Here is a 53,718-nt window from a genome sequence, read left to right as displayed (position 1 = left end):
CTCCTCATGCCCATAAGACGGGCGCCGGATAACCCCGGTTTGAGGAAGGGGAATCACGTTAAGGTCACTGTGCGACGGCGCTCCCTCGCCTCGCGGCCCCGAGGGGGTGGGCAGGGCGTCGAGGCGGTAGCGTCAGGAGGCGTGGAAGGGAATCGGGCCCACGTGGTCGTCATCGGCGGGGGGATCTCCGGTCTCGCCGCCGCGTGGTATCTCCGCCAGAGCGGGGGCAAGCGGGTCAAGGTGACCGTGCTGGACGGCGCCTCGCGCATCGGCGGCAAGCTGTACGCCTCGGAGGTCGCCGGGGTGAGCGTGGACGCGGGCGCGGAGGCCATGCTGGCCAGACGGCCCGAGGGCAAGGAGCTGGCCAGGGCCGTGGGGCTCGGCGACGACCTGGTCTTCCCCGGCGGCGCCGGCTCGGCCGTCTACAGCCGGGGCGTGCTGCGGCCGATGCCGAAGGGCCAGGTCATGGGCGTGCCCGCCGACCTGACCGAGCTGGCCAAGTCCGGCATCGTCTCGCCCGGCGGCCTGCTGCGCGTGCCGCTCGACCAGATCCTGCCGGCGACGCTCGTGCGCACCGACGTGTCCGTGGCCGCGTACATCCGGGCCAGGATGGGCGCCGAGGTCGTGGAACGGCTGGTCGAGCCGCTGCTCGGCGGCGTCTACGCGGGCCGTTCCGACATGTTGTCGCTGGAGGCCACGATGCCGCGGGTGGCGGCGGTGGCGCGTTCCGAGCGTTCGCTGCTGACCGGCGCCAGGCAGCTCGTCGAGGAGGCGCCGAAGGACGCGGGCCCGGTGTTCACGACGCTCAGGAACGGCGTCGGCAGCCTGCCGGAGGCGATCGCCAAGGCGTCGGGCGCGGACATCAGGACCGGCGTCACCGTACGCGAGCTGCGCAGGACCGGCGACGGCTGGCAGCTCGTCACCGGCCCGGTGCCGAGGCCCGAGGTCATCGAGGCGGACGCGGTGATCGTGGCCACGCCGGGGCCCGCGGCCGCCAGGCTGCTCAAGGCCGAGGTGCCCAAGGCGGCGAGCGAGCTGTCCAGGATCGAGTACGCCAGCATGGCCATCGTCACGCTCGCGTACCCGATCGACGCCTTCCCCGAGCCGCCCGCCTCCAGTGGCTACCTGGTGCCGCCCGTGGAGGGGCGGCCGGTCAAGGCGGTGACGTTCAGCTCGGTCAAGTGGCCGCACCTGACGAAGGACATGGTGATCCTGCGCTGCTCGATCGGCAGGATCGGCGAGGAGCACCTGCTCCAGCGGGACGACCGCGAGCTGGTCTCGCTGGCCGGCGCCGAGATGGCCGACGTGATGGGCACGAGCGGGCTGCCGCTCGACACCAGGGTCACGCGCTGGGGCGGCGCGCTGCCGCAGTACAACGTGGGTCACCTCGACCGGGTGGCCAGGGTGCGCGCGGCGGTGGCCGTGCAGCCCGGGCTGGCCGTCTGCGGCGCCGCCTACGACGGCATCGGCATCCCGGCCTGCGTCGGCACGGCGCGTACGGCCGCCGCCCGGATTCTGGACCACCTGTCCCGGAGAGGACAATAGACCCCATGACAGAGGCAGCCCCGCGGCCCAAGGCCCGCGATCTCAACCAGGTGATCCGTTACACGATGTGGTCGGTCTTCCAGGTGACCGAGCCGTGTCCCGTCGACCGCGACGGCCTGGCGAGCGAGGTCGAGGAGCTGCTGGACCAGGCCGCCGGCAAGGGCGTCGTGACCAGGGGGGTCTACGACGTGGCCGGGCTGCGGGCCGACGCCGACTTCATGTTCTGGTGGCACGCGCCCACCCCCGAGGACCTGCAGGACGTCTACGCCAGGTTCCGGCGCACCGAGCTGGGCCGCCACAGCAGGCCCGTCTGGTCGGCCATGGCGCTGCACCGGCCGGCCGAGTTCAACAAGTCGCACATCCCGGCCTTCCTCGCGGAGGAGGAGCCGCGGGCCTACGTGAGCGTCTACCCGTTCGTGCGGTCGTACGAGTGGTATCTGCTCGACGACTCCGAGCGCCGGGCCATGCTGGCCGAGCACGGCAGGATGGCGCGCGACTATCCCGACGTGCGGGCCAACACGGTGGCGTGCTTCTCGCTCAACGACTACGAGTGGATGCTGGCGTTCGAGGCCGACGAGCTGCACCGGATCGTCGACCTGATGCGTACGCTGCGGGGCGCCCAGGCCCGCCGCCACACCCGGGTGGAGATCCCGTTCTACACGGGCGCCCGCAAGCCGGTGCGGGACCTGGTGGCGTCCCTGCCCTAGCCGCCCACGACGGCCAGGAGAACGTGAGCGCAGGCGGCTCGCCCTCGGGCGGGTCGCCTGCGCTCGCATGCCGAAGTTGGCGATCTGGGCGCATTGATCTATCCGGTTTGTCACAATCAGGGAAATCCTCTGTTCGTACGGGCGGCTTGCGGTGGCACGTTCCAAGACGGCAGGAGGGCGGGGTGATGGGCGGATCGGGAAGACGGGGGAGCCGGCGGCGCGGGGCGGGCCGGCATGCGGCGACACGCTCGCGGCACGGGCGGCGGCGTGGCCTGGGCCGGCGGTGGACGGCCGGGGCGGTCGGGGCCGTGGCGCTGGCCGGCGGCGTGGTCGCGGTGCTCGGCGCGAACGGGACCTTCGGCGGGGCGCTGACCGCCGTCTCGTCCCAGCAGGCGCGCGTGGCGTCCGGGCCGCAGGCGCGGGCCGAGCCGGAGAACGGCCCGGAGAACGGCTCCGTGGCACTGCCCGGCAAGGCCGGCGGCGCCACTGGCGCGAAGGCGAGCGCTGAGGCCGGCGCGGAGGTCAGGGTGCGGGAACGGCCGAAGTCCGAGCCGCCGCCTCAGGTCGCTCCGAGCCCGGCCACGGCGGGCGCGGCCTCTCCCGGCTCGGTCTCTCCTGGCGCGGTCGAGCAGGGGCTGGTGGCGGGCACCACCGACGCGGAGGACCTGCCGGCGGGCGGTCCCGACCCCGGCGAGGCGGAGGGGTACAAGGCGAACGGCCCGTCCCGGCACACCGATCAGCAGGCGGCCGAGTTTTTCCGTGTGCGCTGGGGCCCGGACGACAAGGCGCTGAAGCGCCTCAAGGACATCCGCACGGTCGGCGGATATCTGCGTATCTATACGGATTTACCGGAATCTGCGGGGAACTCGTCCCAAGCGATCACGTTGTGCGAGCGCGGCCTCGCTTATCTGCGCGCTCGGGGGGTGGTCAATCCGGTCGTGTTCGTACAGGCCGAGTTCGGCGAGAACGGGAATCCCGTCCTCGCCAACATCCTCGGCCCTTCAGACACCAGCTGCCGCGTCACCCACCCTGAACCCGGCTAACGCACCCGAACCCGCGTCTTGGCGCACACTTGACACTGTTGCGTCACGACCCGCCCGATGGTCTCAATCGTCACCCAGCGATGGCGAAGATGGACAAAGCGCACACAAAACTCCTACCCGAGGCAGGCGATCGGTACGCGCTGTCGCTATACGATCACCCCTTGGGTTCAAGCCTAAGGGAGACGGAGTTGATGCAGTAACGATCGTCGGTCGGAGTCGGATATCCCTCGCCGTGGAACACGTGCCCCAGATGCGAGTCGCACCGCGCGCACCGCACCTCCGTACGTACCATGCCGAGGCTGCGGTCCTCGATCAGCCGGACCGCGTCGGAGTCGCTCGGCGCGAAGAAGCTCGGCCACCCGCAGTGCGACTCGAACTTCGTGTCCGACCGGAACAGCTCCGCCCCGCAGGCGCGGCACGAGTAGACGCCCTCGGCCTTGGTGTCGACGTACTCGCCCGTGAACGGGCGCTCGGTCCCGGCCTCCCTGAGGACGTGGAACTCCTCAGGCGAGAGCTGGACCCGCCACTCGGCCTCGCTTTTGACCACCTTCTCCATGCGTCCAGCGTACGAGATCGGAAGGGATGAGAGATCAGGCAAAAAGAGATCTTCGCAGGCTGAAGCATCCGTTCTGGGGTGAATTCGCGTCTTTGTAGGCAAGGGGGTGTCATCGCCTCCTGCCAGGGGTGAGATCATCCGCAGATCCCGCCAAGCGGCACAGCCCACGCCCGTGCTGGAGCCGTTCGGGATCGTCACGGCCGGCCGGGTGGCGCGCCAGCGCCCGGAACGGCGGCGGGTGATCTAGTGGCCCGTCCCGTCGAGCCCTCGGTCCCGCCACCGAGGAGGCTCCGGGACGGGCCCACCTCGCGACCGGCTCCAGGCCGACCGGGCCGACTTCAGCAAGGACGGAGTAGGTTCGGTGCATGGCATCGCCGTACATCGAGCTGCAGGTGGGGGAGCGGACCGTCAAGGTCACCAACCCCGACAAGATCTACTTCCCTGAGATCGGCGCCACCAAGCGGGAGCTGGTCGAGTACTACGTGAGCGTCGGCGAGGGCGCGCTGCGCGCGCTCAAGGACCGGCCCACCAACCTCAAGCGCCACCCCGACGGCGTGCAGACCGAGGCGATCTACCAGAAGCGGATGCCGCCCAAGCACCCCGACTGGCTCCAGCCGGTGACGGTGCGGTTCCCGAGCGGCCGCACGGCGCAGTCGCTGCGGGTGACCGAGGTGGCGGCCATCGCCTACGGTGCGAACCTCGGCACCATCGACTTCCACCCCTGGCAGGTGCGGGCCACCGACGTCGAGCACCCCGACGAGCTGCGCGTCGACCTGGACCCGCAGCCGGGCCTGGAGTTCGACGCGGCCCGCAGAGCCGCCCTGCTCACCAGGGAGGTGCTGGAGGAGCTGGGGATGGCCGGGTTCGTGAAGACGTCGGGCAACCGTGGCGTGCACATCGCCGTGCGCATCGAGCCGCGCTGGGACTTCATCCAGGTACGCTACGCCGGCATCGCCCTGGCCAGGGCCGTCGAGGCGCGGGACCCGGCGCTGGTGACCACGGCGTGGTGGAAGGAGGAGCGCGGGGAGCGGGTGTTCATCGACTTCAACCAGAACGCCCGGGACCGTACGGTCGCCAGCGCCTACTCCGTCAGGGCCCAGCCGCACGCCCCCGTCTCGACCCCGCTGACCTGGGACGAACTGGTGGACGCCGACCCGCGCGACTTCGACATCCGTACGGTGCCGGCCCGGTTCGCGGAGGTGGGCGACGTGCACGCGGCGATCGACGACGTGGCGTACTCGATCGAGCCGCTGCTGGAGCTCTACGCCAAGGACGACCGGGGCGACATGCCGTACCCGCCCAACTACCCGAAGATGCCGGGCGAGCCCATGCGCGTCCAGCCCAGCCGGGCGCGCAACACCGACTGACGGACGCCGACTGACGGACGCCAATGAGCGGACGCTGGCTGGCGGATGCTGACCGGCGGGCGGCGGGTCAGCGGACGAGGTGGTGCGGGGCGAGCTCGCGGGTCTCGCCCCGCCGCAGATAGACCACCCGGTCGGCCAGGCCGTTCTGCTCGATGTGGTGGCGGAAGTCCTCCAGCGGTGAGCTGAAGGCGGCGTAGTCGTCGTAATGCACCGGTATGACTGCGTGCGGGTTGATCAGGTCGCACCACGACGCACCCTGCTCGCCGTCCATGGTGACGTGCATGAGGCCGAGCAGCCGGGCGCCGCCCAGGTGCACGATGGCCAGGTCGATGTCGGGGAAGCGGCGCGGGATCGCGTCCAGGCGGCGGTCGAGCAGCGTGTCACCGCTGATGTGCACGGTCAGCTCCACCCGTTCGGCCTGGTTGCAGAACTCCAGCATCGTCCCGATCACGGGCGGCAGCAGCGCCTCGGCGGGGCCGGGCGCGTGTTTGGCGGGCAGCGCGGTGATCCTGACCGTTCCGCGCGGGCCGCGTAGCTCGTGAGTGTGCCATTCCTCCAGCCCCACGCTGCGGCGGAAGCCCTGAAGGCGCAGTCTGCGGGCCGCCGTGGTCGTCGTGACGACCACCGTGTCCTTGTCCAGGTGCCTGCGGGCGACCCGGTCCCAGTGGTCGCCGTACAGGTGCGACAGCACCACCCCGTCGAGTGGCGGCAGGTCCTCGATCTCCATGGCCGGGTCGGTGAGGCGCCGCGTGGACAGGCCGTAACCCAGGTACGCCCGCTGGCCCCGGTGCAGGAAGTTGGGATCGGTCAGCAGCGTGAGGCCGTTGTAGCGGATCAGCGTGGTCGCGTTGCCGATGAACTGCAGGCTGCCCTTCACCTCGGCTCACCTCGGGTACGGTGAGCGCTGGTCGGGAGGCACGCCGCCGCCCTTGCCGCCCCCTTTGTTGCCCTTGTCCGTCGCGTGCGGGTGGTCGGCGCGCCTGGCGCCGCGCTGCTTCTCGGGAACGAGGTGGGCGGACTTGAACTCGGTGGGCGATTTACCTGATCTGCGAATCTCGGGCTGCTGTGGATTGCTCATGGCATTTGTCCCCCTTTATGGGGATATTTCCTGCCACATTGGGATGCGCTTAAACCCTCCGTGTCTGGCTGATTTCACTTCGGTCACATTACTTGACTCGCTATCTAATAGTTCGCAAGGCTTTCTTGTGTATCGGGGGGCGACAACCGATTCTGGAGCCTTCTCTCATGGCAAAAGCGCGACATCTCGCGGCGCTGGTGGCTGCCTTCGTGGTCGGAGGAGTGACCCTGGCGGCGGGCCCGTCCTACGCCTCCGCCCGGACCGGCCCCGATCTACCGGTCGACCTGCCGGTCGATCTGCCCACCTGCCTCCTCCCGCTGCCGTTGCTCTGCGACGAGCAGCCCGAACCCGAGCCCGAGGAGTCCTGGTCGAGCCCGCCGCCCTCCGCTGAGCCCGGACCCGGCGACTCCTGGCCGGGGCCGGAGGAGTCCGCGCGGCCTTGGCGGCCCGCGGGCGAGGAGGAACACCGGGTGCCGAGGGGGCACCCTGAGACCGGCGGCGGCGGGCTCGCCCCGGACAACCCGACGTGGCCGTTCGCCGTGGGCGGGGTGGCGCTCCTGACGGGCGCGGGACTGGCCGGGGCCGCAGTACGGCGCCGCAGGGGTGTCGCCTAGCTTGGCCGGCCCGACAACCCCGGCTACGGACTCGGCCGTGGGCCGGGTCTCGGTCTCGGTCTCGGTCGCGGGCGGGGTGCCGGTTGCAAGCCGGGTGACGCTTCGGGGCTGGGCACCGGTCGTGGACCGGGTGACGCTCGTGGACGAGGCGGCGGGCGTGGGTCGAGGGGCGGGAGTCACTTGGGGGTCGGGTGTCTGCTGAGGGTCGGGAGCCGGGCGGTGGCCGGAGGCCCGGGCAGCGGGTGATGCTGCTCGTGGCGGGCACCGTGTCGTTGGGCGGGGCGCTGCTGATCGGGCTCGGGTTGAGCGGCATCGTCGGTGGCGAGCCCGCGCCGGCACCCGTCGCCGCCACCAGGAGCGGCCCCGTCGACGGCGCGGCCCCGGTCACCGGACTCGCGCTCGGCAAGGTGGCCGCGCCCATGAAGGCCGCCAAGCCGACCGCCGTCTACATCCCGTCCATCGGCGTGGCCGCCCCGCTCATGGAACTGGGCCTCGACGCGGAGGGCGCCATCGAGAACCCGCCGTTCGACCCCCCGGACCTGGCCGGCTGGTACCGCTACGGCCCCGTGCCCGGCCAGCGCGGCGCCGCCGTGATCACCGGCCACCTGGACACGAGATCCGGCCCCGCCGTCTTCGCCAACCTCAAGAACGTCAAGCGCGGCGACCAGGTGCAGGTGCTGCGTGCCGACCGTTCGGTGGCCGTGTTCGTCGTGGACAAGGTCGAGCACACGCCGAAGCGCAGCTTCCCGGTCAAGAAGGTCTACGCCAAGCTCACCTATCCGGGGCTGCGGCTGGTGACCTGCGGCGGGACGTTCGACCGGCAGGCGCACAGCTACCGGGACAACACGATCGTGTACGCGCACCTGGCGGCGCCGTACTATCCGAAGAGCTGATCACGGGTCGCGCGGCAGGCCGAGGGCGCGCTCGGCGATGATGTTGAGCTGCACCTCCGTGGTGCCGCCGCCGATCGTGAACGCCCGCGTCGCGAGGATCATCCGGTTCCAGCGCCGACTCGTGGGAGCCAGCGACCAGCAGAACTCCGCGACCGCCTGGGCGTGCCGCATGCCGAGCAGCTTGCGGACGCTGGAGGCGGTCGCGGAGTCGGCGCCGGGCCTTCGCAGGGTGCCAGGGCCGGACGGCTGGGAGCCGGACAGCTGGGAGCCGGGCGGCTGGGAGCCGGACAGCTGGGAGAGTGTCGCGCGGAGGCCGAGCGCCGAGATGGCCTGGCCCTCGGCCCACAGACGACCGGCCTGCTCGCGTTGCGACTGCCGGAGCGGGGGCAGCGTCGCGATCAGCTCGGCCATGTCGGTGTGCTGCGAGCCCGGACCCCAGGAGTCGCCGAGCGCGACGCGTTCGTGGGAGAGCGTGTCGCGGGCCACCCGCCAGCCCTCGTCCACCGCGCCGACGACCAGGTCGTCCGGTACGAAGACGTCGTCGAGGAAGACCTCGTTGAACACCTCGTCCCCGTTGATCTCCTTGAGCGGCCTGACGGTGACTCCGGTGGAGGACATGTCCACCAGGAAGTACGTGATCCCGTTGTGTTTCGCCTTTTCGGGAGAAGTGCGGGCGAGACAGATGCCCCAGTGGGCGTACTGCGCGAGAGACGTCCAGATCTTCTGACCCGTCAGCGACCAGCCGCCCTCCACCCTCGTGGCCTTCGTCGCCAGCCCGGCCAGGTCGGACCCGGCGCCGGGCTCGCTGAACAGCTGGCACCACACGATCTCCCCGGCGAACGTCTTCGGCAGGAAACGCTCCTGCTGCTCCCGCGTGCCGTACCGGACGATGGAGGGGACCGCCCAGGCCGCGATGCCCAGGTTCGGCCGTTTGAGGCCGCGGAACTCCTGATGGATGATCACCTGCTCCAGCGGCGAGGCGTCCCTGCCCCAGGGCCTGGGCAGGTGGGGCATGATCCACCCTTCTCGCGCGAACCTGCCCAGCCTGGCCAGCGGCTCCTCGGCCCGCAGCGACTCGGCCTCCACCCTGATGGCGTCCCGGACGGCGGTCGCCTCCTCAGGCAGGTCCGGCTCCATCGCCCGCCGTACCCCCGCCACCGCCAGCCCGGACACCTCCTCGGCCCACGGTCCCGGATCTCCGGCCAGCAGGCGGTCGGACAATGCCCTGCGGTAGTAGCGGTGCGCGTCGTGCTCGAAGGTGTAGCCGATGCCGCCGAGCACCTGGATCGCATCGGCCGCGCACCGCACGGCCGCCTCGGTCCCCAGCACCCCGGCCACCGCCACCGCCAGCCTGACCTCGTCCCCGAGTCCGCCTCCGACGATGCCGCCCACCGTCGCGGCCCTCCCAGCGGCCCTGCCCGCGACCTCGCCGTGGCCGGCGCTGCCGGCCCGGTGCGCGCCGGGTGCGGTGTCGAGGGCTCTGGCGGCGTCCCATACGGCGGCGCGTGCCTGTTCGAGCGTCACCAGCGCGGCGGCCACCCGGTGCTTGACCCCTTGGAACTGCCCGATCGGCCGCCCGAACTGCTCGCGTACCTTGGCGTACTCGGCCGCCGTCGTCACGGCCCACGCCGCCACGCCGCACGCGTCCGCCCCGAGCAGCACGGCGGCGATCTCCCGTACCGGCACCTCGCCGAGCACTCGGTCGGCGGGCACGGTACGGGCGGTGACGGAGCAGAGCACCCGGTCGAGATCGACGCTGTCGGCGGGTTCGGCGGTGACGTCCGCACGGTCGAGCACCGCCCACCCGTGGCCGTCCACGGGCAGGAGAAAGAGATCGGCCTCCGGCGAGCCCAGCGCGAGCAGCGGCGCCGCATCGCCAGTCGCACCGTCACCCGGGCTGCCACCCGCGCCGCCACCCGGGTCGGTGGGCAGTGCGACGGCGGCGGTCATGGAGCCGTCGGCGAGCCCGGCGATCAGCGGCGCGACGGCCGGGGACGGACGGCGGCCCGGCCCCGTCCGGGAGACCGCGTCCGGGTGGTCCGTCACGGGCCGGGTGTGCGTGGCCGGGCCGCTCGTTCCCGGCCAGGTGAGCGCGGCTGAGGTCAGGACGGCCGGGAGGTACGGTCCCGAGACCCGCCGCTCGCCCAGCGCCTCCAGCGCGACGCACAGCTCCAGCAGCCCGTACCCCTGCCCACCGCGCTCCTCGGGCAGATGCAGCCCCAGAATCCCCTGCCCCGCCAGCGCCGCGTGGTCGGTCGTGCGCGTGGCGAGCCCTCGCACGGAGGCGGCCAGCTCCTGGTGTTCCTCGGTGGTCCCAATGCCCATACGTCCGAACCTAGAAGGTCATTCGGTCGATGGCCAGGAAAACCATTGGCGGCCTCCGGACCCGCCCGGCTACCCTCCCTGATGTCCTGACGATGGAGCCGATGTTCTGGGAAGGGGTGGATTCATGCCTGGCACCGCGCCTTGCGCGCCTCGCCGTGCCGTGGGCGGATCCTGCCTCTGAAACCTCACGTCTGACAGGCCGGACCGCCTGCCGTGCCAGCATGCCCGCATACGTCGCGAGGCTCGCTCGGCGCTCCCTTGCTGCCCTTCATCGAAGTCATTCCGGCAAGGAGTACCCAGGTTGTCCACCAATGGCAAGCCACGTTCCATCGTGAACACCGAAACCTTCCAGTGCGTACGCTGCGGCCTGACCGTGACCGTGACCGCACCGGACGGCACCCGCCGCAACCACTGCCCGAGCTGTCTGCACTCGCAGCACGTGCTCGATCGCGGGGAGGGCGGCCCTTCGGACTGCGGATCGCGGATGATCCCGATCTCGATCGCGGTCCTGCGTACCGGCGACTGGATGATCATCCATCGCTGCACCCGGTGCGGTGAGCTGACGTCCAACCCCATCTGCGGGGACGACAACCAGCTCATCCTCATGCGCATGGCCGTACGGCCGCTGGCGCAGCCGCCGTTCCCGCTTGAGGCGTTCGGCGGTCTGTGACATGCCGAGGAGGAACCCGGCCCGGGAGCGGCCGCAACAACGCAAGAAGGCGCCGCACCGGGAGCACGGGGAGGCGTTCCGCTGCGTCTCCTGCAGGCTGGACGTCCCGATGATCGCGCCGGGCACCGCCCACCGCAACCACTGCCCGCACTGCCTGACGAGCCTCCACGTCGACCGCCGCGTCCCGGGAGACCGCCGCGCGGCCTGCCGGGGCCGGATGGCGGCGCTGAGCATCACCGTCCGGCCGGACGGCGAGTGGCTGATCATCCATCTCTGCCGGTCCTGCGGCGAGCTCAGCGCCAACCGCATCGCGGGCGACGACAACGCGCTGGCCCTGCTCCGCATCGCCATGCGCCCCCTGTCCGCGCCCCGCCTGCCCCTGCCCGCCTGGGCGGGGTAGGCGACCCCGATGCCCGTCCGGGTGACCCTCGGACGGGCATCGGAGGTCAGTGGAGCCGGCCGTCCCGGTGGAGGTCGTCGAAGATGATCTGATCCACCGGCGCCACGCGGTCGCGGTCGGCGTAGGTCAGCCAGACGACCTCCTCGATCTCGCTGCTGGGCGTCGGGGTCCCCCGGTGGTCGGCGGTGTAGCAGGTCATCCGCACGATGACGCCGTCGGGGTGGCTGTCGGCCTGCGCCTGGTACGTGCCGAGGTGGGCGGCGGTGGCGGGGACGATGGCGACGGACAGCTCCTCGTCGATCTCGCGGACGAGGGTGTCGACGTCGCTCTCGCCGGGTTCGCGCTTGCCGCCGGGGAGGTAGTAGACGCTCTTGCCCTGCGATCGGGTGCTGAGGATCTTGCCGTCCGCCAGGTGGATCCATGCGATCTTGTCAATCATGTCGCCCATCATGCACGCATCCATCCGCATTTCCTCCCCTTGGAGAGAGATCGGATGGTTGGTCATTTCCTGCGACCGCGCGGCTGACAGACGTCATCCCCGCAGAGATCTCTGGCCCACCCGAGACAGAGAAAACCATACCCAGAGCGTTCTCGCCGATCTTCGCGTTCTTGCGCTACCTGCGACGATGTCCTGGAGGAAGTGGAGATCCGCGTCATCGGGGCACGGAATCCCTTCCGAGTACACGCAAAGGCAGGAGTACGTGGACATAGAGGCGGAGATCCGCGCATTGAAGCTCCGCATCGACGCGTTCGAAGCGATCATGCGTACTGGTGACGCAGATTCCGACGACTACAGACACGCCCGCGTCCGAACGGGGAGACGCGTCCGCGTGAAGGTCTCGAAGATCACCTCGGCGGAGATCGCCGTCGCCGAGATGCGGGCCGAGATCGCGGATGCTCAGCTGGAGATCTCCCAGGACTTCGCGGCCCTGGGCGACGAACTGACGGGCCTTCGACGGCAGACCAACGATCAATTCATCTCCGCCCGCGCGGAGATCCTCGGAGTATTCGACTCCCTGCGGAGCGACATGGTCGACCTCGGCCGCAGGCTCGATCAGTTGCTGGAGACACGCAACGCATAGGGGGCACCATCCCACGGGGGCGCGGCCAGGTCCGGCACCTGGCCGCCACTCCCGCCTGCGGGGTCAGTCCCCGAACTCCAGGTGGAGGGCCCGGGTGAAGTCGGAGACCGCCTCCTCGTGGCGGTCCATCTCCTGCAGGATCTCCCCGCGTACCCGGAACGCCCAGATGTACTCGGGGTCCAGTTCGATCGCCTTGTTCAGATCGCTCAGGGCGGCCTCGTTGTCGCCCAGCTCGCTCAGCACCGCGCCCCGGCTGCCGTAGGCCCGGTCGTTCTCCGGGTCCAGCTCCAGCGCGCGGGTCAGGTCCGCCAGCGCCTCCTCGTACCGGTCGATCATGCGGTACGCCTCGCCCCGCCGGCTCAGCGCGCGCACGTACTCCGGGTTCGCCGCCAGCGCCTTCGTGTAGTCCTCGATGGCCTCGGCGTAGAGGTGCATGCGCTGGTACAGGTCTCCGCGGGCCGCCCAGGAGTAGGGGAGTTCCTCGTTCAGGGCGATGATCTTGGCGTGCTCCTCCAGGGCCTCGTCCAGGCGGTCCAGGTCCACCAGTACGTCGGCCTTCGCCTCCAGGATCCACAGGGAGTCGGGGGAGAGGGTGAGGGCGTGGTCGAAGTCGGTCATGGCGTCTTCCAGCCGGCCCATCGCGGCGTATGTCTGGCCCCGGGAGCCCAGCGCGTACGCGCTGTCCGGCTCCAGCTTGAGCGCCTCGTCGAAGTCCTCCAGCGCGGCCCCGTAGCGTTCGATGACGCGGTGGCTCTCGCCGCGCAGCCGCCAGGCGCGGGCGTTGTCCGGAACTAACGCGATCGACTCCGTCAGATCCGCGATCGCCGCGTCATACCTCGACAGGGCGATGTACGATTCGGCGCGGCTACGCAACACGGACGCACGTGACTGCGCGGCAGCGTCCGGCAGCCCGGATTCGTCCTTGATCCCCTCGCTCATGAGGCGTAAATCTATCCGACTAAATCTGGATTATGGCCGCCTTTTCGCGGGTGTACTCGAGGACCGAATCGTGCCCGTACCCGCTGTCCTTGACGCCCCCGAACGGCAGTCCGGGCGGCATCTGCCGGAACGTGTTCACCCACACCGTCCCGCTCTGCAGATCGCGCACGAAACGGTGGGCCCGCCCCAGGTCACGCGTCCAGACGCCGGCCGCCAGGCCGTAGCGGGAGTCGTTCGCGATCGTCAGGGCCTCCTCGTCAGAGGAGAACGGCATGGCCACCGCCACCGGGCCGAAGATCTCCTCCTGGCAGAGCCGGAGCGAGTTGTCCGCGGTCGTGTAGAGGGTGGGGGAGACCCAGTAGCCGCCAGGGAGGCCGGGGACCACCTCCGCCCCCGTCCGCCCGCCGAAGACCAGGCTCGCGCCCTCCTTCTCGGCCAGCTCCAGGTACGACCGCACGTGCTCGTACTGGGCCGAGGAGACGATCGGGCCCATGGTGGTCCGCAGGTCGAGCGGGTCGTCCAGGACCAGGCCGGCGCAGACGCGCTCGATGCGGCCCAGCATCTCCTCCCAGATCGAGCGGTGGATGAGGATGCGGGAGCCGGCCACGCAGACCTGCCCGGCGTTGCCGGTGTAGACGGAGTTCACGGTGACGCCCTGGGCGGCCGCGTCCAGGTCGGCGTCGGGGAAGACGATGTTCGGGGACTTGCCCCCGAGCTCGAACGTCAGCGGCTTCAACGCGTCCGCCGACGCCCGGGTGATGGCCTGCCCGGTGGCCGTCGAGCCGGTGAGGCTGATCTTGGCGACGTCGCGGTGCCGCACCAGCGCGTCCCCCACCTCCTCGCCCAGGCCGCTGACGATGTTCAGCACCCCGGGCGGGAACACCTCGGCCAGCAGTTCGCCCAGCCGCAGCACCGACGCGCTCGCCTGCTCGGCCGGTTTGACGATCACCGTGTTGCCGGCCGCCAGCGCGTACGCCGCCTTGGCCGAGAACGTGGAGATGGGCGAGTTCCACGGGATGATGCAGACCGCCACCCCGTACGGCTCGCGCCGGGTCAGCCCGAGCGTGTCCGGGCCGAGGATGACGGTGTCGCCCTTGGCCGCGTCGAGGCACTGCCCGGCGGCCAGCTGCCACAGGTACGCCATCCCGGGCAGGTCCTTCTTCAGCGTGTCGCGCAGGATCCTGCCGTTGTCGCGCGTCTCCAGCCTGGCCAGCTCCTCGGCGTTGCGGGCGAACACCTCCGACACCTTGCGCAGACAGCCCGCCCGGGCCAGGGCGGGCAGCGCCGACCAGGCGGGGAAGGCGCGGCGGGCCGCCGCGACGGCCGCCTCGGCGTCGGGCGCCCCGCCGGCCGGGATCCGCGCCCACACCTCCCCGGTGGCCGGGTTGACCGAGTCGAGGGTTCTGCCGTCGCTTGCGGGGACCAGCTCGCCGCCGATGAGATTGCGATAGTCAGGCACTGACCAAGCATATGCTTGCTTGACTCCCTGCACCAAGCCGCTGGACCTCCGGGCCGTCCCCGCCTTCCTCGCCAAGGAGAAGGTCGCCTGGAAGGGCCGTTGGCTCGCCGACCGCGTCGCGTCCTAAGATCGAGCCATGGAGCTGGCCCCTGGAGTGCGTGTCGCCGTCACCGATCGCCACGGAGGGATCAGCGCCCCGCCGTACGGGTCGCGCAACCTCGGCGGGCTGGTCGGCGACGACCCGGAGGCCGTGCGGGCCAACCGGGCGGGCGTCGCGGCCGAGCTGGGCGTGCGGGGCATCGTGTTCATGCGCCAGGTCCACAGCGCCGACGTCGCCTATGTGAGCGAGCCCTTCGGGGACGATCCGCCGGCGCTCGACGGGGTGTTCACCACCGAGCCGGGGCTGGCGCTGGCCTCGCTCGGGGCCGACTGCCCGGCGGTGCTGGTGGCCGACCCGGTGGCGCGCATGGTGGGCGCCGCCCACTCCGGCCGCCCCGGCACCGAGGCGGGCATCGCGAGCGCCCTGGTCGCGGCCATGGTGGCCAAGGGCGCGGCGCCGGGCCGGATGGCCGCGCTGGTCGGGCCCGGCGCGTGCGGCCGCTGCTACGAGGTGCCCGCCGAGCTGCGCGAGCGGGTGGCCGCCCGCGTCCCCGAGACGTGGTCCACGACGTCGTGGCAGACGCCCGCGCTCGACCTGCGGGCCGGGATCGAGGCCCAGCTCCGCGCGGCCGGGGTCCAGGACGTACGCCATGACGCGCGCTGCACGATCGAGTCGGAAGAGCTGTACTCGCACCGCAGGGAGCAGCCGGGCGGTCGCTTCGCCGGGCTCATCTGGCTCGCATAGGACCTGTTCCGATCGCCCTCCCACCGTGACCGGCGAGCCCGACCCGGGGGCTAGCTCTCCTTGCCGCCCTGCCGTCCCGCGTTGAAGATCACGTTGATGATGACGATCCCGAGCCAGATCGGCACCAGGTAGCCCCCCTTGCCGTCCCCGAACAGGACCAGCGCGAGGGTGGAGAGGGTGCCGAGGCAGAGCGAGACGATCGCCAGCGCGAGCCGCTGCCCGTCGGGCGCCTGGTCGCGAGCGGGCGCCTTGGACGCCCGCTGGGCGATGCGCTCGTCCACCCGCCGGTCGACCTCCTGCCCCATCTTGTCGAGGAAGGACTCGACCACGGCGTCCTCGAACTCCGGCCCGAGGTCGCGACGGGCGGACACCGCCGCCTTCAACTCATCCCCTGTACTCATATGTCGAGATATAACGGGGCACTCGGCTACCGGGCAAGGATGTCGTCCAGGTTGTAACTCACCGGACGTTCGAGTTGCTCGTACGTGCACGACTCCGGCGTGCGGTCGGGCCGCCACCGCCGCCACTGCGCCGTGTGCCGGAACCTGTCGCCCTCCATCTGGTCGTAGGCCACCTCGATCACCAGCTCCGGCCTGAGCGGGATGAACGACAGGTCCTTCTTGGCGTTCCACCGCGACACCGCGCCGGGCACCCGCTGCCCGCCGGTCGCGGGCCCGGCGGCGGGCTGGCCGATGTTGGCCGTCGCCTGCTCGGCCCAGTGGCCCCAGGGGTGCTCGCTCAGCTCCGCGATGTACGGCTTGATCTCCTCGACCAGCTCGGCCCGGCGGGCCATCGGGAACGAGGCCGCCACGCCCACGTGGTGCAGCCGGCCGTCGTCGCCGTAGAGGCCGAGCAGCAGCGACCCGACGATCGGGCCCGACTTGTGCTCGCGGTAGCCGCAGATCACCACGTCGGCGGTGCGCTCGTGCTTGACCTTGAACATCGTGCGCTTGTCGGGCACGTACGGCTGGTCGCCCGGCTTGACGATGATGCCGTCGAGCCCCGCGCCCTCGAACGTCTCGAACCACTCGGCCGCCCGCTCGTCGCTGGTCGTGACGGGGGTCAGCCGAATGGACCCGCCTTTTTCCGGAAATATCCCCTCAAGCCGCGCGCGGCGCTCCGAGAACGGCGCCTCCATCAGCGACTCGTCGCCCAGCGCCAGCAGGTCGAACGCGACGAACTGGGCCGGCGTCCGCTCCGACAGCAGCTTCACCCGCGAGGCGGCCGGATGGATGCGCTGCTGCAGCGCGTCGAAGTCGAGCTGCGACCCCATCGGCAGCACGATCTCGCCGTCCACCACGCACCTGTCCGGCAGCTCGGCCCGGACCGCCTCGACCAGCTCAGGGAAGTAGCGCGTGAACGGCCGCTCGTTGCGGCTGCCCAGATAGACCTCGTCGCCGTCGCGGAACACGATGCACCGGAAACCGTCCCACTTCGGCTCGTAGAACAGCGAGCCGTTCTGCTTGGGCATGGCCTTGACCGGCTTGGCCAGCATCGGCGGCACCGGCGGGCGCACCGGCAGATCGGGCACCGGCTGCTCTTCGGCGGGCTCGGCGGGCTCAGCGGGCTGAGACGGCTCGGTCATGGCTCTGCTCCCTCGTGTATTTGCAGAAGAGGACCCCCTCCTCCTCCAGCACCTGGCTGAGGCCCAGTGTCACCTGCGCGGGCTCGCCGTTGAGCACGCGGGCCGCGCCGCCGCCGACCAGCAGCGGGCTGATCGACAGGCACATCTCGTCGACCAGGTCGTGCGCCGCGAGCTGGGCGTTGACCCTGGGGCCGCCCTCGCACAGGATCCTGGTCAACCCGCGCCCGTGCAGCTCCGTGACGGCCAGTGGCAGGTCGACGCTCTCGCCCCCGGCCACGATGACGTCGCAGTGCCTGGCCGCCGCCTTGCGCCGCTCGTGCGGGGCGGCCTCGCAGGTGATCACGATCGTCCGGCTGGGGGCCTCGGTGAACAGCTCGTCGTCGAGGTCGAAGTCCATGCCGCGGGTGATGACCGCGATGGGCGGCACCTCCGGCCTGCCCACCCGGATCTCGGCCCACGAGTCACGCGGAGGGACGGGGCCGTACCCCTCCTTGCGCACGGTCGCGGCGCCCGCGAGGACGACGTCGGCCAGGCCGCGCAGGACCTGGAAGATCCGCCTGTCACCGGCGCTCGACAGCCCGCCCGAACGGCCCTTCAGCCACGCCGCCCCGTCGGCGCTGGCCACCATGTTGAGCCGCAGCCACGGCCGGCCCTCGGGGTAGGCGTATGCCTGCACGATATCCGGGTTGTCCTGTATGTCGGGATGGATGCGCCGCACCCCTCTACCTTGGCACACCCCACCGACAACCCACCGAACGGGAGAGCCCGCAGCGCCGTCCGGCGGTCCGCCTGACGCCTGTCCTGCGGCCCGGGTGGCCGTCCGGGTGGGTATTTCGGGAAATGGGGCGTATAGCGCTTTTGTGTATCCAAGGACGCGCAGGCGTTCGCGTGCTTACCGTGACGGCAGGGGATCGGGGAGGGGAGGCCCTGTGGGTCTGGTCACCGCTGTCGCGTGGACGATCGCCGCGCTCGCCGGGGTGTACCTGCTCTGCCACTGGCTCTCCGGAGACGGGCTGCGCCGGGCCAAGGTCACCCGTTTCCCCGTCGCGCTGGTGTGCGCCCACCCCGCGGTGGCCGTGTCGGCGCTGGTGTGCTGGGTGGGCGGGCTGGTCACCGGGAGCAGGACGCTGGCGTGGGCCGCGTTCGGGGGGCTGGCGGTGGCGGCGCTGCTGGGGTTCGTGATGTTCACGCGCTGGCTCGGGGCCGGGCGGCACAAGATGGGCGGGCGCCGCTTCCCGGTGCTGGCGGTGACGCTGCACGGCCTGGCGGGGGTGGCGACGTTCGCGCTGGTGCTGCTCACCGCGAGCGCGGCTGCCGGAGGACCTGGAGGGAGCGGGCCGTGACGGCGACGAGGTCGCCGGCCTGCCAGCCCTCGTCGATGAACGGCTCCTCCATCGTGTCGTGGCTGGTGTCGAGCACGGGCACCCACCCGGTGCCGCACTCCTCGCCCGGCAGGGTGAACGGCATGTTCTCGTGGTGGGCGTTGATGAGCAGCAGGAACGAGTCGTCCACGATCCGCTCGCCCCGCGGCCCCGGCTCGGTGATGGCCTCGCCGTTGAGGTAGACCATGAGCGACTTGGCGTAGCCGATGTGCCAGTCGCCCGACGTCATCTCCGTGCCGCCCGGGGTGAGCCAGACCAGGTCGCGCTTGCCGTCGTCGGGGTGGCGGCCGTGGAAGAAGCGGCGGCGCTGGAAGACCGGGTGCTCGCGGCGCAGCTTCGACAGCGCCCTGACGAACTGCAGCAGCTCCGGCTCCGTGTGGACCATCGACCAGTCGACCCAGGCCAGCTCGTTGTCCTGGCAGTAGGCGTTGTTGTTGCCGCGCTGGGTGCGGCCGAGCTCGTCGCCGTGGGAGAGCATGGGCACGCCCTGCGACAGGAACAGGGTGGCCAGGAAGTTGCGGCGCTGGCGGCGGCGGAGCTGGACGACGGCGGGGTCCTCGACGGGGCCCTCGGCGCCGCAGTTCCAGGAGCGGTTGTCATTGGTGCCGTCGCGGTTGTCCTCGCCGTTGGCCTCGTTGTGCTTGTGGTCGTACGAGACCAGGTCGGCGAGGGTGAAACCGTCGTGGCAGGTCACGAAGTTGATCGAGGCGACGGGGCGGCGGCCGGAGGACTCGTAGAGGTCGGCGGAGCCGGTCAGGCGGGAGGCGAACTCGGGGAGCGCGGAATGCGTGCCCCTCCAGAAATCTCGCACGATATCCCGGTATTTGCCGTTCCACTCCGTCCACAAAGGCGGGAAATTCCCGACCTGGTAGCCGCCGGGCCCCACGTCCCACGGCTCGGCGATCAGCTTGACCTGCGAGATCACCGGGTCCTGCTGGATCAGGTCGAAGAACGCGCTCAGCCGGTCGACGTCGTGCAGCTCCCTGGCCAGCGCCGACGCCAGATCGAAGCGGAACCCGTCGACGTGCATGTCGAGCACCCAGTAACGCAGCGAGTCCATGATCAGCTGCAGGGCGTGCGGCGAGCGTACGTTGAGGGAGTTTCCGCACCCCGTGTAGTCGAGGTAGTAGCGCCGGTCGCCGTCGTGCAGCCGGTAGTAGGCGGCGTTGTCGATCCCCCGGAACCCCAGCGTGGGCCCCATGTGGTCGCCCTCGGCCGTGTGGTTGTAGACGACGTCGAGGATGACCTCGATGCCGGCCTCGTGCAGCGCCCGCACCATCGCCTTGAACTCCAGCACCTGCTGCCCCCGCGTCCCCGCGCTGGAGTAGCCGCCGTGGGGCGCCAGGTAGGCCATGGTGTTGTAGCCCCAGTAGTTGGTCAGCCCGCGGGCGACCAGGAAGTGCTCGGGGATGTAGTGGTGGACCGGCATCAGCTCGACCGCCGTCACCCCGAGCGACAGCAGGTGGTCGATGATCGCCGGATGCCCCACGCCCGCGTACGTGCCGCGCAGGTCGGGCGGCACGTCGGGGTGGCGCATGGTGAGCCCGCGCACGTGGGCCTCGTAGATCACGGTCTGGTGGTACGGGATGCGCGGCGGCCGGTCGTTGCCCCACTCGAAGAACGGGTTGATGACCACGTTCTTCGGCATGTAGGGGGCGCTGTCCTCGGTGTTGCGCCGGGAGGGATCGGTGAAGTAGTAGGGGAACAGCGCCTGGTTCCAGGTCAGCTCGCCGTCGATGGCCTTGGCATAGGGGTCGAGCAGCAGCTTGGCGGGGTTGCACCGGTGGCCCTGGGCCGGGTCGTGCGGCCCGTGCACGCGGAACCCGTAGCGCTGGCCCGGCTGGATGCCCGGCAGGTAGCCGTGCCAGACGAACCCGTCGACCTCGGGCAGGTCGACGCGCTCCTCGGTGCCGTCGTCATGAAAAAGGCACAGCTCGACTCGCTCGGCGACCTCGGAGAACACCGCAAAGCTGGTGCCAACGCCATCCCAGGTGCCGCCGAGTGGATAGGGCTCGCCCGGCCAGACCTCGCGCATGTGGCCCAATTGTCGCACGCGAACACGCTCTTGGTCTCTCAATGCGCCGATCGCCCTCCGTACCGGGGCCTCCGCCTGCCCGGCCACGTGCCGGGCAGGTCGCGGAGACCGTCAGAGCAGCTCGGCGTGGAGCGTGATCGTGGTGCCCGTCAGGGCCTTGCTGACCGGGCAGTTGGCCTTCGCCGTCTCGGCGGCCTCCTGGAACTGCTCGGCCGAGATGCCGGGAACGTGGCCCTTCACCGTGAGCACGATGCCCGTGATGCCCTCACCCGGCTGGAACGTCACGTCGGCGCTGGTCTGCAGGGACTCCGGCGGCGTGCCGGCGCCGGCCAGCCCGTGCGAGAGCGCCATCGAGAAGCAGGAGGAGTGGGCGGCCGCGATGAGCTCCTCCGGGGACGTCTTGCCGTTGGCCGCCTCGGCCCTGGACGGCCAGGAGACCTCGAACGTGCCGACGCCCGAGGTGTCGAGCGATACGGTGCCCGAACCGTCGAGCAGGGCGCCCTTCCACTGGGTGGTGGCGGTGCGAGTGGTGGCCATTGGCGTGTGCTCCCTCCGTACTGGTCCTCCGACCTTATCGCGAGCCCACAAAGAGCGGCCCGGTCGGTCATCCGGCTCTACTTTTCCGGCGAATAGTGACATGCTCGGGTCGCGGCGCACCCGCCGCCTTGGTCCGGATTACACGGGAGCGTGGTGCCAGTGGAGGCACCGTACGACGACCGCCTGCTGCACCAGCGGGTGGTCGGCGGCGATGAGTCCGCGCTGGGCGAGGTCTATGATCGGCTCTCCCCGCTGATCTTCGGGCTCGCGCTGCGGGTCACCAGGGACCGGGTGATCGCCGAGGACATCACTCAAGAGGTGTTCCTGGTCTTCTGGGAGCGTCCTCTGTCCTACGACCCGGACCGCGGCACCTTACGCGCCTGGCTCGCGACGATCGCGCACCGCCGCGCGGTCGACCACGTGCGCGCCGAGGAGCGGCGCCGGGTGTCGGCGCTCGGGCCCAGACTGTTCGAGCGCGAACCTGACAGACTGGAGGACACGGTCCTGGCCTCGGACGAGGCCAAACGGGTACGGCAGGCGGTGACCGCCCTTCCCGAGGGCCTCCGGGAGGCGGTCGAGCTCGCCTACTTCGGCGGCCGGACCTACCGGCAGGTGAGCGAGGAGCTGGGCGTGCCCGAGGGCACGGCCAAATCGCGCATCCGGCTGGCGCTGAGACGCCTGGCGGACGCGCTTGCGGAGGAAGAGGTGTAATGGACCCCGTCGAGCGCCTCTACCTGGACGCGATGATGGAGGACCCGGAGGTGCCGGCCCGCTCGCTGCGGCCCCAGTTCCTGGCCGGGGCCAGGGCACGGCGCAGGCCCGCGGCCCCCACCGCGGCCTGGGCGGAGCCGTACGCGGGCCGGGTGGCGGCGATGGACGCGCTGCTGGCCTCGGCCGTGGACGACGACTGGTCGCGCGTGATCGTCGAGGGCTGGACCCTCCAGGAACTCGTGGCCCACCTGGCCGCCAAGGACGGCCTCCTGGCCGCCTCCGTCGGCGCCCCCGTGCTGGGGCCGCCCATGGGCGCGACCGACTCGCTGGGACGTACGAACGACGTACAGGCGTACGAGCGCGCCCGCAGCCCCGAGCAGACGAGAAGGGACTGGCGGGCCCAGGCCGACGCCCTCTGCCGCCACCTGGCCGATTTGCCGCCCACGACCCCGGCCACCCTGGACGGCATGGAGGTCCCGGTGCTCGACCACCTCCTGGCGCGGAGCCTGGAGACCTGGATCCACACCGCCGACGCCGCCCAGACGGCCCAGGTGCGCCTGCCCGACCCCGTCGCCGACCACATCCGCCCGACCGCGGACCTGTGCGCCCGCCTGCTGCCCTGGACGATGCTCCTGTCGGGCATGGACGGCTCCGGCCGCACCCTCCACCTCACGCTGACGGGCGCGGGCGGGGGCGAATGGCAGGTGCCGCTGGGCGTGGAGGACGGTCGGCCCGGCGAGCCGGACGCCCACATCACGGCGGACGTGGTCACGTTCTGCTTCCTGCTGGGCGGCAGGGGAGAGCCCGCCGCGTTCCCGGCCGAACTGGCCGGCGACCTGGCGCTGGCCAGGGACGTCCTGGCCGCGGCCCCGGCGCTCTCCGGCCCGTGACCGCCGACCTTGCTGTCCATTGTGGGGGAATTCGGCGGGAAATGCGGTGTAATACGACTTGAGGGCACTATGTGACCGCAAAATCATTGTTTAATTGCCCCTCCTGGCTTTGACAGGTTATTTGGGTTTACGGAGTTAGCCGAGAATCTTCCCATGGGTACGTCTGCCCCTGTCTGAGCGCCTGCGGTTAGACAGTGGGCGTTGGATTTCGGGCCGATCTACCCATGAACGGAAACGAATGCACGTGAACACTGAAAGTCGGCAATCGCGGACGCCACGCCATGGGCGGGCCGCGACACTAACTCTGGCCGGCGCCATCGTCGGCTCCCTGCTCCTTCCCACGGGTCTGGCGGCCGCGGCGAGCGCAGTGCCCAGCAGCGTCGCCGTCCAGACGGGCGTCGAGGTCTTCTCGGGGGAGAAGCCGCCGCTCTGTGGCAAGCACTGCGGCCGCGGCCGTGGATGGGGAGGATGCTGGCGTCCCTGGTGTGGCCCGTGGGGCTGGGGCGGCCGTCACCACCACCGCGACGATGACGACGAGATCATCCGCATCCGTCGTCCGCGTCACCACCACCGTCCGGTGCACCACACGCCACCGCCGACGGTGCAGGCGCCTCCCGTCAAGGAGGAGCCCGTCAAGGAGGATCCGGTCAAGGAGGAGCCGGTCAAGGACGACGACTGGGACTGGGCCGACCAGGACTGGGACCGGGGTGACAAGGACGACAAGGGCGACAAGAGCGACCAGGGCGACCAGGGCCGCGACGACAGCTGGTGGCCCAACGGCAACGACTGGCGGGATTTCTTCCGCGATTAGACGGTGAGCGAAAACAGCTCCCGTTTTCGGAGAAACGGTCGATGACAAATGCCGTGGCCAGGAAACGGCCACGGCATTTGCCGTATGACGAGAGAGGGGTCCTCATGATGGACGACGTGACGGGATTGGCGGGACTTCTGTACGAGTTCGGTCTGCTCAAGCGCTACAAGCGGACCGGGTGGCTGGTGGCGGGCGTACGGGACCCGGAGAGCATCGCCGAGCACTCGTTCCGCGCGGCCGTCATCGCCGGTGTGATCGCGAGGCTCGAAGGCGCGAATCCGGAGCGGGCCGCGTTCATGAGCCTCTTCCACGACACCCAGGAAACCCGCATCACCGACATCCCGTACATCGGCAAGCGCTACCTCAGAGCCGCCTCCAACGAGGAAGTCACCGCCGACCAGATGCGCGGCCTGCCCGCGGAGGTGGCGGACATGGTCGCCGACGCGGTGGGGGAGTACGAGGAGAAGGCCAGCCTCGAAGCGGTCTGCGCCCGGGACGCGGACAAGCTGGAATGCCTCATCCAGGCGATCGAATACCGGGAGCAGGGACACCAGAACGTCCAGGGCTGGATCGACAGCTCCCTGGACGCCCTGACGACCCCGACGGGGAAACGGCTGGCCGAGGAGGCCCTGTGCACCGGCACCCTGGAATGGGTGACGCGCGTGCTCAACGGCGACTGAGGGCTCCCCGGCCCGGCGGACGGGCGCGGGTCAGCCGGTGACGGGCTGGGTGACGAGGTCGCGTTCGTACTCGTCCTCGCTTTCGGCCAGCACCCGCTCAACGCCCTGCGCGGCCCGCTCGTCACCCCGCGTCAGCAGCCCGCGCGTGGCCTCGGCCACCGTGCGGAGGTCGGCGTCGGCGAGGCGGGCGGCCAGGGCCTCACGGATGCGGGGCGTGTCCTCGGACAGCCCGGCGAGCCCGGCGGTGGCCCAGTCGCAGACCTCCGTGTCATCGTCCAGCGTCATCTCGATCAGCAGCGCCAGCCCCTCCTCGTGGTCCGGCGGCAGCACGTCGGCCAGCGCGATGGCGTCCGTCATCGTGCGCTTGTGCCCGGGCCGCCCGATGACGTCCAGCACGTACGGCAGCGCACGGGGATCCCCCTGGTGCCCGAGCGCGGCCAGGACGGAGCGCAGCACCTGCGGGTTGCCCTCCGTGGTGACCATCTTCTGCAGCAGCGGCAGCGTCGTCTCCAGGTACGGCTTCGCCCCCTCCGCGAACCCGAACTGGGCGATCGCGTCGACCCCGAACTCCCGCTCCCTGGAGTCCTCGCTCCCGCACAGCCGGACCAGCGCCTCGTACGTCTCGTCGTCCGCCCGCCTGCCCAGCGAGTCGGCCACGATCCACCAGGTCTCGGCGTCCTCGTCGATGTCGCGGTGCGCGACGGCCCGCGCCACGAGCTGCTCCACCGGCGTGTACGTGCCCGCCGCGTCCTCCAGCAGGGTCGCGACGGCGGCGTGGCCGCGCTGCGCCTGCACCTGCTCGCTCTCCGAGCCGTCGGCCGAGCGCCCGGCCACCGTGACCAGCTCGGTGCCGTCCTTGGCGTACTGGCGGGCCACGACGTACTCCCAGCCCTCCTTCTCGATCTGGTCGAGCAGCGCGCTCTCCAGATGCACGCCCACCCAGGAGGCGGCGATGTCGACCGGCATGTCGCCGTCACCGTCGTACTTCTCGGGATCGGCGCCCGCCTCGAGCAGCACCTGCACCACGCCCAGCGCGCCGCGCCTGGCGGCCAGCGTGAGCGGGGTGTCGCCGGACTCGTTGGCCGCGTCGACCTCCGCGCCCGCCTCGATCAGCGCCCTGGCGGCGGCGGCGTGGCCGTTGGAGGCGGCCCAGAGCAGCGCCGTCCAGCCGCCCTCCTCCCGGCCGTTCACGTCGGCGCCGGCCGTCAGGAGCGCGCCGATCACCTCCACCCGGTCCCAGGAGGCGGCCGCGCACAGCGGCAGCCCCTCCTCACCTGGGCTGTTGGGATCGGCACCGCCGGCGAGCAGCTTGCCCACCGTGTCAGGCTCGCCGTTCAACGCCGCGCGGTAGAGCTGTTCCTCATGCATGACAGGGACCCTAGCCTGGTCCGGCCGCGCCCCGGGCCAAGCCAGAGCCCCGTGTCATCGCTTGGTACGCGCCAAAGCGGCTTCTAGGTTCAAACACCCACAAGGGATGACAAGTTTTCCTTCTGGGGTAGGAGTCGCAATCCCGGCAAGACGCGATATGTTGCGAGTATGACTGATCCCGGTGAGCTCCGCGCGTCGGACGCCGAGCGCGAGGCCGTCGTCGAGCAGCTCCGTGTCGCGTCCGTCGAGGGCAGGCTGACGCTCGCCGAGCTGACCGACCGTACGGAGGCCGCCTACACCGCGACCACGCACGCCGAGCTGGCCCTGCTCACCCAGGACCTGCCGGCGGGAGCCAGGCCCGCACCGGCGCCCGCCCCCGTGCCCGCGGGCCGCAAGCGGCGGTGGTTCGTGGGCGTCATGGGCGACTCCAAACGGCGCGGGACCTGGCAGATCGACCAGGAGCTCGGCGCGGTGGCCGTGATGGGCGACGTGCTGCTCGACCTGCGCGAGGCCGAGGTGCGCACGGACGTGGTGGACATCGTGGCCGTCTCCGTGATGGGCGACGTGAAGATCATCGTGCCCGACGGCGTGAACGTGGACCTCGACGGCATGGCCGTCATGGGCGACAAGAAGGTGAACGTCCTCCAGGCGGCCCCCGGCATGAACGTCCCGGTGGTGCGCGTGCGCGCGTACGCGGTGATGGGCGACGTCAAGGTGATCGGCGACTCGCAGGCGCAGCCGGTGCAGCGCGGGTTCGCGGCCTGGCGGGAGCACTGGCGGCGGCTGCACGGCGAGGACTGGCGGGCGCTGGGCAGGCAGATGCGCCACGAGACCCGCGAGCTGAACCGGCAGGCCCGTGAGCTGGGCAGGCAGGTGCGCGGCGACGGCCGCGGCGACCGGTGGGGCTACTGACCCCGGCTCAGCCGACCAGGGAGGACACCGGCTGCCGCTGGGCCGCCTCGTAACGTTCCAGGAGCACCTCCACCAGCTCCGGCGCCGGGCCGAGCACGTCCGGCACGACCGCGGCCCCGGCATCCAGGCTCGTCAGCCGTACCTTGTCCGCGAAGTGACCGGGCGCCAGCAGGTACGGCGCGACGGCCACCCGCGGCGCGCCCGCGCGCCTGAGCGCGGCCACCGCCTCGGCGGGCGACGGGTCGGCGGCCGAGGCGTACGCGGGGGACACCGTCCACCAGCCGGAACGCCGCCACTCCCGCGCCTGGCTCGCGATCACCGCGTTGGCCCTGGCGTCGCTGGAACCCGCCGACACCAGCACCACCGCGGTCTCCGGGTCGCCGGCGCGCACGCCCGCCTCGGCCAGGCGCCGCTCCAGCGCCGTCAGCAGCAGCGGGTGCGGCCCCAGCGTGGTGCCGTAGTGGACGCGCAGCCGCGGATCGCGCGCCCGGACCTCGTTGAGCGCCGCCGGCAGGTCCACCCGGCTGTGGTAGGCCTCGGTGAGCAGCAGCGGCAGCACAACGGCCTCCTGGAGCCCGCTCAGCGCCTGCCCCAGGCTCGGGGTGCAGTGGTCGAGGTACGCCACCCTTACGGGCACCTCAGGGCGCGCCAGACGCACCTGGTCGAGCAGCGCGGCCACGGTGGCGGCGGCACGCGGATCTCGCGACCCGTGGGCCACCGCCACCAGTGGCACGCGGCCGGGGGCTGTCCCGTCTGCCAACGGGACGGGTCCCCTGCTGGGGATCACAGGTGAATGCCGCATTCGACCTTCCCCAGGCCCGCCCAGCGTCCGCTGCGCGGATCCTCTCCCTCCGCGACCTGCCGCGTGCACGGCGCGCAGCCGATCGAGGGGTAGTTGTCGTAGTGCAACGGGTTGATCAGCACTCCGTTGTCGGCGATGTAGTTGTCGACGTCGTCCTGGGTCCAGGCCGCGATCGGGTTGACCTTGACCATCTGCCGCTTGGCGTCCCACTCGACGACCTTGGTGCCGGTGCGGCTGGGGGACTCGTCGCGGCGGATGCCGGAGACCCACGCGAGGTACGGCTCCAGCGCCCGGTTGAGCGGCTCGACCTTGCGCAGGTAGCAGCACAGGTCGGGGTTGCGGCCGAACAGGCGCGGGCCGAGGTCGCGGTCCTGCTCCTCGACCGTCCGCGACGGCTTCACGTCGATCACGTTGACGTCATAGACCTGCCGCACCGCGTCCCGCGTGCCGATCGTCTCGGCGAAGTGGTAGCCGGTGTCGATGAACAGCACGTCGACGCCGGGCTTGACCCTGCTCACCAGGTCGATCAGGAGGGCGTCGCTCATCGAGGAGGTCAGGCACAGCCGGTCGCCGAACGTCGCCGCCGCCCAGCGGATGATCTCGCGGGCGGGGGCGCCCTCGAGGAACGTCGCGGCGGACTCGACGATGTCCTGCAGGTCAAGGGTCCCGCGCTGCTGTTTCAGGCCGACCTCGATGTCCACCAGCGTCATATCTTCACTCCGATCCCGAGAAACTTCAGCTTGAAGGCGCGAGCGCAGGCGCGGCAGTACCAGCCGCCGTCCCCCTCGTATGGTTCGAGGTCCTCGTCGCCGCAGTAGGGGCAGTGGAACGGGACCGCTCGCTCGCTCATTTGAGATCCGCCTCGTCGGCCCGCTGCACCCAGTCGGCGAACGACTCGCCGTCCTTCTTCTGGGCGTCGTAGTGCTTGACGACGCGCTCCACGTAGTCGGGCAGCGCCTTGGCGGTGGTCTTGAGGCCGCGCACCTTGCGCCCGAAACCGGCGTTGACGCCGAGGGAGCCGCCCAGGTGGATCTGGAAGCCCTCGACCTGGTCGCCGTTCTCGTCCACCACGAGCTGGCCCTTGAGGCCGATGTCGGCGACCTGGATGCGGGCGCAGGAGTTGGGGCAGCCGTTGACGTTGATCGTCAGCGGCTCGTCGAACGTCGGCAGCCGCCGCTCCAGCTCGTCGATCAGGTCGGCGGCCGTGGCCTTGGTCTCGACGATGGCCAGCTTGCAGTACTCGATGCCGGTGCAGGCCATCGTCTGGCGGCGGAAGGTGGACGGCCGGACGCGCAGGTCGTTCGCCTCCAGCTCGGCCACGATCGAGTCGACCTGGTCGGGGGTGACGTCGAGGATGACCATCTTCTGCTCGACGGTGGTGCGGACCCGGCCGGAGCCGTGCCGCTCGGCGATGTCGGCGATCAGGTGCAGCCTGTCGCCGTCGAGCCGGCCCACCTTGGGCGCGAAGCCGACGTAGAAGTTGCCGTCCTTCTGCGGGAAGACGCCAACGTGGTCGCGGCGGCTGCCGCGCGGCTGCCCGGGGGCGGGGCCGTCGGGCAGTGCCTCCTTGAGGTATTCGGTCTCCAGGATCTCCCGGAACTTCTCCGTCCCCCAGTCGTTGACGAGGAACTTGATGCGGGCGCGGTGCCGCAGCCGCCGGTAGCCGTAGTCGCGGAAGATCCCGATCACGCCCTCGTAGACGTCGGCCACCTGGTCCGGCCGGACGAACACGCCGAGCCGCTTGCCCAGCATCGGGTTGGTCGACAGGCCGCCGCCGACCCACAGGTCGTAGCCGGTCTCACCCTGCTCGTCGACCACGCCGACGAACGCCACGTCGTTGATCTCGTGCACCGTGCAGTGCGCCGGGCAGCCGCTCACCGCCGACTTGAACTTGCGGGGCAGGTTGGAGTACGCCGGGTTGCCCACGACCCGCTCCTGCACTTCGCTGATCTGCTCGGTCGCGTCGAGCACCTCGTCGGCGTCGATCCCGGCCAGCGGGCAGCCCAGGATCACGCGCGGGGTGTCGCCGCACGCCTCGGTGGTGGACAGGCCCACGGCCTCCAGGCGCTCCCAGATGTCCGGCACCGACTCGATCTCGATCCAGTGGAGCTGGATGTTCTGGCGGTCGGTCAGGTCGGCGGTGCCGCGGCCGTACTCGTTGGAGATGTCCGCGATCGTGCGCAGCTGGGTCAGGTCGAGCTGGCCGCCGTCGATGCGCACCCGCAGCATGAAGTAGCGGTCGTCGAGCTCCTCCGGCTCCAGGATGGCGGTCTTGCCGCCGTCGATGCCGGGCTTGCGCTGGGTGTAGAGGCCGTACCAGCGCATGCGGCCACGCAGGTCGGCCGGGTCGATCGAGTCGAAGCCCCGCTTGGAGTAGATGTCGATGATGCGCTGGCGGACGTTGAGGCCGTCGTCGTTCTTCTTGTTCTCTTCGTTCTTGTTGAGCGGCTCACGGTAACCGAGAGCCCACTGGCCTTCGCCGCGCGGGCGTTTGTGATGCCGGCTGGCAGGTGTGCGGCTGGCAGGGGTGCTCATTGCGCGTCCTTCGGATCATGGGCGCGCGCAGGGTTCCTCCTGCCTCGTCATCGAGGGCAGGGGTGGAGAGGAGGAGTGCGACGCGCTCAGCGGCAGAAAAGGATGGGGTTACAGGCGGGCGTCGCAACAGATGGCACTGCGGACACGCAGAAGGTCGACGTGGCGTCGACCGACGAGCATGGGGTCCGCTGGCATACCTAGAAGATACTCTGGCCGTCCCGTATGTCCAAGACAGGGTCCAGAGTGTGGGACTGTCCAGCTCGGTCAGCCCTGCCGTTTCCAGCTCAGCTCGGGCTCGTGCGGCTTCTCCTGGACCTGGTGCTGGCAGTCGCACCAGGAGCCGCCGCGGCAGTCCTCGTGGCGTTTGTCCTTGCAGCTGTCGCAGATCACACTGGCGATTATTCTCCTAGAACGTTGTTCGGGTTAGGCTGGCGGGCGTGGATCTCATGGGCGAGTTGCTCGATGACCTGCGTGCCGAGACCGCGTCCCTCGAAGCCCTGCTCCAGCCGCTGAGGGACGACGACTGGGAGCGGCCCACGCCCGCCGAGGGCTGGGCGGTCCGCGACCAGGTGAGCCATCTGGCCTGGTTCGACGACGCCGCCGTGCGGGCCGCCACCGACCCCGAGGGCTATCGGGCCTCGCTGGCGGGCTTCACGTCCGTGGACGACCTCGCCGTGGAGGCGCGCGGGATGCCGCCGGCCGAGCTGCGCGCGTGGTTCCGCGCGGCCCGCGCCCGCAGCCTGGAGGCGTTCGCGACGCTGGACCCGCGCGAGCGGGTGCCGTGGTTCGGCCCCGCCATGTCGGCCGCCTCCTTCGTGACCGCGCGGCTGATGGAGACGTGGGCGCACGGCCAGGACGTGGCCGACGCGCTCGGCGTCGCCAGGGAGCCGACGGCCCGGCTGCGCCACGTGGCCACGATGGGCTTCCGCGCCCGGCCCTACAGCTTCGCCGTACGCGGCCTGCCGGTGCCCGAGGAGAGCGTGCGTGCCGAGCTGGCCATGCCGGACGGGACCACGTGGACGGCGGGGCCCGAGGGCGCGGACGGCCTGGTCCGCGGCACCGTCCTCGACTTCTGCCTGGTCGCCACCCAGCGCGTCCACCTGTCCGACACCGCGCTGGAGCTGACCGGCGAGCCCGCGCGGGCCTGGATGGAGATCGCGCAGGCATTCGCCGGGCCCCCTGGCAAGGGGCGGGCCCCCAGGTCAGGGTGAAGTCAGGGTCTTGCCGGATGACGCGGGCGGCGCGGCCGGTGACATCCTGTGATTATGCGCACGATTCTGAACGTCATCTGGCTGATCTTCGCGGGACTCTGGCTGGCCGCCGGCTACGCGCTGGCCGGGATCATCTGCTGCATCCTGATCATCACGATCCCGTTCGGCATCGCGTCCTTCCGGATCGCGGCGTACGCGCTGTGGCCGTTCGGCAGGACCGTCGTACGCGACCCCGACGCGGGCGCGTTCTCCTTGATCGGCAACGTCATCTGGTGCGTGGTCGCCGGCATCTGGCTCGCCATCGGCCACGTCGTGACCTCGATCCCGCTGTTCCTGTCGATCATCGGCATCCCGATGGGCATCGCGAACCTCAAACTCATCCCCGTTTCTTTGCTTCCTCTGGGCGCGCGCATCGTTGACAACGACTAGGGCAGTGCCTGGGACGTAAGCTGTCCCGAAGAGTCACTGCGAATACCGTTGGGTGCCATGACGTCCACCGATGCTCCTCCCCGGCCGAAGAGAGGGCTCGTCTCCCACGCCAGGGCCAGGCTGAGCTGGGTGCTCGACACGAAGTCGTGGGCGATCGTCCGCGCGGCCACCAACGCCGGCGTCACCTACCGGGTCACCGGCCTGGCGGGCGAGGCGGCGTTCTTCGCGCTGCTGTCGCTGCCGCCTTTCGTGCTGGGCCTGATCGGCGTGCTGGCCAAACTCGGCACGTGGCTGGGCTCCAGCGTGGTCGCCCAGGTCAAGGCGTGGGTGATCGAGCAGGCCGGCGTGCTGTTCACCGAAGAGGCCGTCAACAAGGTGATCAACCCGCTGCTCACCGACGTGCTCAGCGACGACGCGAGCAAGGTGTCGATCATCTCGGTCGGCTTCCTGCTGTCGCTCTGGTCCGGTTCCAGGGCCCTGTACGTGTACGTCGACCTCATCTCCGTCGCCTACGGGCTCGGCGAGGAGCGCGGCATCATCCGCACCAGGCTGATGTCGTTCGGCCTCTATGTCATCGGCCTGATCATCGGCATCATCGTCATGCCGATCCTGGTCATCGGGCCGACCCTGCTCAGGGACGCCCTGCCCGGCCAGTACGCCGTCCTCATCGACATCCTTTACTGGCCGGTCGTGATCATCGGCTCGGTCCTGTTCCTGACCGTGCTCTACCACGTCAGCGTGCCGGTGCGGACCAAGTGGTATCGGGAGCTGCCCGGCGCGATCCTGGCGCTGTTCCTGTGGATCGTGTGCGCGGCGGTGCTGCGGGCCGTGCTGGCCGCCTGGTTCTCGCCCGTGTCCGTCTACGGGTCTCTGGCCGCTCCCATCGCCGTGCTCCTCTGGCTCTACATCACCGCCCTGGCCGTGCTCATCGGGGCCATCCTGAACGCCGAGGTGGACCGGCTCTGGCCGGGCGTCAGCCGGACGAAATAGGTCCTCCCGACACGGAGGCGCATGCCCTGCACCCTCGCGCGCGAGCCGCGCGAGAGCGTGCCGCCGTCCGGGCCGCCCGCCGGTGCTCCGTCACCCCGTCGTGACGCGCGGGATGGGGTTCGGTGACATCCGCTATCGTCTACGAAGAGACGCGACTGGCGCATTTGGTGGGATCGACCACCGGGGAGCGAAAGGAGCGGAGGCCGTGCGCCTGGGTCTTCGCAATTGTCAACGATGACAGGAGAATCATGAGTTCTCTCGCGAGCGTCGACCCGCAGATCGCCGAGCTCATCAAGGCGGAAGAGCGGCGCCAGGCCGACACCGTCAAGCTCATCGCGTCCGAAAACTACGTGTCCAAGGCCGTGCTCGAGGCCACCGGCACCGTCCTCACCAACAAATACTCCGAGGGCTACGCGGGCAAGCGCTACTACGAGGGCCAGCAGGTCATCGACCAGATCGAGACCGTGGCCATCGAGCGGGCCAAGTCGCTGTTCGGCGTCAACCACGCCAACGTCCAGCCCTACTCCGGCTCGCCGGCCAACCTCGCGATCTACATGGCGTTCCTGCAGCCGGGCGACACCGTCATGGGCATGGGCCTGCCGTTCGGCGGCCACCTCACGCACGGCTGGTCCGTCTCCGCCACCGGCAAGTGGTTCAACCCGGTGCGCTACGGCGTACGCAAGGACACCGGCCGCATCGACCTCGACGAGGTGCGTCAGCTCGCCCTGGAGCACCGGCCGAAGCTGATCTTCTGCGGCGGCACCGCGATCCCGCGCACGATCGACTTCGAGGGCTTCGCCTCGATCGCCCGCGAGGTCGGGGCCGTGCTGGCCGCCGACATCGCCCACATCGCCGGCCTGGTGGCGGGCGGCGCGCACCCGTCCCCGGTGGGTCACGCCGACGTGATCTCCACGACCACGCACAAGACGCTGCGCGGCCCGCGCGGCGCCATGCTGATGGCCACGAGCGACGAGCACGCCACGGCGCTCAACAAGGCCGTCTTCCCCGGCCTGCAGGGCGGCCCCCACAACCACACCACCGCCGCCATCGCCGTCGCGCTCCACGAGGCCGCCCAGCCGTCGTTCCGCGACTACGCCCACCAGGTCGTCGCCAACGCCAAGACCCTGGCCGACGAGCTCGCCTCCCGCGGGTTCGACCTGGTCTCCGGCGGCACCGACAACCACCTGATCCTGCTCGACCTCACGCCCAAGGGCATCGGCGGCAAGCCCGCCGCCCAGGCGCTCGACCGGGCAGGGCTGGAGACCAACTACAACACGGTCCCGTTCGACCCCCGCAAGCCGTTCGACCCGTCCGGCATCCGCATCGGCACGCCGTCCGTCACCTCCCGTGGCATGGGCGAGGCCGAGATGCGCCAGATCGGCGCCTGGATGGACGAGGTCGTCACGGCCTTGGCCAAGGGGGACGCCGAGGACGTCATCGCGCGCGTGCACCACGAGGTCAGCGAGCTCACGGCGCAGTTCCCCGCCCCGGGCCTGTAGCCGATTCCCGCCACGGCGGGGCGCACCAAAAGGGACAGCCGGCAGCCGGCTGTCCCTTTTCTCGCTTCCGGCCTGAAGACTCACGGGCCCCTGCCCTGGCCCCTGCCCTGGCCCGCGCCATGTCGCCGACGCCGCAGGGACGGCGAACGCCCCGCCGCACAGGCTCCCGGAGTGCGGCGGGGCGTTCGGTGCGAGCGGGGCGGGCCGGAGTGCCCCGTCGCGGTGGCCGACCGGCGGCCCGGGGGACGTGGGCCGGATCGACCGGGGAAGGCGTTCCGGGGGGACGGGACCGAATCGTCCCCCCGGAAGGCCTCAGCCGAGGAACAGGTAGTCGGCCCCGTACGGGACGCGGGCCTCGGAGCCCGGCGTGCAGGCGCCGGACGGGGCGACGCCGCCCGTGGTGTTCAGGCGCAGGATCTGCGTGGTGTGCGCGAGCAGCCCGCTGTCCTTGCCCGCCTGGGTGGCGTCCAGCACCAGCTCGGGGATGTTGCCGTCGCCGTTGGGCGTCTTGGTGACGACCGAGCCGCGCACCGCGCTGCCGTCTGGAGCGATCCACTGCGGCGGGCCGGCGGCGGGCGTGACGAACGAGTGGTCGATCCCGCGCCGCAGCTTGGCCGAGACGCCGAGCTGGGTGAAGGCGTACCCGCCGGTCGGCTGCGCCGTGCAGGAGTAGATCTGCGCGCCGCGCAGCACCTCGGCGGTGAGGGCGCGCGGGTGGGTGAACGGCCGGTCGGAGAGCTGGCCGCGCACGGCGCCGCCGTCGAAGTCGGACGTGTGCAGGTTCGCGTAGTACCGGCCGGGGTTGGCCGCGACGCGCTTGACGACGCCGGCGGCGACCGGGGCCTCGCCCGCGACGCCGGTCAGGTTCTCCGGCAGGGCGCCCGCGAACAGGTCAGCGATCACTGGACCGTTCCCACCTGCGGAACCCTTGTGCAGGTGGCCGTTGGTGACCGCGCCGAGCCCCGACCAGAAGGCCGTGTACGCGATGGACGAGCCGCCGGGACGCAGCCACCACACGGCCTGGCCGTCCTGGTCGCCGCGCTTCTTGCCGTCGTTCTCCCGCACCTCCTGCGCCCCGTCGGCGCGCGCGGAGAGCGTGGCCCGGCTGCTGCCCTGCAGCACGCCGTTGAGGTCGATCGGCTTGTTCAGCCGGTGGAACTGGCCGCGGACCGCGCCCTTGGGGTGCTTGGCGTCGTGCAGGTTGGCGTAGAAGCCGCCGGGGTTGTCGACGAGCGCCTTGACCAGCTCGTTGTCGGCCTTGATGGTGCCGGTGACGCCGAGCACGCCGCCGGGGAGCGGCTTGGTGAAGAACTCAAGCTTGACGTCCCCGTTGGCGCCCTTCGCGCCCAGGTGGACATGGCCGGCGGTGGGCGTGTCGATCTTGTTCCAGCGGGCCGCGAACGTGACCTCGTTCCCACTGATCCTGATCACGACCGTCGAACGGCCGTCGGCGTCACCCTTGACGCCCACCTCGTTGGCGCCCCGCAGGCCGGCGGCGAGATAGACGTCGTCACCGGAGGCGTTCGCCGGCGCGGCGGGGGAGGCGAGCAGGGCCGCGGCGAGCAGTGTGCCAGGAATCGTGATCTTTCGGATGAACATCGCTAAACCTCTTAAACGGTTTGATATTCCGGTTGGTACGGCAGGCAGTACGCGCCCGGCGCCGGGGGAGGTTCAACCCGTGAATCCGTAATTTTGCACATTGGCCCGGAGGCATGAAAAAGCCCTCCCACCAGCGGTGGGAGGGCTTTGAGGTCCTGATGGGTCAGGCGTTGATGGTGAGCAGCTTCTTGCCTGCCGAGGTCACCACCTCGAAATGGTCGATGTCCTTCAGCGGGGTCGCGCTGCCGCCGTGCATGTAGAGCGGGTCGGGCGAACCCGGCACTCCGTACCCGGCTGGAGGTACGGACCACCCGGTCATCACCCGGCGCTCGCCCGACTTGCCGACCGAGACCAGCTCGCATTCGAGCGGCCCCTTCACCCCGGCCAGCTTGAGCGCGGCGTGCGTGCCCCAGGCCTTCGACTCGATCACCAGCCCGCCGGTGACCCCGTCGACGCCCGTCCCCTCGACGGGCTTTCCGTCGGCGTAGAACTGCTCGGCCGGGCCCAGGTGGGAGTGCTCCTGGGCGATCGGGGGGACGTCGCCGACGGAGAGCTGCGTGCCCACCGTCAGCCCGCCGGCCACGAGCGTGACCGCCGCGGCGATCCCGATCACGAACGTCCCCCTGCGGGTCTTCCTGTCGGCAGACCTCTTGCGCTGGAGCATGTCGATCACCGGCTCGGGAGAGGGCTCCCCGTAGTCCTCCATCGGGCCGATCTCGCTCAGCACGCTGGCCATGCCGGAAAGATCTGACAGTTCGGAGCGGCAGGGGGCGCAGCCCAGGAGATGCGCCTCGAAGGCCATCCTGTCGTCCTCCTCCAGCAGACCGAGCGCGTACGCGCCCACGTCTGTGTGCTCGACTCTCGAAGTCACGCCGTCACCCCCCTCTCCTCAAGTGCGATCCGCAGCGCGCGGACGGCGTAGTAGACCCGGGACTTCACGGTTCCGACCGGGATGCCGAGCGCCTCGGCGGCGTCGTTGACCGACCGGTCTCGCAAGATCGTCTCGTTGAGGATCTCGCGATGTGCCGGCGACAACGCCTTCAGCGCCTCTGACACGACCACCTGGCGCAGCAGGCCCTCCATCTCGTCGGGTACGGGCATCGTCTCCAGCGGCCCGTCACCCGACTCCCGAGGGCGGGCGTCCCGGCGCCGCCGGTCATCGATCACGATACGTCTGGCGACCGTCGCGAGCCAGGGCATCAGTGAGGCCGACTCGGGATCGAGTTGCTCCGCACTGCGCCAGGCTCGGATCATGGTCTCCTGCACCACGTCTTCCGCCCACTGCCGATCGCCCGCCGTCAACCTGATCACAAAAGCCAGCAACGGCCTGTGATATTCCCGGTAGAGCGCGGACACTGCCGCCTCGTCATTTGGCACCCCGTCATCCGGCCGCACGCGGCGGATCCAGTGTCGAAAACGCGGCTTCCCCATGGGGGCGGCTCCGTCGGCCGAGGGCGGGGGATAAGTGCTGGTGTGCATCATTCCCCTTTCTCGGGTCCGTCGGCAGGTGGTACGGCCAGCCGCCCTGACAGGGTTCAACAGATCGCGATACTTAATCCGATTGCGTCCCTGCGGGAGGGGTGCGTAGAGTCGGCGGCAGCTGATCGAGGAGGTGAGGACTATGCGGGTCGTCCTGTTCCGTATGCCCTTCGTCCACCTCTCCGGGCTCCGCTGAGCTGCCCGGTTCCTTCTCGATCAAAGGTTCACTGCGTTGTCTCACGATCTTTCCCTGCTCGGCTGGACCGACTTCCGCGCCGCCGAGCTGCCCGCTGACACCGTCCCCGCCCGCGTGGCCCGCGTCGACCGCGGCGCCGCCGAGGTGATCACGGCGGAGGGCCATCTTCACGTCAAGTACGGCGCCCGCGTCCGCAGGGCGTCGGCGGCCGACCCGGTCGCGCTGCCGTGCGTGGGCGACTGGGTCGCGCTCAGGCTGCTCCCGGAGGGCCGCCACGAGCTCGACGAGGTCCTGCCGCGGACGACCGCGTTCATCAGGGGCGGCGTGAGCCGCGACTCGATCGGCGGCCTGTCCGGCGACGGCCAGGGCCAGGTGCTCGCCGCGAACGTCGACGTCGTCTTCGTGGCCGAGCCGTCCATGCACTCCACGGACTTCGCCGACCTCGGCCGCATCGAGCGCCTCGTCGCGCTGGCCTGGGAGTCCGGCGGCACGCCCGTGGTGCTCATCACCAAGTCCGACCTGTTCGAGGACGGCCTCGACCAGCTGCTCGCCGACGTCCGGGTGGCCGCGCCCGGCGTGGACGTGCACGCGGTCTCGTCCCTGCTCGGGGACGGGGTCTCGCTGGTCGCGAGCTACCTGGAGGGGTCCCGTACGGCCGTGATCCTCGGCCCGTCGGGAGCCGGCAAGTCCACCCTGGTCAACGCGCTGGCCGGGGAGAGCGTCATGGAGACCCAGCAGGTGCGCGCCGCCGACGGGCGGGGCCGGCACACCACCGTGCACCGGGAGCTCATCCCGCTGTCCGGGGGCGGGCTGGTCATCGACACGCCCGGGATTCGGCGGATCGGCCTCTACGACATCGCCGACGGCGTCGACCTGGTCTTCTCCGACATCGAGGCGCTGGCCGAGCGGTGCAGGTTCGGCGACTGCGGGCACTCCGGCGAGCCGGGCTGCGCGGTGCTGGTCGCGCTGGAGAGCGGCGAGCTGCCGGAGCGGCGGCTGGAGAGCTGGCGCAAGCTGCAGCGGGAGGCGGCCTGGATGGCCACCAGGACCGACGCCCGCCTGCGCAAGGAGCAGCAGAACAAGTGGAAGCTCATCACCAAGGAGATGCGCCGCTCGGGCCTGAACCGGCCCTGAAGGCCCCGCCGCCGGAGGGGAGGCGAGGAGCGCGTTCGAACGGGTAGGGCACTGGTCATGGAGCTCTTCGCAGACCGGGCCCAGGCCGGAGAGCTGCTCGCGGAGCGGTTGGAGGACGTGCGCGACCCCGTCGTGCTCGCCCTGCCCCGCGGCGGCGTGGCGGTGGCCCTGCCGATCGCACGCCGGCTCGGCGCCCCCCTCGACGTCCTCGTGACGCGGAAGATCGGCTATCCGCCCGCCCCCGAGCTGGGGGTGGGCGCGATAGCCGAGGGCGGCGAGCCCGTGTTCGACCACACGCTGCTGCGCCGCCTGGGCATGACGCCCGAGTCGGTGGCGGACGTGGTCGAGAGGGAGCGGCGCGAGCTGGCCCGCAGGGTGCACGCCTACCGGGGCGACCGCCCGCTGCCCGCGCTGGAGGGGCGCGAGGTGATCGTGGTGGACGACGGCCTGGCCACCGGCGGCACCGCGCGTGCCGCGCTCAGGGCCGTCCGCACGGCCAAGCCCGCCGAGGTGACCCTGGCCGTGCCGGTCGGGGCCCGCGAGACCGTCGCCTCGCTGCGCCAGGAGGCCGACGAGGTGATCGTCCTGCGCACGCCGATCGACTTCAGGGCGGTCGGCCAGTGGTACGAGCACTTCGACCAGCTCACCGACGCCGACGTGCTCGAACTGCTCGACCGGGCGCGGCGATGAGGACACCGCCGCACTGCGGCCGGAGGGATGTTGTCAGGCGGCGAGTACGGCCCAGACGAGCTTGCGGGCGTCGCCGGGAGACAGCCAGCCCCAGGCGGTGCAGAGGGCGTCGATCAGCCGCAGCCCCCGCCCGAACTCGGAGAACACGTCGGGCGCCGTCGCCACGGGAACGGTCCGGCTGTGGTCGGTCACCACGCACGCCAGCTCCGCCCCGTGCGACAGCAGCCGCAGCTGCGCCGCTCCGCCGCCGTGCCGCATCGCGTTGGTCACCAGCTCCGACACCACCAGCTGGGCGTCGAAGGCCAGCCCCAAGGTCCCCCACGTGGTGAGCGTCTGATCGACGAACCGCCGGGCCGTCGCCACGCAGGCGGGCTCCAGGGCGACCCGTTGATGAAAGGGGAACACCGCGTCGCACTCCCAGGTTTGCCCCTCCACGAGAATGGAAGAAAGCCATCCTGGTGGCCGGGAACCGATGGCGGCTTGCGGCCGAGCGTCGAAAGTCGTCATTCTGGCCCCCGAAGCGCGGTCTGGTGATCCAATGCCCATCTTTACGGGGAGTGCTTACCGATGCAAGACTTTTCGTCGTTTACGGATGCGAATCGCATCTGCACGTGCAGATGATCTAGGAGTGGCAGGGTGAGCGCAGAGGGCGCGGAAGGGAAGCTTCTCAACCATTCGCCGGGGAGCCCGACGGTGCTGCGGATCCTGCTCGGCACTCAACTGCGCAGGCTCCGCACGGAGAAGGGTATCTCGCGCGAGGACGCCGGGTACTCGATTCGCGCATCTCACGCCAAGATCAGTCGGCTGGAGCTCGGCCAGGTCAGCTTCAAGCAGCGGGACGTGGCCGATCTGCTCACCCTCTACGGCGTCACCGACCCCGCCGAACGTGAACCGCTCCTCGTCCTGGCCAAGCAGGCCAACGCCCCTGGTTGGTGGCATAAATACGGCGATGTGCTCCCGAACTGGTTCGAGGTCTACATCGGGCTCGAAGGCGCGGCCTCCAGCATCCGTACGTACGAGAACCAGTTCATGCCCGGCCTCCTCCAGACCCCCGACTACGCCAGGGCCGTGATCGAGCTGGCCCACGAGACCGCCCCGAGGGCGGAGCTCGACCGGCGCGTGGCGGTGCGCACCACGCGGCAGAACCGGCTGGGCAGCGGGCTGACGGTCTGGGCGGTGATCGACGAGGCCGTGGTGCGCCGCACGCTCGGCAGCCCCGAGATCATGCGCGCCCAGCTCGCCCACCTGCTCGACCTCACGGCCGAACGCAACGTCACCGTGCAGCTCATGCCGTTCGACCGCGGCGGCCACGCGGCGGCCGGGGGCCCGTTCAGCATCCTGCGCTTCCCCGAGCCCGAGCTGCCCGACGTCGTCTACATGGAGCAGCTCACCAGCGCCCTCTATCTGGACAAATCGGCCGACTCCGATAACTACATGGAGGTCATGGACCGGCTCAGCATCCAGGCCGAGGAGCCCAAGGAGACCAGGCGCTTCCTGGAACGCCTGCTTTCCCGATGAGCTGCTGATATTCCTGTGACTCACCCCATATTGGGTTTTTTGGTCGTCCGCTATATGGAGACCGACGCGTTACCGTATTGTCTCCTCGCAAACGCGGATGCACGTGCATCCGTAAGATCGCGAGGAGCTGCCCCCATGCATGAGTTCCGGAACGGAACGCCCGCCGGCCGCCTTCCCGTCGTCTGGCGCAAGAGCAAGCGGAGCAACCCCAACGGCAACTGCGTCGAAGTCGCGAACCTGCCCACGGGGGAGATAGCCATGCGTAACTCTCGTTTTCCCGAAGGCCCCGCGCTGGTCTACACCCAGGCGGAGATCACGGCGTTCGTCCTCGGGGCCAAGGACGGCGAGTTCGACGATCTGATCGTCTGAGGTCTGACGTTTAGCGGAGCGCGCCGGTCAGGGCCGCGGCGCGCTGTACCAGCGCCACTTCACCGGGCGCTCGTGGCCGGGGAGGTCGGCGCGCCCGGTGGACCACAGCAGGGTGGCCCACGGATCCGTGTCGCGCGGGGCGTCGGGGAACAGCCGCGCCAGCACCCGGGCGCACATCCCGGACGGCGGCGCCCACGCCAGCCCGAGCCCTTCGGCCAGGTCATGGGTGTGGACGAGGGTCTCCACGATGCCCATCGCGGCGGAGCCCTCCGGGTCGGCCGCGCCGAAGCCGTGGTGGGCGTGCACCTCCGGCGGCGTGGTCCGCACCATGGAGGACAGCAGCGCGCCGCACGACTCCAGCACCTGCAGCAGCCCGGCGGGGCCCGCCTCGCGGTCGGCGCGGATGGTGTTGGCAGGGCCTTCCGGCCTGCGGCGCTCCAGGACGAACGGGACGTAGGTGTCCAGCGGCGGCATCCTGAGCCCGAGCTGTGCGGCATAGGCGAACAGGTCGTCGGCCAGGTGCTCGACCGTCTCCCAGCACGACCACTCCAGCGAGCCGGCCCTGCCGTCCCACACGCCGTCGGGCGCCTGGCGGAGGGTGGCGACGGCCAGCCGGACGGCCTCGTCGAGGTCGTCGGCGGTCACGGGGGACTCGGGTTCTGCCATGCCGGGCACCTTATCGCCCGGGAGTGACAGTTTTCGGAGGGCCGGATCGCCCGCTCCGGGGTGACAGTTTCCGGCGGTCCGGATTGTCGGTGCCGGGTGGCATGCTGTCGGCCATGGATGTGTTGCGCGTGGTCGCCGCGGCGGTCGTGGACCGGGGGCGGCTGCTCGTCGTGAGCAAGAACGCCGCTCCCGACGTCTTCTACCTGCCGGGAGGCAAGCCCGAGCCGGGCGAGGAGCCGGAGGAGACGCTCGCGCGCGAGCTGGCCGAGGAGCTCGGGGTGACCCCGCTCGACCTGGCCCTGCTCGACCACGTGGAGGACGTGGCGGCGCTGGAGGGCGTGCCCATGCGCATGACGGTTTTCACCGCCAGGGTTTCGGGGGATCCGAGGCCGGCCGCGGAGCTGGCCGCGCTGGGCTGGACGGACGGGCGGGACGCGTACGTGCCGCGTCTGGCGCCTGCCGTGCGCAACCACGTGCTGCCGCTGCTCGTGCGGGCCGGTTCCCTCGGAGGTTCTGCCTGATCAGGCAGTTGTCCCGACCGGGTTCGCCGGAGCCTGTGCGTGGAGGGCCAGGCTCCGGTTCATCGGGACAACTGCTTGATCACGCGGTGCTGGTGACGCTGCCGGGTGTGTCAGGCGGCGGAGATGCCGGCGCTGGCCGCGCGGCGCATGCGACGACGACGCTCGGAGGCGCGCTCGTCTTCGTTGAGACCGCCCCACGTGCCGTACTTCTCCGGACGGGACAGCGCGTAGTCAAGGCACTCGGTGCGGACGGGGCACTGGGCGCAGATCGCCTTGGCCTTCCGCTCACGTACGTCACGCTCGGGCTGCCGCTCCCCGTCGGGGCCGAAGAAGAGCACGAGGTCCTCACCCCGGCACGCGGCATCATCCTGCCAACCCCAGCTGGGGCGCGGGCGGGCGAGCTGCCGACGTACCTGAGACATGAGAAAACCACCTTCGTGAGAGGTATTTCGGTAATTGAGCCGCATTGGACGCTTATGGCGTCACTGTTCCAACGCAACGTTGGGCCGCGATGTTCCCTGTTCAGGCGAGAGCGGGCGTGGCGTACCGCACAGGCGTGAGCCTGTCCAGCGAAACCAGCCGGTAGGTGGTGATCGTCTCGGCGCAAGCCGTACCACACGGCGCTGTGAACGCCGATGGCTCAACCACAACCTGGAGCCGGACGTCACCGCAGCGCACGATGGCTTCGGTGACGTCGCCGTCCGACCTGGAGGATTCCACGGCCACCGCGCCGACGGAGCACTCTCCCGTATGGGCTCGGGCGAAGTGCTCCACGGCTTGCAATGGCTCAGGGATGCCTGCGCGTCCCCGGTAGCGGTCGAGAATGATCTCGCCCGACCGGTACGCGTTAGCCGCTGCCAGTGCAGCAGCCTGAGACATGCTGCCGTAGAAAATTCCGTGTGGCAAGCACACCAGGTTGGCGGCGTAGCGATCGCCGCCAACGTGTGACGTTTCCCATACTCTGTCCGGCAAAGAATCCGCCAGCGTACGAGCGAGGGGTAGTCCAATGCGGGCGCAGCACGCATTGCGCTTGGCGTGCGTGCAGACCAGAAATACCGGCTCGACTTCAAGTATGCAGGACTCCGGGACCACTCCCGCCACGAGCGCGTCGAGGTCAAGATCGTCGGGACCTGCGACGACACCGCTCGCGAGCCAGGGCCGGTCTCCTACCGCGTGCGCGAGTAGCACACGGATCCCCTGCTCCTGTGGGCGGGTCCGCTTCCCCGGGCGGCGGATCAGCTGGGGCCTGATACCGCGATCGAGCGCCCGGCGGACGAGTTCGGAGATTTTTTCAGGAAGTTCGAAGTTTTCCAGGCGCGAGGGCCAGGCTCCGGTGTATTCGATGAGCAGCCACAGCCTGGCTCCCACAGTGGCGCTGGCCAACGTCGGAACCTCTCCGGTGTGGCACCCGATCGGATGCTCGCAGCCCCTCGCCAACGCCCGTTCTCCCTCCCCGATCCGAATTAGGTAAGACTAACCTAACGGATCGGTTCGGCTAATCGCGGGTCGTTCTGCCCAATGCGTCCCGTGTCGCGGGCAGCGCGCGGTCCCTGTCCTGCTTGACCAGGCCGATCCTGGTCCTCCTGTCCAGCAGGTCGGCCTCGTCGAGCGCGCCCTCGTGCCTGACCGACCAGACCAGCTCGCCCTCGGTGATGCCGAGCCCGACCTCCTCCGGGTACGCCTTGACGAGCTCGTGCACGGCCCCGGCCTCGCTGCCGTACCGCTCGGCCAGCCTGGACGGCACCCCGGACGGCCGCGGGCCCGCCCCGACCAGCGGGATCTTCCGGGTACGACTCCGGCGCGCCCGGAGTTTCGCGGACGAGACCGCCTCATCCACCGCGTCCTCGGCCATCCGCCGATATGTCGTGAGCTTTCCACCGACGACCGTGACGATCCCGTCATGCGAGAGGACGGCGTGCTTGCGTGAGATGTCCGCCGTATGGCCGTCGGCCGCCAGAAGGGGCCTGAGGCCCGCGTAGGCGCCCGCGACCGCCTCCCGGGTCACCTGAGTCTCAAGAACCCCGTTCAGCACCTCCAGGAGCGTTCTGACGTCTTCCTCGGGCACTTCCGGAACGTCGGGGACCGGACCGTCCACCGGTTCGTCGGTGAGGCCGACGTGGACGCGGCCGTCGCGCTGCGGCAGAACGAGCGCGAATCGGTTGGTCTCTCCGGGAATGGGCACGTGCATGCCGGCGATCAGCCCGGGGAGCGTGCCCCGGGCCAGCACGAGGTGGGTGCCGCGCGAGGGGCGCAGCTTCACCTCGGGATCCAGCCCGCCCGCCCACACCCCGGCCGCGTTGATCACCACTCTGGCGCGGACGTCGAACTCCTCGCCCGTCAGCTCGTCGCGTACCAGCGCGCCCCGGTCCGTGAGCCGCAGCGCGCGGCAGCGGGTCAGCACGCGGGCGCCGTGCGCGGCGGCGGTCCTGGCGATGGCCACGACCAGGCGGGCGTCGTCCAGCAGCCGGCCGTCCCACGACAGGAGCGCGCCGCGCAGGCCGTCGCCGTCGAGGACGGGCGCCAGCGTGCGCGTGCGGGCCGCGCTCAGCCGCGTCGGGCCGGGCAGCAGCCGGCGCGGCGTGCGCGCGGCGGCCCGCAGGCCGTCGCCGAGCCGGTAGCCGCTCATCACGAGCGCGGCCTGCCGCCGCGAGACCGCCTTCGTCAGCGGCAGCAGGTACGGGTGGGCCGAGACCAGATGCGGGGCCGTCGTGCGGAGCAGGACGCCGCGCTCGACCGCGCTCTCGTAGGCGACGTCCACCTGCCCCTTCGCCAGATAGCGCAGGCCGCCGTGGATCATCTTGGAGCTCCACCTGGACGTCCCGAAAGCCAGGTCGTGCGCGTCGATCGCCGCTACGCTGAGCCCACGGGACGCGGCGTCCAGCGCGGCGCCGGCGCCGGTCGCGCCGAGCCCGACCACCAGCACGTCGAGCCGTTCCTCCGCGACCCGGCGCAGCTCACGGGATCTTCTGCGGGCGTTCAGCGAGCTGTCGTCCAAGGTGCCTCCATGCGAGCTATCCAAGATAGGCCTCCAGCAGGGCGGTGAGCTCGGCGTCGAGCTCGTCCATGGTCACGGGGTCGAGCATCGTGGGCGCCGACAGCAGGAACGACTGCGCCACCAGCAGCACCGCCCGCGCCTTGCCCGGGTTTCCGACGGCGCGCTCCAGGACCTCGAGGACGGCCTCGTGGCTGGCGCCGCGCCGGTCGAGCAGGTACGGCAGCAGCAGCTCCGGATCCGCCTCCACGATCTTCCGCCACAGCGGGTGGGCGCGCAGCCCCCTGACCCCCTCGACCACCGCGCGCACGGGGTCCGACAGGTCGAGCGCCTGGACCACCCGCACCCATTCCCTGGTCATCAGGTCGGCGACCAGCGTGCGCACGTCGGGCCAGCGGCGGTAGATCGTCATCCGCGACACCCCCGCCCTGCGTGCCACGTCCGTGAGCGTCGTCCTGCGCACCCCGTACGCCAGCACGCAGTCGTGGGCCGCGTCCAGCACTCCATCGTTGTGACGAATCGACGTCATGTGTCACAGTGTAAGCATGCCTGGAGAACCGATGCTGTGGTCCGGCTGGGGCGACCCGGCTCTCGCCCGCGAGCTGCCCGAGCAGGTCCGCGCGCTCCTGCGCGACTTCCTCGGCGTGCGCGCCCCGGACGTCCCCGCCGTCGGCCTCGAATCGGTGCGGCTGCCGCCGGTCGCCCTGCCCGGGCCGCTGCTCGGCGCGCTGGCCGAGGTGGTCGGCCCCGCGTACGTGCTGACCTCGCACGAGGCCCGCGTCCGCCACACGCGCGGCAAGTCCACGCCTGACCTGCTGCGGATGCGCGCCGGGGACGGCTCCGCCGCGCCCGACGCCGTGGTGCTGCCCGGCTCGCACGAGGAGGTCGCCGAGCTGCTGCGACTGTGCTCCGCCGAACGCGTCGCCGTGGTGCCCTTCGGCGGCGGCACCTCGGTGGTGGGCGGTCTCACCGCCTCCGGCTCCGGCTTCGCCGGTGTGATCGCGCTCGACCTGGGACGGCTCGACCGGCTGCGCTCCGTGGACCTGGAGTCCCTCGTGGCCGCCTTCGAGCCCGGGGTGCGCGCGCCCGAGGCCGAGCGCCTGCTCGCCCCGTACGGCCTGACGCTGGGGCACTTCCCCCAGTCCTTCGAGTACGCCACGCTCGGCGGCTTCGCGGCGGCCCGTTCCAGCGGCCAGGCCTCCGCCGGGTACGGGCGCTTCGACGACATGGTCGTGGGCCTCACCGTGGCCACGCCCACCGGCACCCTGGACCTCGGCCGCGCTCCCAAGTCGGCGGCCGGGCCCGATCTGCGGCAGCTCATGCTGGGCTCCGAGGGCGCCTTCGGGGTCATCACGTCGCTGCGGCTGAGGGTGCGGCGGGCGCCTGGGGAGCGGCGGTACGAGGGGTGGCGGTTCGGGACGTTCGCGGAGGGGACGGCGGCGGTGCGCGCCCTCGCCCAGGAGGGGCCGCTCCCGGCGGTGCTCCGGCTCTCGGACGAGACCGAGACCATGATCGGCCTGGCCAAGCCGGACACCATCGGATCGGGCGGCGCCGGCTGCCTCCTGATCGCCGGCTACGAGAGCCCTCCGGCCTCGACGGCGAAGTCCCCGTCGCCGGGGCTCCCGGCCTCCGCCTCGGGCGGGGTGCCGCCGGTGGACGGGCAGGCCGCTCCCGGATGGGGGTCGGTGACGGCCCGGCGGTCCGGCGCCGCGGCCGTCCTGGCCCGGATGGGGGGCGAGCCGCTGGGGACGGAGCCGGGGGAGGCGTGGGAGCGCGGCCGCTACTCCGCCCCCTACCTCCGCGACTCGCTGCTCGCGGCCGGGGCCACCGTCGAGACCCTGGAGACGGCCGGGTTCTGGGCGAACCTGCCGCGGCTCTACGACGCGGTCCGGCTTGCCCTCGCCGGCGCGCTCGGCTCGCCGCTCGTCATGTGCCACATCTCCCACGTGTACGAGAGCGGCGCCTCGCTGTACTTCACGGTCGTCACCGCGCAGGAGGGCGACCCGGTGGGGCAGTGGGAGCGCGCCAAGGAGGCGGTGAACGCGGCCATCGTCGAGGCCGGCGGCACGATCACCCACCACCACGGGGTCGGCCGCGACCACCGGGACGCCTACGCGGCCGAGCTGGGACCGGTGGGCGTGAGCATCCTGCAGGCGATCAAGGCCCGGCTCGACCCGGCCGGAATCCTCAACCCCGGCGCCCTGATCCCACCCCCGACCACCTAGCCCGTCTCGTGGGGCGCCGGGTGGGTCAGGGTTCGTCCGGAGGGAGGATCCGGTCGGCCTCGGCGAGTGCGGCGGCGGCTTCGCTGTAGCGGTGGAGGGACTCGAACGCGGTGGCCAGGCAGCTCAGCGCCACCACCAGCGGGGCGCCACCCGCCGGGCGGGTGAGGGCCACCGCCTCCTGCGCCAGAGGTAACGCCTCCGCCGCCCGGTCCCGCCTGAGCAGGAGTTTCGCCTTGGCGAGCAGGCTGCGGGCCAGCAGGGTCGTGTGCGTGCCGGGAGCGCGTGCGTCGAGGGCGCGGCTGCGCGCGACCGCCTCGCTGACTCTTTTGAGCGCCGCCCCGCTCCAGCGGGACGAGCGGGTCTGCGCATATGCCAGCAGACCTTCGATGACCTCCGCGTCGGAAGTGCCGCTGCGGGTCGCGTCGTCCGGGCCGTTACGGGTCATTGAGCACTCCCCTCGACGGTCCCTACCGCTTGCTCGGGGGGTTGAGGGTACACCATTGCGAACCTTCTGTGTTCTTCGCGGTACGGAGCGTTCCGGGTGCGCGAATGGGAGATCGCGGTAAGTATGTGGTCATGGTGGAAGTCGCGGCCGAGCGGGGAAAGCAGCTTTCTTCGAGGGTGTCAGAGGAGGGGGCAGGATGGGCCTGCACGCACACAGGGACGTTCGCGCAGCTCAGACCCAACAATCACGGGTTTACGTGGCTGAATCTGGTGACGTTGTGGCGATCGCGTAACGACATCCTCGCGGGGTTGTTGGGGGACCCGTCAGGGGAGGTTCGGGCGCGATGGGTGGCGGCCCAGGAAGCGCGCGGGATTGATCCGGAATTTCGCATCAAACCCCCTGTCGGGGGGAATTTCAGTTTCCTGTTGCTCGGTGATACGGGAGAGGGAGACGCGTCCCAGTACGCCGTTGTTCCAGGGATGTTGAAAGTGGGGGAAGAGACGTCGTTCGCCGTCATAGCGAGTGATGTGATCTATCCGACGGGATCGGGCAACGAGTACGGGGACAAGTTCTTCCGTCCGTACAAGGACTACGACGCCCCGATCTACGCCATCCCCGGCAACCACGACTGGTACGACGGGCTCGGCGGGTTCATGCGGGTCTTCTGCGACGCGCTCCCGCTCAAGCCGCGGCCGGACCGCTGGTTGCGCGGGCTCCTGTGGCGCAAGCCGGAGCCCATCGACGAGGCGCGGCTGGCCGAGGCGCGCGAGCTGAGGGGCAAGCCGTCCCAGCAGGCGACCCAGCAGGCGGCGCAGCCGGGGCCGTACTGGGTGATCGAGAGCGACAGCCTGCTGATCGTCGGCGTCGACACCGGCATCAGGAACGTCATCGACAAGGACCAGACCGCGTGGCTGCGGCGCGTCTCGCGGGATCCGCGGCCGAAGATCCTCGTGACGGGCAAGCCCATCTACACCGGGAACGTCTACAAGCCCTCACCGCTGGAGGAGGGCGGCACGATTGACGACATCGTGCGCGACCCGGCGCACCGGTACGTCGCGGCCATCGGCGGAGACGTGCACAACTACCAGCGCTATCCGGTCAAAGTGGGCGACCGGGTGATCCAGTACATCGTGTCCGGCGGCGGCGGCGCGTTCATGCACGCCACGCACACCATCCAGCGGGTCGACGTCAAGGGCGTGCACGAGGACGACTTCAGGTGCTACCCGCTGCGCGGCGACTCCCTGTCCTTCTACAGCCAGTTGTACGCGCGCCGCCTGCGGATGAACTGGATCTACCTGACGCCCTCCGAGGCCCTGTGCGTCATGTCGGACCTGATCAAGAACGAGCCGGTCAGGACCCCGGAAGGCCCGGTCACGATCACCCGTAGGATGCGGTGGGCGGCGCGGCTGCTCGGGGCGTGGCCGTGGCCGCTCAGGCTGCCGGTCGACAAGGTGTTCCACCGCTACCTGTCGGAGCTGTCCGACTGGGACACGCCGCCGTTCTTCAAGCAGTTCCTGCACCTGTCGGTGACGCCCGAGGAGCTGACCGTACGGTGCTTCGCCGCCACCGGGTGCCGGGCCCAGGAGGCCGATCCGCCGCTGGAGGACGAGGTGCGCATCGCTCTGTCGTAGCTTTTTTGTCTGGGCCGTTTGGCACCCTTGACCACGTGCATGTCGTGGTCGCCGGAGAGACGCTGCTGCCCGTGGGCGGCTCGGCGCGGCGTCCCGCCGATCTGGCGGGCGCCGTGCGCGAGCTGGAGGAGGCCGAGCACCCGCGCTGGGTGTGGGCCGACACTCGGGAGGTCTATCCCGACCTGCTGAGCGCGGGCGTGCGGGTCTCGCGCTGCCACGACATCGCGCTCACCGAGGGGCTGCTGCTGGCGTACGAGGGCCGCTACGGCGAGAGCCGCTCGGCCAGGGCGGCGCACGCCCGGCTGCACGGGCTGTCGGTGCCGGAGGAGCAGCCGAGCGCGCCCGGCACGCTGTTCGCGCCCGAGCCGCTCGCGGCCGAGGCCGTGGCGGAGGTGCTGGCCGACCAGCTGCGCCGGATCGAGGCGCTGCCCGAGCCGGGGCGGTTCCGGCTGCTGGTGGCGGCAGAGTCGGCGGGGGCGCTCATCGCGGCCGAGATGTCCCACGACGGCATGCCGTGGCGGCGCGACGTGCACGACGCGCTGCTGACGGAGACGCTGGGGCCGCGGCCCGTCCACGGCATGCGTCCGGCCAAGCTGCAGGCGCTGGCCGACGAGGTGGCCGCGGCCCTCGGCCGGCCGGTCAACCCCGACTCGGTGCAGCAGCTCGTCAAGGCGTTCAAGGCGGCCGGGGTGACGTTGAAGACCACCCGGTCGGAGGAGCTCAAGAAGATCGACCATCCCGCCGTGGCGCCGCTGCTGGCCTACAAGGAGCTCGTCCGGCTGTACAGCTTCCACGGGTGGGTGTGGGCCGACCAGTGGGTGCGGGGCGGGCGCTTCCGGCCCGAGTACGTGGTGGGCGGCGTGGTCTCCGGACGCTGGGCCACCAGCGGCGGCGGGGCGCTGCAGATCCCCAAGGTGATGCGGCGGGTGGTGGTGGCCGACGAGGGGTGGGTGCTGGTCGTCGCCGACGCCGCGCAGCTGGAGCCGCGGGTGCTGGCCGCGATGGCCGGCGACGTGGGGCTGGCCAGGGCCGCCGGGGAGATCGACCTGTACTCGGCGCTGGCGCAGTCGTTCGGGGGCGAGCGCGAGAACGCCAAGATCGCGATGCTGTCCGCCATGTACGGCGGCACCAGCGGTGACGCGCCCAAGCTGCTGGCGGTGATGCGGCAGCGCTTCCCCAAGGCGTACCAGTTCGTGGAGGACGCGGCCAAGGCGGGGGAGGAGGGGAGGCTCGTGCGCTCCTGGCTCGGGCGCACCAGCCCGCCGCCCTCGCCGCGGTGGAAGGAGCTGGTGTCGGGGCCCGAGGGCGCGCGGGCGGCCCGGGACCGCGGGCGGTTCACGCGCAACTTCGTGGTGCAGGGCACGGCGGCCGAGTGGGCGCTGGCGCTGATGGCGGTGCTGCGCGGGCTGCTGCCGGAGCCGGCGCGGCTGGTGTTCTTCCAGCATGACGAGGTGATGGTGCACTGCCCGGCCGGGCAGGCGGAGGAGGTGATCGCCGCCGTCTCGTCGGCCGCGGCCGAGGCCACCCGGCTGCTGTTCGGGGCGACGCCGGTGCGCTTCCCCATGGAGGCGGTGGCGGTCGCGGCCTACGCCGACGCCAAGTGACGGTCCCGCCGAACGCCGACGCCAAGTGATGCCGGCCGACGGTCCCGCCGTACGCCGGTGCCGAAGTGGCGGTCCCGCTGTGGGTCAGGGCCGGTCGGTGCGCCAGGTGAAGGTCAGCCAGACGCCCGCGAGCGCGGCCATGACCCCCACCACCAGGCCCAGCACGCCGTAGCCCAGCGTCCCCACGATGGCGCCCGCGACGATCGTGCCGGTGGCGCCGCAGACGTTCATCAGCAGGTCCGAGAGCCCCTGGACGGCGGGGCGGCCGTCGAGCGGGACGGACTCCGTGACCAGGGCGGAGCCCGCGACCAGGCCGCACGACCAGCCGAGGCCGAGCAGCACCAGCGCGGTCGTCACCTGCCAGATCCCGTGGTCGCCCGCCGTGCCGGCGAGCGTGGCGGCGCTCAGCAGCAGGGCCATGCCGAGCACCAGCACCGGCACCTTGCCCGCCTTGTCGGCCAGCCAGCCCACCACCGGCGACAGCACGTACATGCCCGCGATGTGCAGGCTGATCACGAGGCCGATGACGTCCAGGTTCGAGCCGTCGTGGTGCAGTTTGACCGGGGTCATCGACATGACGGACACCATCGCCGTGTGGCTCACCGCGATCATGACGAGGGCGCGGCGGGCCATCGGGGTGGTGCGGAGGGTCTGCCAGGCGGTGCGGATCGTCCCCTTGGGGCTGCGGCCGGTGTCCGGGCCGGCGTTCAGGGAGCGGGCCAGCGTGAGCGGGTCGGGGCGCAGCAGGCAGAAGATGAGCGCCAGCGCCACCGCGAACGCCAGCGCCGCGAACACGAACGGCCCCGCCTTCTCCACCAGCCCCAGCCGCATGCCGATCTGGTCGGCGGGCTTTGCCAGGTTCGGGCCGGCCACGGAGCCGATCGTGGAGGCCCAGACGACCAGCGACAGGTGCCTGGCCGAACGGCCCTTGGGCGACAGGTCCGTGGCCGAGTAACGCGCGGCCAGGCTGCCCGCGCTCCCGCCGCCCACGAGCACCAGGCCCGCCAGCAGCAACGGCCATGTGTGCAGGCTGATCGCGAGCGCCGAGATCAGGCAGCCGGCCAGCGCCGCCGCGTACGCCAGCGACAGGCCCGCCCGGCGGCCGCCGCTGCCCGACGCCTTGGCCGTCGGCAGGGCCAGCAGCGCCGCGCCGAGCACGGTGGCCGTGCCCGCGAAGCCGCTGATCACCGTGGACCCCGACAGCTCGTCCACGACCACCGAGCTCAGCGCGAGCCCGACGGCGACCCCCACCCCGCTCACGATCTGCGTCGCGGACAGGACCGCCAAGGTGCGGCGCTGGACGGTGCGAATTCGGTCAGAGGACGAGACAGTGGGCGTTGTGGGGGCACTGGTCACTTGTGAAGTCTCGCATAGCCCCTGACATCACCCCAAAGGGCGATATTTCAGAGAATGGTGACTGAATCCCCCTGGGCGACGCCGTCGATCACCACGTTCGCTCGCCGGCCTCATACGGCCGAAGGCATCCCACTGCGCTCCGGAGCCGGCGAGCGGTGCAGCGCGCCCGACAGGACCACGGTGGCCAGGGCGAGCACGCCGATCGCGGCTCCGATCCAGGCGACGGACGGGTAGCCGAGGCCCGCGCCGATGGCCAGCCCGCCGAGCCAGGGGCCGACGGTGATGCCGACGTTGAAGGAGGAGACGTTCACCGCGGCCGCCAGCGTGGGGGCGTCCTTGGCCAGGGAGAAGACGCGGGTGTTCAGGGCGGGGTTCATGCCGAAGCCGAAGGCGCCGAGCAGGAAGATCAGCGCGATGGCCGCCACGGGGACGGACGCGGTCAGGGCCAGCGCGACCGAGCAGACGATCAGGCCCGCGACGCCGATGCGGAGGGAGGTGAACGGCCGCGCGTCGGCGGTCCGGCCGCCGAGGGTGATCCCGATCAGCGAGCCGACGCCGTAGAGCGCCAGGACCGCGGGCACCCAGGCGGGCTCCAGCCCCGTGGTGTCGACCAGCAGCACGCTCAGGTAGCTGAAGGAGGCCAGCAGCGCTCCCGTGGTCAGCGCGGTCGTGCCGTACGCGAGCCAGAGCCTGGGGCTGATCATGGAGCGCAGCTCGACGGACACGCGCGAGGGCGCGCCGGACTCCGGGCGGCCGCCCGGGATGGTGGCGAGCACCCCCGCCGCGGCCAGCGCCGACAGCCCCGCCACCGCCCAGAACGCCGCCCGCCAGCCGAGGTGCTGGCCGATGACCGTGCCCAGGGACAGCCCGATGACGGTGGCGACCGTCAGGCCGCCGGCGAGCACGCTCATGGCCTTGCCGCGGGCGTTCGCGGGCACCAGGCCGACCGCCGTGCTCGCCGCCACGGCCCAGAAGCCCGCGTACACGAACGCCCCCACGACGCGGGTGGCGAACACCACGGCGTAGCTCGACGTCAGCGCGCCCGCGACGTGTGACAGGGCGAAGACCGCGATGAACGTCAGCAGCGCCGTACGCCGGGGCCAGCGCAGGGTGGCGACGGCCAGCACCGGCGCGCCCACCAGCATCCCCATGGCGAACGCCGAGATCAGCAGCCCCGCCTCGGGCACGGACACGCGCAGGTCGGCGGCCATCTCCGGGATCAGCCCGGCCAGCATGAGCTCCGAAGTGCCCTGAGCGAAGATCGAAAGCCCCAGGATGTAGACGGCCAAAGGCATGGGGGTCCTCCTGTGTGTCCAGTAGTGATTGGTGGTTGATCGAAATGAGTGATTGACGATCGGTTGCGGAAGCTCGTCGTCGCTTGCCGGTGGAAGTCC

At 70.9% G+C, this 53,718-nt stretch carries 60 protein-coding genes (1 of these 60 only partly in view); 28 read left to right on the top strand and 32 right to left on the bottom strand.

Going from position 1 to position 53,718, the window contains the following annotated elements:
* Positions 1-8: the start of a DUF4349 domain-containing protein gene (locus ACIBQ1_RS42975; protein WP_397286394.1), read on the bottom strand. Its footprint begins 970 nt before the window's first position; only the first 8 of its 978 coding nucleotides appear in the window; the start codon lies at positions 6-8; the stop codon falls past the left edge of the window.
* A gap of 133 nt (positions 9-141) precedes the next feature.
* Here ACIBQ1_RS42975 and hemG point away from each other — a divergent pair, with 133 nt between their 5' ends.
* The 3 genes from hemG to ACIBQ1_RS42960 all read left to right on the top strand — a co-directional run bounded on the left by hemG (position 142) and on the right by ACIBQ1_RS42960 (position 3,295).
* Complete coding sequence (gene hemG / locus ACIBQ1_RS42970; protein ID WP_397286392.1) at positions 142-1,545, top strand: protoporphyrinogen oxidase; 1,404 nt, start codon at positions 142-144, stop codon at positions 1,543-1,545.
* A 5-nt stretch (positions 1,546-1,550) separates the two neighbouring features.
* Positions 1,551-2,252 (top strand): hydrogen peroxide-dependent heme synthase, encoded by a 702-nt coding sequence (gene hemQ, locus ACIBQ1_RS42965; RefSeq protein ID WP_397286390.1) that lies wholly within the window; start codon positions 1,551-1,553, stop codon positions 2,250-2,252.
* Positions 2,253-2,434: 182 nt separating this feature from the next.
* Entirely contained in the window at positions 2,435-3,295 is an 861-nt protein-coding gene (locus tag ACIBQ1_RS42960; protein ID WP_397286388.1) for a hypothetical protein, read from the top strand.
* A gap of 154 nt (positions 3,296-3,449) precedes the next feature.
* On the opposite strand, the gene msrB is transcribed toward ACIBQ1_RS42960, so the two are convergent.
* Positions 3,450-3,851 (bottom strand): peptide-methionine (R)-S-oxide reductase MsrB, encoded by a 402-nt coding sequence (gene msrB / locus ACIBQ1_RS42955; protein ID WP_397286386.1) that lies wholly within the window; start codon positions 3,849-3,851, stop codon positions 3,450-3,452.
* 365 nt (positions 3,852-4,216) lie between these two features.
* On the opposite strand from msrB, the gene ligD reads away from it, so the two are divergent.
* Positions 4,217-5,218 (top strand): non-homologous end-joining DNA ligase, encoded by a 1,002-nt coding sequence (gene ligD / locus ACIBQ1_RS42950; protein ID WP_397286384.1) that lies wholly within the window; start codon positions 4,217-4,219, stop codon positions 5,216-5,218.
* Between the two features lie 67 nt (positions 5,219-5,285).
* Here the strand turns inward: ligD and ACIBQ1_RS42945 are convergent, their stop codons facing one another.
* Both ACIBQ1_RS42945 and ACIBQ1_RS42940 read right to left on the bottom strand, forming a co-directional pair.
* Positions 5,286-6,095, bottom strand: a complete 810-nt coding sequence (locus ACIBQ1_RS42945) for an MBL fold metallo-hydrolase (protein WP_397286382.1) — start codon at positions 6,093-6,095, stop codon at positions 5,286-5,288.
* 6 nt (positions 6,096-6,101) lie between these two features.
* A complete protein-coding gene (locus tag ACIBQ1_RS42940; RefSeq protein ID WP_397286380.1) occupies positions 6,102-6,296 on the bottom strand; it encodes a hypothetical protein in 195 nt (64 codons plus the stop codon).
* Between the two features lie 167 nt (positions 6,297-6,463).
* Here ACIBQ1_RS42940 and ACIBQ1_RS42935 point away from each other — a divergent pair, with 167 nt between their 5' ends.
* Positions 6,464-6,910 (top strand): hypothetical protein, encoded by a 447-nt coding sequence (locus ACIBQ1_RS42935; protein ID WP_397286377.1) that lies wholly within the window; start codon positions 6,464-6,466, stop codon positions 6,908-6,910.
* Positions 6,911-7,101: 191 nt separating this feature from the next.
* Positions 7,102-7,803, top strand: coding sequence for a class F sortase (locus ACIBQ1_RS42930; RefSeq protein ID WP_397286375.1), 702 nt, complete (start codon positions 7,102-7,104; stop codon positions 7,801-7,803).
* On the opposite strand, the gene ACIBQ1_RS42925 is transcribed toward ACIBQ1_RS42930, so the two are convergent.
* On the bottom strand, positions 7,804-10,128 hold the full coding sequence (locus ACIBQ1_RS42925) for an acyl-CoA dehydrogenase (RefSeq protein ID WP_397286373.1): 2,325 nt from the start codon (positions 10,126-10,128) through the stop codon (positions 7,804-7,806). It lies immediately after the preceding gene.
* Between the two features lie 328 nt (positions 10,129-10,456).
* Between ACIBQ1_RS42925 and ACIBQ1_RS42920 the strand changes: the two genes are divergently transcribed.
* Both ACIBQ1_RS42920 and ACIBQ1_RS42915 read left to right on the top strand, forming a co-directional pair.
* Complete coding sequence (locus ACIBQ1_RS42920; RefSeq protein ID WP_397286595.1) at positions 10,457-10,798, top strand: RNHCP domain-containing protein; 342 nt, start codon at positions 10,457-10,459, stop codon at positions 10,796-10,798.
* A gap of 1 nt (position 10,799) precedes the next feature.
* Complete coding sequence (locus ACIBQ1_RS42915; protein ID WP_397286371.1) at positions 10,800-11,198, top strand: RNHCP domain-containing protein; 399 nt, start codon at positions 10,800-10,802, stop codon at positions 11,196-11,198.
* A 46-nt stretch (positions 11,199-11,244) separates the two neighbouring features.
* On the opposite strand, the gene ACIBQ1_RS42910 is transcribed toward ACIBQ1_RS42915, so the two are convergent.
* Complete coding sequence (locus ACIBQ1_RS42910; protein ID WP_397286369.1) at positions 11,245-11,637, bottom strand: NUDIX domain-containing protein; 393 nt, start codon at positions 11,635-11,637, stop codon at positions 11,245-11,247.
* Positions 11,638-11,899: 262 nt separating this feature from the next.
* On the opposite strand from ACIBQ1_RS42910, the gene ACIBQ1_RS42905 reads away from it, so the two are divergent.
* The gene (locus tag ACIBQ1_RS42905; RefSeq protein ID WP_397286367.1) at positions 11,900-12,280 is read left to right on the top strand and encodes a hypothetical protein; all 381 of its coding nucleotides are present in this window, start codon (positions 11,900-11,902) and stop codon (positions 12,278-12,280) included.
* Between the two features lie 63 nt (positions 12,281-12,343).
* Here the strand turns inward: ACIBQ1_RS42905 and ACIBQ1_RS42900 are convergent, their stop codons facing one another.
* Positions 12,344-13,219 carry a tetratricopeptide repeat protein gene (locus ACIBQ1_RS42900; protein ID WP_397286365.1) on the bottom strand — a complete coding sequence of 292 codons (876 nt, stop codon included), beginning with the start codon at positions 13,217-13,219 and terminating at the stop codon, positions 12,344-12,346.
* A 19-nt stretch (positions 13,220-13,238) separates the two neighbouring features.
* Positions 13,239-14,678 (bottom strand): aldehyde dehydrogenase family protein, encoded by a 1,440-nt coding sequence (locus ACIBQ1_RS42895; protein ID WP_397286364.1) that lies wholly within the window; start codon positions 14,676-14,678, stop codon positions 13,239-13,241.
* 136 nt (positions 14,679-14,814) lie between these two features.
* Between ACIBQ1_RS42895 and pgeF the strand changes: the two genes are divergently transcribed.
* Positions 14,815-15,522, top strand: a complete 708-nt coding sequence (gene pgeF / locus ACIBQ1_RS42890) for a peptidoglycan editing factor PgeF (RefSeq protein ID WP_397286362.1) — start codon at positions 14,815-14,817, stop codon at positions 15,520-15,522.
* 50 nt (positions 15,523-15,572) lie between these two features.
* Here the strand turns inward: pgeF and ACIBQ1_RS42885 are convergent, their stop codons facing one another.
* The 3 genes from ACIBQ1_RS42885 to ACIBQ1_RS42875 are packed head-to-tail and all read right to left on the bottom strand — an operon-like array spanning position 15,573 to position 17,825.
* Positions 15,573-15,923: a hypothetical protein gene (locus ACIBQ1_RS42885; protein ID WP_397286360.1), complete on the bottom strand. Its 351-nt coding sequence runs from the start codon at positions 15,921-15,923 to the stop codon at positions 15,573-15,575.
* Between the two features lie 26 nt (positions 15,924-15,949).
* Entirely contained in the window at positions 15,950-17,107 is a 1,158-nt protein-coding gene (locus tag ACIBQ1_RS42880) for an ATP-dependent DNA ligase (RefSeq protein ID WP_397286358.1), read from the bottom strand.
* Positions 17,082-17,825, bottom strand: coding sequence for a pyrimidine reductase family protein (locus ACIBQ1_RS42875; RefSeq protein WP_397286356.1), 744 nt, complete (start codon positions 17,823-17,825; stop codon positions 17,082-17,084). The genes ACIBQ1_RS42880 and ACIBQ1_RS42875 overlap by 26 nt, the downstream gene beginning before the upstream one ends.
* Positions 17,826-18,036: 211 nt before the next feature.
* On the opposite strand from ACIBQ1_RS42875, the gene ACIBQ1_RS42870 reads away from it, so the two are divergent.
* Entirely contained in the window at positions 18,037-18,450 is a 414-nt protein-coding gene (locus tag ACIBQ1_RS42870) for a hypothetical protein (protein ID WP_397286354.1), read from the top strand.
* Here the strand turns inward: ACIBQ1_RS42870 and glgX are convergent.
* Entirely contained in the window at positions 18,404-20,524 is a 2,121-nt protein-coding gene (glgX, locus tag ACIBQ1_RS42865) for a glycogen debranching protein GlgX (RefSeq protein ID WP_397286594.1), read from the bottom strand. The two genes, ACIBQ1_RS42870 and glgX, sit on opposite strands and share 47 nt — an antisense overlap.
* 111 nt (positions 20,525-20,635) lie before the next feature.
* A complete protein-coding gene (locus ACIBQ1_RS42860; protein ID WP_397286352.1) occupies positions 20,636-21,061 on the bottom strand; it encodes an OsmC family protein in 426 nt (141 codons plus the stop codon).
* A 159-nt stretch (positions 21,062-21,220) separates the two neighbouring features.
* Between ACIBQ1_RS42860 and ACIBQ1_RS42855 the strand changes: the two genes are divergently transcribed.
* The 4 genes from ACIBQ1_RS42855 to ACIBQ1_RS42840 all read left to right on the top strand — a co-directional run bounded on the left by ACIBQ1_RS42855 (position 21,221) and on the right by ACIBQ1_RS42840 (position 24,153).
* On the top strand, positions 21,221-21,772 hold the full coding sequence (locus ACIBQ1_RS42855) for a sigma-70 family RNA polymerase sigma factor (protein ID WP_397286350.1): 552 nt from the start codon (positions 21,221-21,223) through the stop codon (positions 21,770-21,772).
* On the top strand, positions 21,772-22,662 hold the full coding sequence (locus tag ACIBQ1_RS42850) for a maleylpyruvate isomerase family mycothiol-dependent enzyme (RefSeq protein ID WP_397286348.1): 891 nt from the start codon (positions 21,772-21,774) through the stop codon (positions 22,660-22,662). Before ACIBQ1_RS42855 ends, ACIBQ1_RS42850 begins: the two co-directional genes overlap by 1 nt.
* A 244-nt stretch (positions 22,663-22,906) precedes the next feature.
* Positions 22,907-23,473: a hypothetical protein gene (locus tag ACIBQ1_RS42845; protein WP_397286346.1), complete on the top strand. Its 567-nt coding sequence runs from the start codon at positions 22,907-22,909 to the stop codon at positions 23,471-23,473.
* Between the two features lie 107 nt (positions 23,474-23,580).
* Positions 23,581-24,153, top strand: coding sequence for an HD family hydrolase (locus ACIBQ1_RS42840; RefSeq protein ID WP_397286593.1), 573 nt, complete (start codon positions 23,581-23,583; stop codon positions 24,151-24,153).
* 30 nt (positions 24,154-24,183) lie between these two features.
* Here the strand turns inward: ACIBQ1_RS42840 and ACIBQ1_RS42835 are convergent, their stop codons facing one another.
* Positions 24,184-25,521, bottom strand: coding sequence for an ankyrin repeat domain-containing protein (locus tag ACIBQ1_RS42835; RefSeq protein ID WP_397286344.1), 1,338 nt, complete (start codon positions 25,519-25,521; stop codon positions 24,184-24,186).
* A gap of 168 nt (positions 25,522-25,689) precedes the next feature.
* Between ACIBQ1_RS42835 and ACIBQ1_RS42830 the strand changes: the two genes are divergently transcribed.
* Positions 25,690-26,433 carry a DUF1707 domain-containing protein gene (locus tag ACIBQ1_RS42830; RefSeq protein ID WP_397286342.1) on the top strand — a complete coding sequence of 248 codons (744 nt, stop codon included), beginning with the start codon at positions 25,690-25,692 and terminating at the stop codon, positions 26,431-26,433.
* Between the two features lie 7 nt (positions 26,434-26,440).
* Here the strand turns inward: ACIBQ1_RS42830 and ACIBQ1_RS42825 are convergent, their stop codons facing one another.
* From ACIBQ1_RS42825 to ACIBQ1_RS42800, 6 genes are all read right to left on the bottom strand, one after another.
* Positions 26,441-27,193 carry a sirohydrochlorin chelatase gene (locus tag ACIBQ1_RS42825; RefSeq protein ID WP_397286340.1) on the bottom strand — a complete coding sequence of 251 codons (753 nt, stop codon included), beginning with the start codon at positions 27,191-27,193 and terminating at the stop codon, positions 26,441-26,443.
* Positions 27,194-27,216: 23 nt separating this feature from the next.
* On the bottom strand, positions 27,217-27,945 hold the full coding sequence (locus ACIBQ1_RS42820; RefSeq protein ID WP_397286338.1) for a phosphoadenylyl-sulfate reductase: 729 nt from the start codon (positions 27,943-27,945) through the stop codon (positions 27,217-27,219).
* Positions 27,942-28,085 carry an Insertion element protein gene (locus tag ACIBQ1_RS42815; protein ID WP_185077756.1) on the bottom strand — a complete coding sequence of 48 codons (144 nt, stop codon included), beginning with the start codon at positions 28,083-28,085 and terminating at the stop codon, positions 27,942-27,944. Before ACIBQ1_RS42815 ends, ACIBQ1_RS42820 begins: the two co-directional genes overlap by 4 nt.
* A complete protein-coding gene (locus ACIBQ1_RS42810) occupies positions 28,082-29,770 on the bottom strand; it encodes a nitrite/sulfite reductase (RefSeq protein ID WP_397286336.1) in 1,689 nt (562 codons plus the stop codon). Before ACIBQ1_RS42810 ends, ACIBQ1_RS42815 begins: the two co-directional genes overlap by 4 nt.
* Positions 29,771-29,878: 108 nt before the next feature.
* Positions 29,879-29,965 carry a putative leader peptide gene (locus ACIBQ1_RS42805; protein WP_397286592.1) on the bottom strand — a complete coding sequence of 29 codons (87 nt, stop codon included), beginning with the start codon at positions 29,963-29,965 and terminating at the stop codon, positions 29,879-29,881.
* A gap of 69 nt (positions 29,966-30,034) precedes the next feature.
* The gene (locus tag ACIBQ1_RS42800; RefSeq protein ID WP_397286334.1) at positions 30,035-30,160 is read right to left on the bottom strand and encodes a hypothetical protein; all 126 of its coding nucleotides are present in this window, start codon (positions 30,158-30,160) and stop codon (positions 30,035-30,037) included.
* 56 nt (positions 30,161-30,216) lie between these two features.
* On the opposite strand from ACIBQ1_RS42800, the gene ACIBQ1_RS42795 reads away from it, so the two are divergent.
* The 4 genes from ACIBQ1_RS42795 to glyA all read left to right on the top strand — a co-directional run bounded on the left by ACIBQ1_RS42795 (position 30,217) and on the right by glyA (position 33,899).
* Entirely contained in the window at positions 30,217-30,981 is a 765-nt protein-coding gene (locus tag ACIBQ1_RS42795) for a TIGR03084 family metal-binding protein (protein WP_397286591.1), read from the top strand.
* 54 nt (positions 30,982-31,035) lie between these two features.
* On the top strand, positions 31,036-31,410 hold the full coding sequence (locus tag ACIBQ1_RS42790) for a YccF domain-containing protein (RefSeq protein WP_397286332.1): 375 nt from the start codon (positions 31,036-31,038) through the stop codon (positions 31,408-31,410).
* Positions 31,411-31,467: 57 nt separating this feature from the next.
* The gene (locus ACIBQ1_RS42785) at positions 31,468-32,400 is read left to right on the top strand and encodes a YihY/virulence factor BrkB family protein (RefSeq protein WP_397286330.1); all 933 of its coding nucleotides are present in this window, start codon (positions 31,468-31,470) and stop codon (positions 32,398-32,400) included.
* A gap of 248 nt (positions 32,401-32,648) precedes the next feature.
* Positions 32,649-33,899, top strand: a complete 1,251-nt coding sequence (gene glyA / locus ACIBQ1_RS42780) for a serine hydroxymethyltransferase (RefSeq protein ID WP_397286328.1) — start codon at positions 32,649-32,651, stop codon at positions 33,897-33,899.
* A 312-nt stretch (positions 33,900-34,211) separates the two neighbouring features.
* Here glyA and ACIBQ1_RS42775 read toward each other — a convergent pair whose 3' ends face one another.
* From ACIBQ1_RS42775 to ACIBQ1_RS42765, 3 genes are all read right to left on the bottom strand, one after another.
* On the bottom strand, positions 34,212-35,498 hold the full coding sequence (locus ACIBQ1_RS42775) for a CHRD domain-containing protein (RefSeq protein ID WP_397286326.1): 1,287 nt from the start codon (positions 35,496-35,498) through the stop codon (positions 34,212-34,214).
* A gap of 163 nt (positions 35,499-35,661) precedes the next feature.
* Positions 35,662-36,369 carry an anti-sigma factor family protein gene (locus ACIBQ1_RS42770; RefSeq protein WP_397286324.1) on the bottom strand — a complete coding sequence of 236 codons (708 nt, stop codon included), beginning with the start codon at positions 36,367-36,369 and terminating at the stop codon, positions 35,662-35,664.
* Positions 36,366-36,929 (bottom strand): sigma-70 family RNA polymerase sigma factor, encoded by a 564-nt coding sequence (locus ACIBQ1_RS42765; protein WP_397286322.1) that lies wholly within the window; start codon positions 36,927-36,929, stop codon positions 36,366-36,368. The genes ACIBQ1_RS42770 and ACIBQ1_RS42765 overlap by 4 nt, the downstream gene beginning before the upstream one ends.
* Before the next feature lie 280 nt (positions 36,930-37,209).
* On the opposite strand from ACIBQ1_RS42765, the gene rsgA reads away from it, so the two are divergent.
* A complete protein-coding gene (gene rsgA / locus ACIBQ1_RS42760) occupies positions 37,210-38,307 on the top strand; it encodes a ribosome small subunit-dependent GTPase A (RefSeq protein WP_397286320.1) in 1,098 nt (365 codons plus the stop codon).
* 57 nt (positions 38,308-38,364) lie between these two features.
* Positions 38,365-38,997, top strand: a complete 633-nt coding sequence (locus tag ACIBQ1_RS42755; RefSeq protein ID WP_397286318.1) for a phosphoribosyltransferase — start codon at positions 38,365-38,367, stop codon at positions 38,995-38,997.
* 33 nt (positions 38,998-39,030) lie between these two features.
* On the opposite strand, the gene ACIBQ1_RS42750 is transcribed toward ACIBQ1_RS42755, so the two are convergent.
* Positions 39,031-39,432, bottom strand: a complete 402-nt coding sequence (locus ACIBQ1_RS42750) for an ATP-binding protein (protein ID WP_397286316.1) — start codon at positions 39,430-39,432, stop codon at positions 39,031-39,033.
* Between the two features lie 201 nt (positions 39,433-39,633).
* Here ACIBQ1_RS42750 and ACIBQ1_RS42745 point away from each other — a divergent pair, with 201 nt between their 5' ends.
* Together ACIBQ1_RS42745 and ACIBQ1_RS42740 are read left to right on the top strand one after the other, a co-directional pair.
* The gene (locus ACIBQ1_RS42745) at positions 39,634-40,515 is read left to right on the top strand and encodes a helix-turn-helix domain-containing protein (protein ID WP_397286314.1); all 882 of its coding nucleotides are present in this window, start codon (positions 39,634-39,636) and stop codon (positions 40,513-40,515) included.
* Between the two features lie 135 nt (positions 40,516-40,650).
* The gene (locus ACIBQ1_RS42740) at positions 40,651-40,884 is read left to right on the top strand and encodes a DUF397 domain-containing protein (RefSeq protein ID WP_127935054.1); all 234 of its coding nucleotides are present in this window, start codon (positions 40,651-40,653) and stop codon (positions 40,882-40,884) included.
* Positions 40,885-40,911: 27 nt separating this feature from the next.
* Here ACIBQ1_RS42740 and ACIBQ1_RS42735 read toward each other — a convergent pair whose 3' ends face one another.
* Positions 40,912-41,550, bottom strand: coding sequence for a DinB family protein (locus ACIBQ1_RS42735; protein ID WP_397286312.1), 639 nt, complete (start codon positions 41,548-41,550; stop codon positions 40,912-40,914).
* 113 nt (positions 41,551-41,663) lie between these two features.
* Here ACIBQ1_RS42735 and ACIBQ1_RS42730 point away from each other — a divergent pair, with 113 nt between their 5' ends.
* Complete coding sequence (locus tag ACIBQ1_RS42730; protein WP_397286310.1) at positions 41,664-42,071, top strand: NUDIX domain-containing protein; 408 nt, start codon at positions 41,664-41,666, stop codon at positions 42,069-42,071.
* A gap of 110 nt (positions 42,072-42,181) precedes the next feature.
* Here the strand turns inward: ACIBQ1_RS42730 and ACIBQ1_RS42725 are convergent, their stop codons facing one another.
* The 4 genes from ACIBQ1_RS42725 to ACIBQ1_RS42710 form a co-directional block, all read right to left on the bottom strand.
* Entirely contained in the window at positions 42,182-42,493 is a 312-nt protein-coding gene (locus ACIBQ1_RS42725) for a WhiB family transcriptional regulator (RefSeq protein ID WP_101784355.1), read from the bottom strand.
* Positions 42,494-42,593: 100 nt separating this feature from the next.
* Entirely contained in the window at positions 42,594-43,454 is an 861-nt protein-coding gene (locus tag ACIBQ1_RS42720; RefSeq protein WP_397286308.1) for a sucrase ferredoxin, read from the bottom strand.
* Between the two features lie 112 nt (positions 43,455-43,566).
* Positions 43,567-45,066, bottom strand: a complete 1,500-nt coding sequence (locus ACIBQ1_RS42715; RefSeq protein ID WP_397286307.1) for a glycerol-3-phosphate dehydrogenase/oxidase — start codon at positions 45,064-45,066, stop codon at positions 43,567-43,569.
* Positions 45,067-45,082: 16 nt separating this feature from the next.
* Positions 45,083-45,592: a TetR/AcrR family transcriptional regulator gene (locus tag ACIBQ1_RS42710; protein WP_397286305.1), complete on the bottom strand. Its 510-nt coding sequence runs from the start codon at positions 45,590-45,592 to the stop codon at positions 45,083-45,085.
* A 31-nt stretch (positions 45,593-45,623) separates the two neighbouring features.
* Here ACIBQ1_RS42710 and ACIBQ1_RS42705 point away from each other — a divergent pair, with 31 nt between their 5' ends.
* Entirely contained in the window at positions 45,624-47,288 is a 1,665-nt protein-coding gene (locus tag ACIBQ1_RS42705; RefSeq protein ID WP_397286590.1) for an FAD-binding oxidoreductase, read from the top strand.
* Between the two features lie 25 nt (positions 47,289-47,313).
* On the opposite strand, the gene ACIBQ1_RS42700 is transcribed toward ACIBQ1_RS42705, so the two are convergent.
* Positions 47,314-47,733 carry a hypothetical protein gene (locus tag ACIBQ1_RS42700; RefSeq protein WP_397286304.1) on the bottom strand — a complete coding sequence of 140 codons (420 nt, stop codon included), beginning with the start codon at positions 47,731-47,733 and terminating at the stop codon, positions 47,314-47,316.
* Positions 47,734-47,909: 176 nt separating this feature from the next.
* Between ACIBQ1_RS42700 and ACIBQ1_RS42695 the strand changes: the two genes are divergently transcribed.
* Positions 47,910-49,364: a metallophosphoesterase family protein gene (locus ACIBQ1_RS42695; protein WP_397286589.1), complete on the top strand. Its 1,455-nt coding sequence runs from the start codon at positions 47,910-47,912 to the stop codon at positions 49,362-49,364.
* Positions 49,365-49,399: 35 nt separating this feature from the next.
* On the top strand, positions 49,400-50,968 hold the full coding sequence (locus ACIBQ1_RS42690; RefSeq protein WP_397286302.1) for a bifunctional 3'-5' exonuclease/DNA polymerase: 1,569 nt from the start codon (positions 49,400-49,402) through the stop codon (positions 50,966-50,968).
* 84 nt (positions 50,969-51,052) lie between these two features.
* Here ACIBQ1_RS42690 and ACIBQ1_RS42685 read toward each other — a convergent pair whose 3' ends face one another.
* Both ACIBQ1_RS42685 and ACIBQ1_RS42680 read right to left on the bottom strand, forming a co-directional pair.
* The gene (locus ACIBQ1_RS42685) at positions 51,053-52,255 is read right to left on the bottom strand and encodes an MFS transporter (protein ID WP_397286300.1); all 1,203 of its coding nucleotides are present in this window, start codon (positions 52,253-52,255) and stop codon (positions 51,053-51,055) included.
* A 179-nt stretch (positions 52,256-52,434) separates the two neighbouring features.
* Positions 52,435-53,619 carry a Cmx/CmrA family chloramphenicol efflux MFS transporter gene (locus ACIBQ1_RS42680; RefSeq protein WP_397286298.1) on the bottom strand — a complete coding sequence of 395 codons (1,185 nt, stop codon included), beginning with the start codon at positions 53,617-53,619 and terminating at the stop codon, positions 52,435-52,437.
* Positions 53,620-53,718: the final 99 nt, after the last annotated feature.

This window comes from Nonomuraea sp. NPDC050153, assembly GCF_044460125.1.
GTDB lineage: Bacteria > Actinomycetota > Actinomycetes > Streptosporangiales > Streptosporangiaceae > Nonomuraea.
This window is presented reverse-complemented; position numbering and strand designations above follow the sequence as displayed.

What these genes read in the sequence shown, in the direction of transcription:
- hemQ (WP_397286390.1), top strand. Translation starts at nt 1,551, where the DNA reads ATGACAGAGGCAGCCCCGCGGCCCAAGGCCCGCGATCTCAACCAGGTG.
- msrB (WP_397286386.1), bottom strand. Translation starts at nt 3,851, where the DNA reads ATGGAGAAGGTGGTCAAAAGCGAGGCCGAGTGGCGGGTCCAGCTCTCG.
- ligD (WP_397286384.1), top strand. Translation starts at nt 4,217, where the DNA reads ATGGCATCGCCGTACATCGAGCTGCAGGTGGGGGAGCGGACCGTCAAG.
- ACIBQ1_RS42940 (WP_397286380.1), bottom strand. Translation starts at nt 6,296, where the DNA reads ATGAGCAATCCACAGCAGCCCGAGATTCGCAGATCAGGTAAATCGCCC.
- ACIBQ1_RS42935 (WP_397286377.1), top strand. Translation starts at nt 6,464, where the DNA reads ATGGCAAAAGCGCGACATCTCGCGGCGCTGGTGGCTGCCTTCGTGGTC.
- ACIBQ1_RS42925 (WP_397286373.1), bottom strand. Translation starts at nt 10,128, where the DNA reads ATGGGCATTGGGACCACCGAGGAACACCAGGAGCTGGCCGCCTCCGTG.
- ACIBQ1_RS42915 (WP_397286371.1), top strand. Translation starts at nt 10,800, where the DNA reads ATGCCGAGGAGGAACCCGGCCCGGGAGCGGCCGCAACAACGCAAGAAG.
- ACIBQ1_RS42910 (WP_397286369.1), bottom strand. Translation starts at nt 11,637, where the DNA reads ATGATTGACAAGATCGCATGGATCCACCTGGCGGACGGCAAGATCCTC.
- ACIBQ1_RS42900 (WP_397286365.1), bottom strand. Translation starts at nt 13,219, where the DNA reads ATGAGCGAGGGGATCAAGGACGAATCCGGGCTGCCGGACGCTGCCGCG.
- pgeF (WP_397286362.1), top strand. Translation starts at nt 14,815, where the DNA reads ATGGAGCTGGCCCCTGGAGTGCGTGTCGCCGTCACCGATCGCCACGGA.
- ACIBQ1_RS42885 (WP_397286360.1), bottom strand. Translation starts at nt 15,923, where the DNA reads ATGAGTACAGGGGATGAGTTGAAGGCGGCGGTGTCCGCCCGTCGCGAC.
- ACIBQ1_RS42880 (WP_397286358.1), bottom strand. Translation starts at nt 17,107, where the DNA reads ATGACCGAGCCGTCTCAGCCCGCTGAGCCCGCCGAGCCCGCCGAAGAG.
- glgX (WP_397286594.1), bottom strand. Translation starts at nt 20,524, where the DNA reads ATGCGCGAGGTCTGGCCGGGCGAGCCCTATCCACTCGGCGGCACCTGG.
- ACIBQ1_RS42860 (WP_397286352.1), bottom strand. Translation starts at nt 21,061, where the DNA reads ATGGCCACCACTCGCACCGCCACCACCCAGTGGAAGGGCGCCCTGCTC.
- ACIBQ1_RS42850 (WP_397286348.1), top strand. Translation starts at nt 21,772, where the DNA reads ATGGACCCCGTCGAGCGCCTCTACCTGGACGCGATGATGGAGGACCCG.
- ACIBQ1_RS42840 (WP_397286593.1), top strand. Translation starts at nt 23,581, where the DNA reads ATGGACGACGTGACGGGATTGGCGGGACTTCTGTACGAGTTCGGTCTG.
- ACIBQ1_RS42835 (WP_397286344.1), bottom strand. Translation starts at nt 25,521, where the DNA reads ATGCATGAGGAACAGCTCTACCGCGCGGCGTTGAACGGCGAGCCTGAC.
- ACIBQ1_RS42830 (WP_397286342.1), top strand. Translation starts at nt 25,690, where the DNA reads ATGACTGATCCCGGTGAGCTCCGCGCGTCGGACGCCGAGCGCGAGGCC.
- ACIBQ1_RS42820 (WP_397286338.1), bottom strand. Translation starts at nt 27,945, where the DNA reads ATGACGCTGGTGGACATCGAGGTCGGCCTGAAACAGCAGCGCGGGACC.
- ACIBQ1_RS42815 (WP_185077756.1), bottom strand. Translation starts at nt 28,085, where the DNA reads ATGAGCGAGCGAGCGGTCCCGTTCCACTGCCCCTACTGCGGCGACGAG.
- ACIBQ1_RS42810 (WP_397286336.1), bottom strand. Translation starts at nt 29,770, where the DNA reads ATGAGCACCCCTGCCAGCCGCACACCTGCCAGCCGGCATCACAAACGC.
- ACIBQ1_RS42805 (WP_397286592.1), bottom strand. Translation starts at nt 29,965, where the DNA reads ATGCCAGCGGACCCCATGCTCGTCGGTCGACGCCACGTCGACCTTCTG.
- ACIBQ1_RS42795 (WP_397286591.1), top strand. Translation starts at nt 30,217, where the DNA reads ATGGGCGAGTTGCTCGATGACCTGCGTGCCGAGACCGCGTCCCTCGAA.
- ACIBQ1_RS42790 (WP_397286332.1), top strand. Translation starts at nt 31,036, where the DNA reads ATGCGCACGATTCTGAACGTCATCTGGCTGATCTTCGCGGGACTCTGG.
- ACIBQ1_RS42785 (WP_397286330.1), top strand. Translation starts at nt 31,468, where the DNA reads ATGACGTCCACCGATGCTCCTCCCCGGCCGAAGAGAGGGCTCGTCTCC.
- glyA (WP_397286328.1), top strand. Translation starts at nt 32,649, where the DNA reads ATGAGTTCTCTCGCGAGCGTCGACCCGCAGATCGCCGAGCTCATCAAG.
- ACIBQ1_RS42775 (WP_397286326.1), bottom strand. Translation starts at nt 35,498, where the DNA reads ATGTTCATCCGAAAGATCACGATTCCTGGCACACTGCTCGCCGCGGCC.
- ACIBQ1_RS42765 (WP_397286322.1), bottom strand. Translation starts at nt 36,929, where the DNA reads ATGGGGAAGCCGCGTTTTCGACACTGGATCCGCCGCGTGCGGCCGGAT.
- ACIBQ1_RS42755 (WP_397286318.1), top strand. Translation starts at nt 38,365, where the DNA reads ATGGAGCTCTTCGCAGACCGGGCCCAGGCCGGAGAGCTGCTCGCGGAG.
- ACIBQ1_RS42740 (WP_127935054.1), top strand. Translation starts at nt 40,651, where the DNA reads ATGCATGAGTTCCGGAACGGAACGCCCGCCGGCCGCCTTCCCGTCGTC.
- ACIBQ1_RS42735 (WP_397286312.1), bottom strand. Translation starts at nt 41,550, where the DNA reads ATGGCAGAACCCGAGTCCCCCGTGACCGCCGACGACCTCGACGAGGCC.
- ACIBQ1_RS42730 (WP_397286310.1), top strand. Translation starts at nt 41,664, where the DNA reads ATGGATGTGTTGCGCGTGGTCGCCGCGGCGGTCGTGGACCGGGGGCGG.
- ACIBQ1_RS42725 (WP_101784355.1), bottom strand. Translation starts at nt 42,493, where the DNA reads ATGTCTCAGGTACGTCGGCAGCTCGCCCGCCCGCGCCCCAGCTGGGGT.
- ACIBQ1_RS42710 (WP_397286305.1), bottom strand. Translation starts at nt 45,592, where the DNA reads ATGACGTCGATTCGTCACAACGATGGAGTGCTGGACGCGGCCCACGAC.
- ACIBQ1_RS42705 (WP_397286590.1), top strand. Translation starts at nt 45,624, where the DNA reads ATGCTGTGGTCCGGCTGGGGCGACCCGGCTCTCGCCCGCGAGCTGCCC.
- ACIBQ1_RS42700 (WP_397286304.1), bottom strand. Translation starts at nt 47,733, where the DNA reads ATGACCCGTAACGGCCCGGACGACGCGACCCGCAGCGGCACTTCCGAC.
- ACIBQ1_RS42680 (WP_397286298.1), bottom strand. Translation starts at nt 53,619, where the DNA reads ATGCCTTTGGCCGTCTACATCCTGGGGCTTTCGATCTTCGCTCAGGGC.